Below are 51,651 nucleotides of genomic sequence, written 5' to 3'. Positions count from 1 at the left end.
GTACAGCGGGCTCTGTAAATGGAATTGCAGAAACTGCGGCAAGTTCGGGTTGGCTAGGTGGCCCACCAACTTATTACTACAGATTGAAAAATGCAGAAAATAATAACGATGAAAATAAAGGGAGGGAAACAACTATGCAATGTATTTATTGGAGACCAACAGCAAACGGAAGAAACGGGTACTATTTTGATGGTACTAATGCAAAATATTTAGCGCACGGAGATGAAATTGTAATTTTGAAAAGAATCTATAAAGACAACAACGGAAAAGATATGCCTGAATATTTCTTTGACGGCAATTTACCTTGGTATACACGGCTTGAGCAGATTTCTGGTCAAAAGCCAGTTGCTGGCATTTTGGGATAACCTAATTTTAGAAAAGGATTCAACAATCAAGCCGCTACTCTTAAGTGAGTGGCGGCTTTCTTGTGTTATAATCAATTCACGTACCTTTAGCTCAGTTGGTAGAGCAGACGGCTCATAACCGTCCGGTCGCAGGTTCGAGTCCTGCTTAGAAGTGTTTTATCAGTTGTGTCGAGCTTAGACTCTGAGAGTGCGATTTTGCTCCCAACGCTAAATACAAATATATTTAAAGAAAAAGATACTTTATAAAATATAAAAGTCCTTAAACCGTATTTAAAATACGGTTTTTTATTTTTCCGAAACAAAAAAGACAGCCGAAACCGGCTGCCCTGTCAAAAGAAGTGCACAAGTTTCCCGCCCTGTGCAGTGTGGCTATGAATCAAACATTACTTAGGAGAAATGTAATAGCCACTAGTAGATTATATCATTATAAAAGAATACTTCCAAATTTCTGTTTCGAGGTAATATAAAACATATTTGGTCGCATTGTCATAGCATATTACTTGTAATGTGAATAATACGTGGTATAACTCATACATCCATTTAGCATTTTGCTCGGCCCCTCTTTCCGTTTGCTCACGGTTGGAGGGTCTTTTTTTATTATAAATATGCGGACGTTTGATAGACAAATATTAAAGACAAAAAAAGGCAGCCAATTAAGACTGCCCCTGTTGTGTGGTCTGCACTAGGTTTCCGCCAAATGCAGTGTGGCTAATTGTACCAAAAACTCATCATATTATTTTCGAAAAAAGCTAGCCACAACAAAATTATAGCATGAACAAAAGCAGATATATACTTCTTGAGAGTAGAATTTTTTACATAAATTTTACAACATTAAAATATATGGATGATATACTAAGTTAAGTCCCAAGCTGCACAAACTAAAAAGTTTTCTTCATTATCCCGTAATTGACCACCTCAGTTACGGGATTACTTTTTTGTACAAAAATAGCCGCCTAGTTTCCGCTAGACGACTAAATGTACAAACTCTGAGAAAAGTATATCAAAAAACTTGAATTGTAACAATATTATGGTAAAGTAAAGATAATCCATTGAGCAAATTCTGCTCTTGACCCTCTTGTTGTTGATGGACAGCTGGAGGGTCTTTTTTTGCGTAAAAAGAGCCACCCAGTTTCCGCTAGGTGACAAAAGAAAGAAACAGCCACCCGTTTTTCACCGGGCTTGTATAAATCATACCAAAAATATCACTTCAATAAAATATTAATTTAAATTAATATTTTTACAGTCCCAACTCCCTTGTAAACTTATCCACATTATCCACAGCTAACCAGCGTATAACTAATTGGCTACGAGTATTCATGTGCCCTCTAACAGTAACGTTGTACTTGTCATCCGGAAGCATGAGAACCAACTTAGCCAGTATTTCTCTACTGACAATACAATTAATCGACTCCTCGCCAGTATCTAGCGTAAAACGCACCAGAAGCGGTTCCTCTTTGATTAATCTAATCTTCGTCAACAATCCCGTGTGCTTGTCCATAGAGTTCACCTCACAGCTATTTTACCAGAAGTGGCATTTTGGTTAAATAAGATAGCAGCTTTGTATTCCTATTTGCAAAAAAAGCGAGTTTTTTTAATGTTGGTCAAACAAACTCAGTTGATGTTTATGGAAGAAAATTGTATAAAAGTTGATGAACGGTAGAAAGACTGTTGTACTAAACTTCGGTTGTGAAAATCAAGCTGAAATTGTGCGATAGTTGTAAAAAACAGAAATAGTATTTTTGTCACCTTTCTACCAAAAGTGGCGGGGTGGGTGAATAGGGATAAAATGACCATACTTATTTTAAATAACACATAACAAGACTTTTTTTGGGGCAGAAAATGGGGCAGAAACTAGTTGAAGTTAACTAAAGTTGATAAAATAGCAATCTTAGAATGCTTTAAATTCAATAATCTTAATCCTGTTTTGTGCTATTTAGCTATCTCGTAACGCGTAGGTCACAGGTTCGATTCCTGCAGCTGGCATCAGCGAGAAAAAAGAGTTTTGATAAATAAAGTTCAAAAAAAGAATCATCTGAGAAGGAAATGATTGGCAACCGGTCAAAAGGTTTGCTGTCACATTCAGTCTCAGATGATTTTTTTGTTGCGGTCAAAACTCTACACAAAAATTGTTTCACAAAAATAAACTGGTCGGTAGGCGAATTGTCAGGGGGACTTGCCGCTAAGTTTAAAGTTGTGAAACAAATGGAATGGGTTTCATAAGAATTATCCACAAATAAAATTTAAGAGCGCTGACGAGTTAAATTTTCAAATTCCAGCATGATGCTGGTTTTTCCGTGGACAGCGTATTTTTTAACGACAAATTGTTTTCGTTGATTGAAGCTGCCGTAAACGGATAGCTCCATGCCTTCTGTGACGTCTGCAAAAAAGTTTAAGCTATGACTGGCAATTAAACAGTTCAATTGACTTTGATTGGCTAAAGTCAGGCCAAACCATAAAAGCGGTCGATCCTTGAGTTGCTTGATTATGCGAATCTTTGTCACAACACCATGATAACTTTCCATAGAAAACCCCTCCTTTGAGCGCTAACGACCAAATGCTGTTATTGCTTATCTTTATAATACGAACAAACGTTCTGTTTGTAAAGAGAAAAAGTTTAGCTTCTTAAACTTTTTATAGGAACCTTCAGAAAAACTTTGCAATTCTTCGAAAAGTCTTCAAGTATTTTTAATTTTGATTTTAGGTTTGAGGCTTAAGATAGAATCAGTTAAACAATTCGTGGATGAATCGGTGTTGGTACTCATCTGTGCCGTAGGTTCAAATCCTGCCATCCACTTTTATGCGCAAGCATAATTTTGAAAAATAGAAAGGATGTTTCCCATGAAAAAAATTATTTCAGTTGGTTCAGCAATTTCTGCAACAGGTTTGATTGTCTTAATGACCTATCGAGGTATCCAAAAAAGACGAGGCTATTAAAAAAGTCCGGTTAGCCTTCCTCGATTGTTTAAAGAGGAGTTGAGTGCAATGACAGCAATACTAGATTTTTTAACAAGCGTTAAAGTGACTTTGCGCTTTAGTCTGATGGTTTTTTGGGAATTTCGAGGTAATAGAGAAATTCCCGCCTGTGTTATCGATTGAAGTCGCTGAGACAAAAATTTCTAAAAACTAAGTAACGGAGGAATTATATCCCATGAAATGGTTGAGGGACCAAGCTACAAGCCTCTGGTATCAAAGAAATAGCCGCTAATTTTTTGACAACTGTCAAAGATTAGCGGCTTTTTTGTCAAAAATTCCTCCAAGGTCGTAAATGAAGGGAAAAATTTTACTTAAAATAGAAAAAGATTTTTCATTATTTATAAATAAAAAAAATAAAAGTGAGAATTATACAAATGACATGAAGGACACTTTTTGACGAATCGTGATATAATAAATGAAAGAGAGCGCTTTTAAAATTGAGAATGAGACTTTGCTATTTTGAGGAGGTGTTGTTATGGAAACAATTTTATCCACCGGCATGAGACGGCGTTTTTATGTATTGCACATGTTACACAATTCAAATGGTTGGGTGACAATCGAACAGTTGATGAAACAGATGGAGGCATCCAGGAAGACGATTATGCGGGACTTGGATTATTTAGCAGAACGTTGGCCCGACAGAATTACAATTGACTATCAAGAAAAATTCGGCGTGCGTTTGTGGCAGTCCACCCACTACTCCATTCATGACATTTATCGGACAATGCTAAAGGAGTCGAGTGCCTTTAAATTATTGGAGGCAGTTTTTTTTGACCCGACGGAAAATCGTGACTACTGGGGCAGTAAATTTTACTTAAGTCAGTCTTCTTTGTATCGGTTGACACATCGTTTAGAAGCAGATTTGAGTGCTCGAGGAATGCGGTTGAATCGCACACCTTATGCCGTTGAAGGCAGTAACGAGCGTCAGATTCAAATCTTTTTTAAACGTTTTTTCTGGGAAATATATGGAATTCATGATTGGCCCTTTGCCTTTGATCAAGAGGCCGTCAATGAATTTGTTGAAAAATTGAACCACGATTTTCATTGGAATCACGAAGATGTTGATCGTGTTGATTTGGCCTTTGCCATCGGGGTTTCTCTGGTTCGTAGTGAACAGGGGCACCTGCTTTTAACTGATCCCAATCTAACCGACAAGCATCGGGAGTTAATTAATTCCATGGAAAAATACCGGGGGGATATTGAACGGATTATTCGGCCACTGGGTTATAAGATGCCGAAGGGCTGGAAGGAAGATTTTATTTTAACCATTTTTTGGTGGGAATTTGCGTGGGACAATCCTGAAGAGGAACGGCGCTTACATAAACTAGGTTATGAGTTCATTGATACAATTGTTGAAGCTTTGGGGTTATCAATTGATCCCGAGAGTCGGCAAAAAATTCAAGACAGCTTTATCAAGAGTTATATGCGCCATAAAGTTTACCCGTATCCCCGTTATATTTTTTACGATCGCAACTGGTTTGCTAGTAATGTCTTGCAAAGTTACGCGCCCCTCTTTAAAGAAGTGTTGGAAAAAGTTTTAAAGGACTTAGAAAAGAAAACGAAAATGCCTTGGTACAGCATGTATTTTGACCACATGCTAGTGATGATTTCTTCTTGTTGGAAGGATTTTTCATTGCAGATTGACAGCCTGCGGAAACCCGCCAAAGTGGCTGTGTTTAGTGATTTAGGCATGTACCATGCGGAATCTTTAGGCAATTATTTAAAATCCGTCTATCAGGAAAAGGTGGAAATCATCATCCAACCCGCCTCGATTTATTACTTGAAGGATTATCCTCGACCAGAGGCGGATTTATACGTGGCGAATTTTTCAATGGAGGATGTACCCTTTGACGATTTATTTATTGTCGAGGATATTCCGTCTTATAAAAATTTATCGGAATTACAGCGAAAGATTGACAAACTCAGGGTGCCCTCTTTAAAGGATTTTTCCTTTTTGGGTTAAATCCCTAAGGCGAAAATCAAAATTAAAGCCAAAATAGTTTGGAGGCCACCCACTGAAAGACCGTAAATTAAAAAGCGAGGGCCTTCTTTGATAAATTTGTGGAAATCTAAACGCAGGCCAATCGCCGCTAAAGCAATTATTTCAAACCAGCCGCTGATAAAATGAGCACTTGTGTCAATAATTGCTGGTAATTCAATTAGGCTATTTAGAATACAAAACAGTAAAAAACCCAAAACGTACCAAGGAAGAGGCAGCTTGAAGCTGCTTTTTTCTTTGGTTTTTGCTTGCAGGCCATGATATTTTTGATTATTTTGGGCAATTTTTTTAAAGGCATAGACGACGACGACTAAAAGCATAATCCGCATAATTTTAAATAAAGTTGCGTACTGTACGACATCGGCGCCTAACATGCTGGCACCGGCGACAACTTGGCCCACCGATTGCAGGGTGCCACCGATTAGAGCACTTTTAGCCAGTAGATTGCCACCAAAAAGAGCACTGCCAATAAATGGCAGCGTCAGCATCATAACAGTTCCCATCAGATTTACTAAAGTGATAATCTGGCCTTTTTGTTCTTCTTTTGCGCCAATCACCGGAGCAATTGAGGCAATCGCCGATGAACCGCAGACCGCATTGCCCCCCGCCATTAATAAGCGGGTCACCAGTGGAAAATGTAGGCGGCTACCAATCATTAAAACAGCAAAAATAGTGATGGTCATCTGTAAAACGATAAATAGGACACCTTGCCAACCAATCTGTGTAATCGTTTGAAAGGTGACGGTTGCCCCTAATAAAACAACTGAGATTTCTAAGAGCTTGCTTTCAGAAAATTTGGTCCCCACCTGCAGGCTCTCTTGTTTAAAGAATGTATTGCCCAACAAAATTCCTAATAAAATAGCGATTGTTGCGCCGCCTAAATTTGGAATCACCAAAGCTAATAAGCGGCTGACACCAGCAACGCAGACAGCTAACAAAACCCCCGGTACAAGCGGATGAATTCTGCCAAGTGCAGCAAAAAATTTATTGACTAATTCCATTTCCAACCCTCTTTTTTTAAAATGTTGTGTTTATCTTATCATATTTAAGAAAAAACTCGTCAGAAAAAAATTGTTTTCTAAAAAAACAGTCAAAAGAATCATTAGGGAAGTTTAAATTTTTTTGCATTCAGCGGAAAATGACTTTTCTTTCTGGAGGAGGAATAATATAATAAACAGCAGTATGTTCAAGAAAAGAGATGAAAATTTGGAGAATCGCAGAGAACTATATAAAGAAAAAGCAGAAAAGCCGGCTTCCAGAGACAACCGGATTGATTACGGTGTGATCTTAGTCGTCTTCCTCCTCTGCCTAATTGGTTTGCTCTCCGTCTATGTCGCTTTAAGCCAAGACATCAGCAATCCGCCAATCACCTCAAATTTATTGCGGCAAGGGTTGTGGTATTTCCTTGGTGCTGTATCAATTGTGATTATTATGCATATTAAATCCAAGTGGCTGTGGAAGCTGACGCCGGCATTGTACGCCTTTGGTTTAATCATCATGCTATTATTATTGAAATATTTTGATCAGAGTCTCTACGTTGAAACAGGTTCAAAAAACTGGTTTAATATTGCCGGCTTTAGTTTTCAGCCATCAGAGATTATGAAAATTGCCTTAATTTTAATGTTGGCTTATGTCATTACCGGCCACAATGTCAAATATGCAGTTAGAACCTTAAAATCTGATTTATTGCTGATTGGGAAAATGATGCTAGTCACTTTGCCGGTTATCGGCTTAGTGTTAGCTCAAGAAGACTTTGGGACAATGCTAGTCTTCCTAGCAATTTTTGCCGGCATGTTTTTAATGTCCGGCATCACTTGGAAAATTCTCTTGCCGCTGATTATTTTAGCAGTCGCCTTTGTGGCCTTTATGATTTATTTAGTTACAACAGATTTAGGGCGAGAACTGTTAACAAAAGTCGGTTTCCAACAGTATCAGTTTAATCGAATTGATGCCTGGCTAGATCCCTTTGCCGACTCGCAGGGCTCTGGTTATCAGTTAGCCCGTGCACTTTTGGCAATTGCTAGCGGTGGTATGTTGGGTAAAGGCTTTAATGTCAGTGATGTCTATGTCCCCGTTAGAGAATCCGATATGATTTTCAGTGTTATCGGTGAAAATTTTGGCTTTGTCGGCGGCACTATTGTCATCTTTTTATACTTTGTCTTAATCTACCGCATGGTGCGGGTCTGCTTTGATATGAACAATGAGTTTTACACCTATATTGCAACTGGTTTAATTATGATGTTGCTTTTCCATATTTTTGAAAATATTGGGGCGAATATCGGCCTATTACCTCTGACGGGAATTCCGCTGCCGTTTATCAGTCAAGGGGGTTCCTCCATTTTGGGGAATATGATTGGGATTGGCTTAATTATGTCGATGCGTTATCAGACGAATCCAAATCAAATTTAAACTAGTTTTTGATGAAAAAATTATGAGAAATAGTTTTCTTCAACGGGAAATTATCTTAGGAAATTTGAAAGTGAGGAAATTTGGATGTATACTTTTTTATGGTATCCGAAGTGTTCTACTTGTCGAAAAGCGAAGGCTTTTTTAGACAATCACCAAGTCTATTATCAAGCAGTTGATATGATTCAAGACGTTCCCTCGGCACAACAGCTGGAGGAGTGGCTGAACAATAGTGAACTGCCGCTGCGTCGTTTTTTTAATACGAGTGGTCAAAAATATCGGGAGCTGGGCTTAAAAGATCAGCTGGCTGGCTTTAGTAAAGCAGAAGCTGCCAAAGTCTTGGCAACAGACGGTATGCTCATCAAGCGGCCCTTATTAGTCAAAGACAACCAAGTGCAGGCAATCGGCTTTAAAGAAACGGAATACGAAAATTTATTCGGATAAAATTTGAAATCTCGGAGGAAGAGACAATGGTTGGCGAAACACATTTAAAGAAAAAAGATGGTCTATGGATTTTACACAATGGCAAAGAATACTGCATTGGGCTGACCGAAGAATCTCAGGATGAACTGGGTCACATCACTTTTCTTTCTTTACCAAAAGTCGGTCAGTCAGTGAAACAAGGGGAAGGCATTATTGAAGTGGAGGCGGAAAAAGCCGTCAGCGAGTTTCTCAGCCCTTTGACTGGTACTATCTCTTCTGTAAATGAAAAATTAGATAGCAGCACAGATATCTTAGACAGTGAAGACGAGTTAGATGCGTGGATTTTATCCTTTAAAGAAGTTCCTGAAGATCAATTCAGTCAATTGTAAAAAGTTTGACAGATGCACAAGCGACTGCTATAATTCTGACATTATAAGAAATGCTTTGAAAAGAAGAGTACATCCTCATGAAAGTTTCAAGAGAGCCCGGCCGCTGAAAAAGGGTAACACTAGTGAGATGGAAGATGGTCTTTGAGCATTAATCAGTAAGCACAGGCGAGCTGATTACGGGATTGCCCGATATAGCAACGCAGTCTGCGATGATTCTATCAAGTACTGATTGAGGTTATTTTCGTGAGAAGATAACAAACTAAGGTGGTAACACGAAAGTTAGGCTTTCGTCCTTTTGGTGAGGCATACTCATTGAAAGGGCGGAGGCTTTTTTAGTGCCAAAAGTCAGCAGCTATTTTAAAGTATAAGTGTTAGTAAGATGGTCAATAAAAAAAGAAAGCAGAGGGTCAACATGTCATTTATTGAATTACACCATGTCGAAAAGGAGTTTTCCGGTAAAGCCGGCGCCATTCACGCAGTGGCGGATGTTTCTTTAGATGTGGAGCAAGGGGATGTCTACGGAATTGTCGGCTATTCCGGAGCCGGTAAAAGCACCTTAGTCCGCTTATTAAACGGCTTGGAAAAACCAAGTAAAGGTGAGGTCATCGTTCAGGGACAAAATATTGCCAACTTAAAAAACAAAGAGCTCCGCAGCTTCCGCCAAAAAGTCGGTATGATTTTCCAGCATTTCAATTTGCTGTGGTCCCGTACCGTCAAAGAAAATATTGAACTGCCTTTAGAGTTAGCCGGCGTTGCCAAAAATGACCGCAGTCAAAGAGCCAATGAATTGATTCAATTAGTCGGCTTGGAGGGTCGGGGGGATGCTTATCCTGCACAACTTTCCGGGGGACAAAAGCAACGGGTGGGAATTGCCCGGGCGTTAGCTAATAATCCTGATATTCTACTCTGTGATGAGGCAACTAGTGCTCTTGATCCGCAGACGACAGATGAAGTGCTAAATCTCTTAGAAAAAATCAATCACGAATTAAAGCTGACAATTGTTTTAATCACCCATGAAATGCATGTGGTGCGCAAAATTTGCAATAAGGTTGCCGTCATGGAATTAGGAAAAATTGTCGAAGACGGACAAGTTTCCGCAGTTTTCCGCCATCCACAACAAGAGGTCACTAAGCGTTTTGTGCAACAAGAATTGCAGCCGGAAACCAATAGCGATGAACAGTTGATTCAAGAATTTGTGGCGGCTAATCCGGAAGGCCGCATCGTCACTTTGGAATTTAAAGAAAACAATGCTAATGAGCCAGTGATATCGCAGGCAATTCGGCAATTTCCAATTGATATTAATGTCGTGGCTGGTCGCATCAGACGGACTGAGGATGCTTCTTTTGGAACGCTAACTGTTTTACTAACAGGAGACGACCAAGCCATCAGCCAAGCAATTGACTTCTTTAAACTACAGGATGTGGAGGTGACCGATTTTGAATAAGGGTTTTGTCGAAACTTATTTTGATTTTACGCAGATTGATCCCCAAACATTTTTGGATATGACTTTGGAAACTCTTTATATGACGATTATCTCCATGCTGTTTGTGATTGTCTTAGGATTTCTATTAGGTCTGCTACTTTATTTATTAGGCCGCAGAACATCTGCTTTAGCAAAAATAATTTACAGCATTGTTTCATTGTTTAGCAATATATTCCGCTCGATTCCTTTTATTATTTTGTTACTTTTATTAATGCCTTTTACTCGGCAATTAATCGGTACAAGTATCGGTGCTGAGTCGGCCTTACCTGCTTTAATTATTTCGGCGACACCTTTTTTTGCCAGACTAGCGGAAACTTCTTTTAGAGAAGTCGACAGCGGCGTGTTAGAGGCCGCAGATGCGATGGGGGCGACACCTTTTGAAAAGATTAGAAAGGTGTTGATTCCAGAAAGTCTGCCGAGTATTATCGCCAACATTACTTTAACCACAATTTCGATGATTGGGTTTACGGCAATGGCCGGTCCAATCGGCGGTGGCGGTCTTGGGGGCTGGGCCTATCAGGTCGGCTATGCCCGCAATCAGCAAACAATTGTCTTAGTTGCAACAGTTACGATTTTAGTAATTGTCTTCATCGTGCAATTTATCGGTGACCAGTTAGTGAAACGTTTAGATAAACGCTAAAAATAGAAAAAATGGAGGATTTTAATTCATGAAGAAGAAATTATTTGGTTTTGCTTTATCGGCAGCCTTAGTTTTAGGTTTGGCTGCCTGCGGGAATGACTCAAGTTCAACAGCGAGCTCTAGCACAGACGCTTCTGCTAGCGGTGACACACAGGTGTTAAAAATTGCTGCCAGCTCAACACCTCATGCTGAAATTTTAGAAGAAGCTGCACCATTATTAGAAGCAGAAGGCGTGACTTTAGATATTACGGTGACAGATGATTATAATATCCCGAACCGTTCGTTAGATGCAGGTGACGTGGATGCCAACTACTTCCAACATTTACCATACCTGAATCAGCAAATTGAAGATTATGGCTATGATATTGTCAGCGCCGGTGCTGTTCATATTGAACCAATGGGCCTATATTCTCAAAGAATTACCAGCTTAGATGATCTTGAAGATGGCGCAACCGTGATTACCTCAAATTCAGTTTCTGACTGGGGTCGGATTTTACAAATTTTTGTGGACAATGATTTACTGACACTAAAAGATGGCGTAGACATTGAAACAGCCACCTTTGATGATATTGAAGACAATCCTAAAAATCTGACTTTTACCAGCGATATTGATACGACAATTTTAGCGCAGGCTTATGAAAATGATGAAGCTGATTTAATTGCCATCAATGCTAACTTAGCTTATGCGGCAGGTTTAAATCCAGTTGAAGATGCAATTGCTTTAGAAAGTGACAGCTCACCATATGCGAATATTGTGGCAGTTCGTTCCGGCGATGAAGATGATGAAAGAATTGTTAAATTAATGGAAGTTCTCCACAGCGATGAAATTCAACAATGGATTCTCGACAAATGGGGCGGCGCTGTTAAACCAGTTGACGAATAATAAATAGCAAATCAGCCGATAAAGGAGGCATGACCTCTTTTATCGGCTGATTTTTTTTTGCTGTCTTTTTGGAAAAGCCATAGGCGTGGGTTTATCTTATCCAAAGCTTGGATAAAGACCGTACCTAAAACTAATGTAGCCCGTAAAATTTGCGACAATCCCACTGATAAATATCCCCGACTGAAGGTCTAAAGTGGATCAGAGCATAGATTTTAAAAGCTTTGACGGTAGTAGAGTATACAACGCAGTCGTCATCACAGCAAAATTCCTCCAAAACACTTCTCAAGGAAAAATCATTAATTTTTTTTTTTTACAAAAATAAGAAAAGTCTACTTCATTTTTATCCGACAGCTTAGAAATCCTTATTTCACGGCTTTTTTAATCGAAGTTTTTTAATTTTATTTTTTTGGGGTAAAAAGCATAAAACCAAACGGGTTACTAAATCAATCTATTTTATTACTATTACGACAGTGAATTTTAACCTGTATTGATTAAATAAAATCAGAAAGTCGTGAATCCAATGAAAAATAGACTATCGATAATTTTTTTCCTGCTCTTTGCCTGCAGCATCCTCATTGTTTTAACTCCGGAAAAAGCCTCTGCTGCGGTTACCGGGTCGGGAGTAGAATCCGACCCATATATTGTTGAAAACGCCGCTGATTTGACAACAGCCTTAAAAAATGGCGACGGCTCAAGTTCGACTTTATACATTCAACTCAATAATGATATCACCTATACCGATAGTGATAGTTTCATCATCTACTCCAATGTAGTTATTAATGGTTTGAAGAATAATACAGCAGGTTCTTACTATAAGATGTTAAAAACCGGAACTTCGACTACCACTTCAACTGCTGGATTTTATGTCAATGCCAGCGGCTATGATATCACCTATGAAAACCTCTCTTTCGGTGATAGTTCGTATACTTATTACCAGACCTACTATGGCATCATCTTAAATTATAATGCCCAAGTCGATTTAACAATTAGAAATGTTGACTATTTTGGTTCTAACGGTGGACAGCCATTGTGTAATTATAACGGCAACACGACATTCACCTTTGAGGGAGAAAACAATTTTAATGTTGCTTCCGGCAGCAACTCTCAAGAGTTTATGGAGGGGGCAAACCTGACATTTGCAGCCGACAGCGTCACAAATATAGAGCAAACTAGTTCAGGGAACACTGCATTTATTTATAACTCTACTAGTACCAACTCAACTCAAACAACAACTATCAATGTCGAATCAAATGCTTACGTAAATATTACTACTAATAAGCGTTATTTTGTTTACGATCGAAATTATGTGAATTTGAATTTAGCTGATTCAGCAGTTTTTCTTTACTCAGCAAGTTCTTATGGATTCAACCCGGCCAACGGCACTGGAACAGCGTCAACCTACACCATCGGAAATAATGCCACATTATCACTAACAGGAGCAGGGAGAGTCGGCAGCTCTGGTTCAGCAACGATGGCGATCAACACCACAACGCCTGCTGAGATTTCCTTTGAGAACACTTCGGGTACTGGCTTATTTTCTAGTACATCGACACTGACCCCGACAACCACTGATGCCTATCTTTGGGATTATACCGTTAGTGGAGTGACGACTAAAAAAAGTGCAGCTACCACTGCGACTAGCTTGACGGATAGTGCATTTGCAACAAACGTAGCAAAAGTCGTTTATTATCCAAAATCAACCCTCTCCTTTGATGCAACAAGCACAGTAGCCGATGGAACAGGCGACACTAATGCCACAAGCAATCTTGATATTGCCAATTTGAATGCTAGTTCCTCCTATAGCTTAACCAATGTTGAGTATAAAATATTTAGCACTTCACCACTGAGTGATGATGCCGATCTTAGTACCGATAGCAATCAAAGTATTATAACCAACGCTTCAAATGCAGATTACACTGGCGAGACAACCGCCAACTCAGTCTCTTTAACAGAAGTTCTTGCGGGAACTTACACCGTTTTTGTAAGAGGTACGGCAATTTCTTCTTCGGGGAGATTGACGCAAACAACAGATTGGGTGTCGCAGGTAGTGACTGTCGATAGAAGTACGTTGGTAGTTTCGATTCCTATTGAAATGACATTTTCAATTATAGATAATGCTGAATTCACATCTGCTGATTCCTACACCGTAACGAATCATTCCAATTATCCGGCAACAATGGGGATTCAATCGGTGACCAGTGTCCCTGACATCACCTTAGTGAATGATGTCAATAATACAACGGCAACTAATCCTTTGTATTTAGCATTACGAGATACCTCCGATGCCTCGTCTGAAATCCCGTTCATTTCAGATGGAAGCACAACGAACAGCTTTTCAATGAATGGCTTCGGTGGCGAGGATACCTTTAATCTTGTCGGGCAATACGGCGGAACGGTTAGCTATACAAGTGTCCAAGATATTCAATATACATTGACTGTCGTAATTGGCAGCTGAGAAAGCGAGAAAAGAAAATTGAAGAAAAAAAATAAAAAAACAACTAAAAGAAAAAAATGGCTTATTCTAGCACTGCTGCTTTTACTGGTTTCCATCGTTGGAGGCGGACTTTATTGGTATTTCTCTTCAAAAACAGAAGAAAAAACAGCAACAGTTGTCGCCGGTAGTTTTTTACCAGAGGGCAAAGATGCAGCCGCAATGACCGATGATGAAATTGCCACTTACGCCCAAGCGGAAGTGGATGCGAGTCAATTTCAAATGATTATCGGCTCGGAAATTCAAGTAGACAGTCAGGATGATTCAAGCAATCTTTATATTCAAAATCCGCCGACTAACGCTTATCCCATTGCAGTCACTATCACCTTAGATGACGGCACGGTAGTCTATAGCTCGGGAGCGATTGCCGTTGGTTATGAAGTTAAAAATGCCACGCTAGATACTCATTTGGATACAGGTACGTATACTGGGACGGCCTTGTTCAAATTGTACGATGCGGAAACTTCAGAAGCGAAAGGTCAAGTTGCTGCAACAGTTAGTTTCACAGTGACTTGATAAAAAAATTATAAAGGAGAACAACACATAATGAATAAAAAAGTTTTAGGTACAATTTTAGGATTAGGCACACTGGCTACCTTCGGATTAGGAGCGACAACTGTCCATGCCGCTGAAACTATTAATAATGGCACCAATACCGGAGATGTTCAAATTAACGGAACGCTAGGTCAAAGTAATACCGATCCTGATGCACCTATCAATGAAGGCTCTGACCAGTGGATTAACGTAACTTTAGATACAGCGACAATCTTCTACAATACAGCAGGCAGTACTACCATTGAATCTCCAGACTATGGGATTACCAATAATTCTGGACGTCCGGTCAGTGTTGTTGCCACAGGAATCACGCAGACAAATAGTGTAGATATTTCATCGATTTCTTCATTAGCAGTGAACTTAAATAGAAATGATGGCGGAGCTTCTTCAACAGCTTCTTTAGTGACAGATGGAACTACCGGTGTGACTGGTGCGACTAGCTTAGTTTTAGCTAATAACGTTGGTCAAATTGCAAGTACAGATGAAGCGGCCACAGAGAGTAGTACCGTTACAAATAATGCCGCAACTTTCCAATATGATGGGACTTTAACTTCAGCTCTTTCGGAAACCATTGCTCCGACGTTCACAATGACATTAACTTTTGCAGCTCAAAGCTGGGAGTAAAAAATTATACTCTACAGAGGAGTATTTATGAAAAAATATAAAGTTGCTTTACTTGCTCTTCTCCTCGTTACATTTATCGGTGGAAGTTTCCCGATAGATGTAAGTGCAAAAGAAGGGACCGTAACGATTGCCGGAACTTTATCGCCTACTGAAACAACTGAAACCACCAGTAGTTCAAGTATTTCAGAGGAAGTTCCACAAATTAGCAGCACGCTGTATGAGATTTCGATAGACTCACCAGGAAATAGTGATCTTCCGCAACTTGGTGAGCATCCGATAATCGCCTTACTTAGTTTAATCAGCGGTGTATTTTTACTTGTGATAGTTTTGTTCCTGTTCAAAAGAAAGTTACGCAATTAATTTTTATATGATGCAGTTTTTTAACGCTATCAGATAGCTAGAAAGTTAGCCACTAGTTCTAAATTTTAAATTTTGACGTTTTTGAAACTTAAAAGACGTCGATTCATTTTCAAGGATTATATGGAGTTAAGCTCCATATGATCCTTTTTCTTTTAAAAATGAGAGGATTTCGGCTTTTTCACAATTGTATTAAAAACTGCAGAGGACGACAGAATAGTACAAGCCTATTAGTGATTTTTTTCAGCAGAAACCTTTTGAAATTCTTTTTCTATTTAGATTGATTATAAATAACAGTAAAGCGAGTGGATTTTTTGATTTTTCCGATTTAATTCCTAATTATTCGCAAAAAGCGGGCTTGGAGGTTTGCGCTTGGTCTCCATTTGGTCTAGAATGTATCTTAGAATAATTTGGTTTTCGACAGGTTTTTTGAGAATGATGAAAGAAATCTCTCGCTAACTGAGAAATTAAAGAAGGAGTCGAACTAAATGTCTGTTTTAGAAATTAAAAATCTCCATGTGGCTATTGAGGATAAAGAAATTTTAAAGGGTGTTAACCTAACGATGAAGACTGGCGAAATTCATGCCATCATGGGACCTAACGGAACTGGTAAGTCTACTTTATCTGCTGCCATCATGGGTAATCCAAACTACGAAGTTACCAAAGGTGAAATTCTTTTTGACGGTGAAAATATTTTAGAGCTAGAAGTGGATGAAAGAGCCCGTTTAGGTTTATTTCTAGCGATGCAATACCCAAGTGAAATTCCTGGTATCACCAATGCCGAATTTATGCGGGCAGCCATCAACGCAAAACGGGATGAAGATCACAAAATTTCTGTGATGGAATTTTTGAAAAAATTAGACGCCAAAATGGAATTGCTGAACATGCCAGAAGAAATGGCGGAACGCTATTTAAATGAAGGCTTCTCTGGTGGAGAAAAGAAACGTAATGAAATTTTGCAATTGTTGATGTTGGAACCAACCTTTGCCATCTTAGATGAAATCGACTCCGGTTTAGATATCGATGCCTTAAAAGTGGTGGCTAAAGGGGTTAATGACATGCGGGGAGATAATTTCGGCTCGTTAATCATCACCCACTACCAACGTCTACTAAATTACATTACACCAGATGTTGTCCATATTATGATGGATGGTCGGGTTGTCTTAACCGGTGATGCTGATTTGGCTAAACGGTTAGAAGCAGAAGGCTATGCTGGCATCAGTAAAGAATTAGGTATTGAATACAAAGAAGAAGAAGCATAAGGAGGCCAAGCTTGATGACAAAAACAAATGAAGCTTATCTAGAGGCCATTACCGCTTTTTCTGCTGAAAAAAATGAACCAGCTTGGTTTTTAGAATTGCGTAAAGCGGCTTTAGCCAAAATGGATGAGCTAGAGTTACCAAAAATTGAACGGGTTAAATTTCACCGTTGGCCGCTCTTGAAGGTGACACCAGAAAATATGGTCACCACAGCAGCTGGCACAGTTCCCGTCTTTGATCAAATGAAAGACAATCCGACAGTCGTGCAAAATGGTTCCGAAACCATTTTTGAACAAATTTCAGAAAAATTAGCTAATCAAGGTGTGATTTTTACCAGTTTGGAAACAGCTTTAGTAGAATATCCCGAATTAGTCAAAGAATATTTTATGACCAAGGCTGTCTTAGCAGACGAAGATAAATTGACAGCTTACCACACCGCCTTTTTAAACGGCGGCCTATTCTTATATGTACCAAAAGATGTCGTGATTGAAGAACCAATTGAAGCTTTATTTTTAAATGATACCAGCAGTCAACAACATTATTTCAAACACGTTTTAATCGTTGCTGACGAACATAGTGAATTCAGCTATCTGGAACGTTTTCAAACGATTGGTGAAGATACAACCAAAGCTTCCGTTAATATTGTGGTTGAATTAATCGCCAAAGCCGGCGCCAAAGTAAAATATTCTGCGGTGGACCAATTAGGCGAAAATATGACGACCTACCTAAACCGTCGTGGTTACATTATGCGGGATGCTTCCGTTGACTGGGCAATTGGTGTGATGAATGACGGCGATGTGATTGCCGATTTTGATTCTGATTTAGTTGGCGACGGTGCCCATTCTGAAGTGAAGGTCGTTGCCATCAGCGGTGGCCGCCAAACACAGGGGATTGATACCCGAGTAACCAATAAAGCACCTCATACGATTGGTCATATCCTGCAACACGGAGTGATTAGAGAACGAGGTACTTTGACCTTTAACGGTATTGGCCATATTTTGAAAAAGGCCAAGGGCGCTGATGCCCAACAAGAAAGCCGGGTCCTAATGCTTTCAGATAAAGCAAGAGGCGATGCCAATCCAATTTTATTAATTGACGAAAATGAAGTAACAGCCGGTCACGCAGCCAGCGTTGGTCGAGTTGACCCAGAAGAAATGTATTACTTGATGAGTCGTGGCTTACACAAAGAAGAAGCTGAACGTTTAGTTATTCGTGGTTTCTTAGGTTCAGTGATTACGGCGATTCCAGTTCGAGAAGTCCAAAACGAAATTATTGAGGTTATTGAAGGGAAGTTGAATGCATGATCGATGCACAAAAAATCCGTCAGGAATTTCCAATCTTAGATCAGGAAGTCAATGACGAACCTTTAGTTTATCTAGATAATGCCGCAACCACTCAAAAACCACGGGCCGTTTTGCAAAGTCTTAATCGTTATTATGAGCGGGACAATGCTAATGTTCATCGGGGCGTCCATACCTTAGCTGAACGAGCGACAGCTGAATTTGAAGCAGCTCGTCAAAAAATTCAAAAATTTATTAACGCCAATGAAGCTGCAGAAGTTTTATTTACACGGGGAACAACTACCAGTTTAAATTGGGTGGCCCGCAGCTATGGAGACGCCTTTGTCAAGGAAGGCGATGAGATTGTGATTTCTTATATGGAACATCACAGCAACATTATTCCCTGGCAGCAGCTTGCTAAGCGCAAAAAAGCTGTTTTAAAATATATTGAGATCACCGAAGATGGTTTTTTGGACATGACTAGTGCCAAAGAACAAATTACCGATAAAACGGCGATTGTTTCAATCGGCCATGTCTCGAATGTTTTAGGTGTGATTAATCCTGTTGCTGAATTAGCAGAGCTGGCTCATCAACACGGCGCTGTAATGGTGGTCGATGGTGCCCAGTCGGTACCGCATATGCCTGTTGATGTTCAAGCAATCAACGCTGATTTTTATTGCTTTAGCGGCCATAAAATGTGCGGCCCAACTGGGATTGGCATTTTGTATGGCAAACGCCAATGGCTAGATCAGATGGAGCCCGTCGAATTCGGCGGTGAGATGATTGATTTTGTTCATCTGCAGGACAGCACTTGGAAAGAGCTGCCGTGGAAATTTGAAGCCGGCACGCCTAATATTGGCGATGCAATTGCTTTAGGCAGCGCCGTTGATTACCTCAGTGAACTAGGTTTAGAAAATATCCACAATTACGAAGCAGAATTAGTTGCTTATGTTTTACCACGGCTGCAGGAAATTGGAGGTCTTACGATTTTCGGACCGCAAAATCCGCAAGAGCACACCGGCGTTATCGCCTTTAATCTTGACGGCGTCCATCCCCACGATTTAGCAACTGCTCTTGATATGGAGGGCGTTGCTGTCCGGGCTGGCCATCACTGTGCACAACCATTATTAAATTATTTAAACGTTCCCGCAACCGCTCGAGCTAGTTTTTATTTTTACAATACGAAAAACGATGCCGACCGTTTAGTCGAAGCGATCATGGCAGCAAAGGAGTTTTTTGCAAATGGCGCTATCTAAATTAGATAATTTATACCGACAAGTCATTCTCGATCACTCAGCTCATCCCCATCATCATGGCAAATTAGGGGAGTCCACCAATGCAATTGAAATGAACAATCCCACCTGTGGTGATGTCATTGAATTGGAATTAGCCATTGAAGACGGCGTGATCAAAGACATCGCCTTCAGCGGTAGCGGTTGTTCAATCTCAACCGCCAGTGCTTCAATGATGACAGACGCCGTTGTTGGCAAAACAGTGGTCGAAGCCGAAGCATTAGCAGATGATTTTTCCCAATTAGTTTTAGGCGAAGATGTCCCTGAGGCAGAAAAACTCGGCGATGCCGCCATGCTCCAAGGCGTTTCCAAATTTCCTGCCCGTATCAAATGTGCAACCTTAGCATGGAAAGCTTTAGGCAAGGCCATCGATGAAGAAGAGGGTCATGGCGTGGCTCATCAATTTCACGGGGCAGAATAAAATTTCCAATGTAATCAAGAAAAGTCCTCAATACTTTTCCATTACACCAATCAGAAAAGGAGCGTGGGACCATGGGAGTGCCCGAGTTAGAAGAATATAAATTTGGTTTCCATGACGACGTCAAACCCGTTTTCACTACGGGTGAAGGGTTAACCGAAGAAGTCGTCCGGGAAATCTCGCGAGTAAAAGAAGAACCAGAATGGATGTTGGAATTTCGTTTGAAGTCTTTAGAAGCCTTCAACAAAATGCCAATGCAAACCTGGGGTCCAGATTTATCAGATATTGATTTTGCTAAAATCAAATACTATCAAAAAGCCAGCGACCGTCCCGAAAGAGATTGGGACGATGTGCCGGATAAAATCAAAGAAACCTTTGAACGCATCGGGATTCCAGAAGCAGAGCGGGCTTATCTAGCCGGCGCCTCTGCCCAATATGAATCAGAAGTTGTTTATCACAATATGAAGGATGAATTCACTAAATTAGGAATCATCTTCACCGATACAGATTCTGCTTTAAAGGAATATCCAGAATTATTCAAACAATATTTTGCCAAATTAGTCCCACCAACAGATAATAAATTAGCTGCGCTAAATTCAGCAGTTTGGTCTGGTGGCACCTTTATCTATGTGCCAAAAGGGGTCAAAGTCGATGTCCCTCTGCAAACTTATTTCCGAATCAACGCTGAAAATACCGGCCAATTTGAACGGACACTTATCATCGTTGACGAAGGTGCCAGCGTTCATTATGTCGAAGGCTGTACAGCACCAACTTATTCTAGCAATAGCTTACACGCAGCCATCGTAGAAATTTTTACCTTGAAGGATGCCTACACACGTTACACAACTATCCAAAACTGGTCAGACAACGTCTATAATTTAGTCACTAAACGAGCAAAAGCTCTAGAAGGCGCAACCGTTGAATGGATTGATGGAAACTTAGGCGCCAAAACTACTATGAAGTATCCAAGTGTTTATCTTGATGGCCGTGGCGCTCGTGGTACTATGTTATCAATTGCTTTTGCTGGCGCTAAACAAATTCAAGATACAGGTGCCAAAATGATTCACAATGCACCAAACACTTCCAGCTCAATTGTCTCAAAATCAATTTCCAAAGACGGTGGTGAAGTAAATTACCGTGGTCAAGTAACCTTTAACAAGGACAGTGCCGGTTCAATTTCCCATATCGAATGTGACACTATCATCATGGATGAACTATCGAAATCCGATACAATTCCATTCAATGAAATCCACAACAGCCAAGTTTCTTTGGAACACGAAGCCAAGGTTTCTAAAATTTCTGAAGAACAACTTTATTACCTGATGAGTCGTGGCCTGACCGAAAGCGAAGCCACAGAAATGATCGTCATGGGCTTTGTCGAACCATTTACAAAGGAATTACCGATGGAATATGCGGTGGAGTTAAATCGTTTGATAAGTTATGAAATGGAAGGCAGTGTGGGATAATTACCCAACTGCTTAGCCTAACGAATGTTGAGAAACCAGCATTTGTTAGGCTTTTTTTGTGATTGAAAATTTGAGCATCCTTCTGAACGTTTAAGGTTTTTAAGGTAAAGATAAATTACAATTTGGTTTCCAACTTCCTTAATCACCAATTGAGAAATTGAACTTGATGACAAAAAAAGTCATTCGTATTACACCTAAATAGTTCCAACTAAAGAATTATTTTGAGTGAGTACAAATGACGAATCCAAATTATTTCACAATAGATGTGTTTGCCGAGCTGATTCTTAGTCTGAAACCTACATGAATCTGTTCTTAGTAGACCCTAAGTTTAAAGTTTAGACAATTAAGAGCAACCGATATACCTTTAGCTACTACCTTAATGAAAAAAAGGGAAAAAATTAATTGTGGCAAGCGTCTATAATTTTATATCCTAAAATTTTTATCAAGTTAAAATATGATTCAAAGCTAGACATTAGGAAAACTACAAAATAGTTTAGAAGATTTCATATACTTTACTAAAAAAATAAAGCATCTAGAAAATAAAAATTATACTAATTAGGTCGCTTTAAATATTATGAAAATTAAAATATTATAGCTATTATTTCAAAATAGTGTAATCTTATTAGTGGCAAGTATAAATGAATCAATACTCTAACAAGGACTGGATTTTTATGGAACGTTTTCCTATACAAGAGTCAAGGAAGAAATAGTTTTTCTTGTAAGTATCAATTACAAGAAAAGTTCAGAAAAATAATATAAATAACTTACAATTAAATATTAATGTTTTTGCATTATGTTGTCAATCTTATTTCGTTTATTTTTTTTAGTTTTTTGCATAAAATTATACCTAATTGTTATTTTTGTTTATTGGATATCACAAATTAAATATCAACTTTTAGTATATGTAACGCAAAAAATATAGTGAATGTAAAGGATATTAGCAAATCGGAAAAAGGAAGCTTGTTTTCTAGGCGTTTTTTTATTAACTACAAGTAAAATAAATTAAAAGCCGTCAAAAAAGTTGTCAAGTAAGGAAGGAATTCACGTGGTAAAAAGAGGAGAAAACATTTACAAAAGAAAAGATGGACGTTGGGAGGGGCGCTACATAAAAAATCGAACATCGGATAAAAAAATAGTTTATGGCTATATTTATGGCAGAAAATATCAAGATGTAAGGCAGAAGCTTAATTTGATTATTGCTCAAAAAGCAATTCGTTCTCAAGCTAACTTATCTCACTATCAATCAAGCTATTGTGATTGGTTATCGTTGGATTTTCTGTCGGGAGTTCGTCAAAGAGTTAAAGTCTCTACATATTCTAACTATCAACGCTTAATAAAAAAGTACATAGCTCCATATTTTAATGAATTGAAATTTGATGAATTGAGCGAGGATATTTTTCAAGAATTTATTGATTATTTAGTAGGACGTAGGCTGAGTAGCAGCACTATCCGACTAGTTTTTAGTCTTGTTAAACAATCCTATAAAGAAGCTGTAAAAAAAAGATATGTTATGGATGGATATCTATTAAATATTCAGTTTCCCAGAGAAAAGAAACTTCGAGTTCGCCCACTAAGTCTAGTTCAGCAAAAAGAATTAGAAGATATAGCATCAAGGAACGAGTATGGGCTTCCAATTATTTTATCTTTATATTCTGGTTTACGAATTGGTGAGATCAGTGGACTAACTTGGCAGGATATTGATTTTGAACAAAATATAATTCATGTAAACAAAACAGTTGCTCGAATTACAAATGAAAACAATTCTAGTGGGAAAACACGTATAGTAATTGATGACCCCAAAACGTTGAACTCAAATCGTTATGTTCCGCTATCAAATACCTTGAAACATTATTTATTAAAAGAAAAATCAATTAGTTCTTCTAACTATTTAGTGAGTGTTAAAGGGAGTTTGGCTGAACCAAGAGTTATTAATTATCGATTTAAGAAGATGATTAGTGAGACATCTTTTGCTCACATTCATTTTCATATTTTAAGACATACTTTTGCTACTCGTAGTTTAGAGCTAGGAATGGATATCGCAAGTCTTAGCAAGATTTTAGGTCATCAATCTATCAAACTGACATTAGATACTTATAGTGATTCTTTAATGGAACAACGTCAGAAAGAAATTTTAAAAATTGATTTAATTTATCAAGACAGATGATTTTTAATATTTAGCACAAAAAGAGCTGCCAGAAAAATCTAGCAGCTCTTTTTGTGTCTAAAAGCCGTCGTGAAAGCCGTCATGATTATAAAACATCACTGTAAAAATGGGTTTTTCTGAACTTTTCTTGTAATTGATACTTACAAGAAAACTAGCAAACGAGAGTTCGCTTTTTTTCTATTTTAAAAAGGTAATTTTATTATTTTGAAAATGGATAATTCACTTATTTTACCATAAAAAGCTTTCAAAAGCTTTCAAAAGCTTTAAGTTTACCACTGTGCAAAGGTTTATCTTAAGTTAAGTATTCGTACTAAAGATTGTTGCAGATACCTTTTACTATAGTTACTGAAATTTATGAGAACCACATGAGTTTGTGGGACAGCTCTGAATAGAGAGGTAGGTGATAGCTAATGAGACAGGTAATGATTCTAACTAAGAATACCCTTGGTGAAGATTTATTGAAAATTACTTTGGAAAAATTGGGTTATGAGGTTTTTTGCTCAGAGCAGATTGTTCAAAAATTACTTAGAGGAGAAGGGAAAATCTATTTATCTTTATTTTACAATGTGATATTTAGTGAATCTTTAAGCAATCATGAGGTTCAGCAGTTGTTGGAGTTTTCAAAAGATAGGGATGTAAATTTTATTCGTCTTGATTCAGAAGATATTTCGGATGAAAGGTGGAGAAGTTGGCACTCTCTGGGATTAAAACAATGGCTGCCGAACGATGTCTCTTTACCTCAGTTGAGAGAAGAATTATCTGAAAACCATTTAAGCTTCTCTGATTTAAAAAAATCGAGTTCAACAGCTGAAAAAGAAAAAAGTAAGGAGGCTGTGAAAAAATTACTGAATAATCTATCACCAAAGGAAGCGGGGCTATTTGAAATTCTATATAAGGCTCAAGGTGAAGTTATTTTAAGAGTTGATGTCTGTGAACAGTTATGGAAGAGAGGCGCAAATCACTCAACATTAACCCAATTATCACAGTTGATTCAACGGATTAGAAAAAAGATGGAGCATTTCGGTGTTGATGGCAGTCTATTAGAAACTCACTGGCGCAGTGGTTATTCATTATCACAAGAATTTTTTGAAATCTTACCAATTGACTCACAAAAAAATTCATCAAAGCAGTTAGTTAACTTAATTAGTAGTTGAGTCTAAAAGCAATGGCTTGATTTCATGTGAAGAAATCTTCTGTTTTTTTCTAATTAAGAGCAGTAAAGCCATGACGGAAAGTATTTACTTCATCCATTAAGAAAAAACTGATTTCAAATTGTCTTAAGGTGGGGAATTAGATGGGGAGCAATAGCAATGGAAAAACAAAGCGGGCAAAGAACCCTGGTACAAATATAGAGGAGAAAAAGAAAAAAGCGGCGCATTCAGATAATATGCAAAGTTCGAGCAAACCGTTAAATAGGACAAAGTCTTCAAAAAAATCAAAATCTGAGAGTTCGGTAAAAACTAAAAATCAAGCAATATCCAAAAATTCAAAAAAGCAAGCTTCAAAGAAAAAATATCGAGAGATCCCTCCTTCAAAAACCAATAAAGTTTTAAAGATACTATGGGACATTTTATTCTATGCTTTTCTATTTTTGATTATCGGTGGAGCTATCTTCTTTAATTTCAATGATAGTCCAGACAAATCATTTTTTGGATATCGGTTTATGACCGTATTAACGAACTCAATGGCACCTAATCCAGAGAAGCCAGAACTTACAAATGGCTTCACAAGCGGCTCAGTCATAATTATTCAGCAGGTTAATCCTGAGACTTTACAAGATGGGGATATTATCACCTTTTATCCAGTACCAGGAAATACTGAATCATATTTAACTCACCGAGTCGTCGAAACGATGGATAACTTAGATGGTGAAGAGGGTTTTTTCATTCAAACCCAAGGAGATGCAAACACAGGAGCTGATATCCCTATTAGTGCTAGCCAAGTAGTGGGGAAAGTAGTTCTTACAATTCCTTTCATTGGAAATTTTCTGAATTTTGTTCGTGATAATTTGGTTGTGGTAGCAATTTTCTTAGCTACACTTTTTGGACTCTTCGTTACATTGAAATATTACATAGGATTGGGAAACTATGAAGCTGTACCGGCAAACAAGAAAAAAAGAAAAGTGAGGGCACACCAATAAGAAATAATTGGATGGATATAAATTAAAAAATATTAAAAGGAGAGCGGATGATGGAAAAATTGCGGATGGGAAGCCCGTGACGGCTATGTACTCATTTGATAAATGAAGTGTTTTAGGTGTGTTCTCTTGCATAGCAAGATTACAAATAAAAAAAGAAAAAGGGGGTTTTTCCAATGAAACGGAAAAACGGAAAAAAGAAAACTGCTATTGTGGCTTCCTCAGTAGCCTTATTAACAGTTTTAGCGGGGACGTTTGCATGGCAATCGTACACAGAATGGGTAAAAAACCATCTGCAATCTAGGGGTTATGAAGAAGGTCGGGTAACGATCGTCGAAAAATTTGACCCTGAAACACCAATTGACGAAGCTGTTAATGGTGAAATTACCAAAGAAGTAAGTGTCGTAAATACTTCAAGTACCGATGCATTTATTCGGGTATCATTTGAAGAGATGCTTCACAAATTGGAAGATACTGCTGCTGGTATGGGCTATGCTAGTGAATCTGCTGCAGCATTCCCAGTGATCATCAATGCAACAGAATATGTGACAACGTACACAGATAAAACTGCAGATTTAGTTATCTATGATACAGTTGGCGGTACTTCGCAAACTGTACCTAGCAATTTAAAATTATACGTATCTGCTGATGATACTAATGCAGTTTTAATCAATGAAAGAACTTTAACTGTTGCTGAATTACCAACAGACTTTGATTACAACAAAGCTTCTGCGAAAATGCCAGTTCTTAGTGGGTCATTTGATACAGATACTGCCGTTGTTGCTCAAAAAGTGACTGGTGAAGTTGTCAAAGATGCTGCAGGTAACTATGTTGTTTATCAAACGGCTGCATCTGCTGACCTTGCTTTAGCTTATTGGGGTTATGGTGTTGGTCTGGGTGCTAAAGAAGATGCAGACTGGGCTGGAGCTAATGTAAATGTTCCTAATCCAACAGCACTTTCTCAAGGTACTGTTACACCAGGCGTTTCAACAACATCTGCAATTGCAGGTAGTGATATTTCATTTATTACACCAAACGTAACAACTACTAAACCAACTGCCGGTTCTACTCCTGCCGCTGATTGGTATTTTGACAGTACTGATGGCTACTTCTACTATACAAAAGTATTGCCGTCTGGTTCAACTACATCAGCATCAATGATGGATGCGATTAAGTTCCCAAGTGCTACTGATAGAGAAGATTACAAATTAGCTAGCTACAACTTATATGTTGGTTTGGAATCTATTCCAGCAGCTCGTAGTGCAGTAACTGCAGCTTCTAATAATGGTGCGTTGATTGGTACAGTCCAAACTGAAGGAAACAAAACTTGGGTTTCCAATGGTTCAGGCTGGGGATTAACTGATGCACAATTAACAGCTTACTATGAGTCACTTGCAACAGTCGTAGAATAATAAGTACATGAGTTAGGAGGAAGAAAAATATGAAAAAAATGGTTAAACTCATACTTTTTTTCATGGTGTCACTGCTACTTTCATTAGGCTTTGCTGGCCGTGCCCATGCTGAGACCCTTCCTCCTGGCTTTTTAGTTGGTGATGATACAGGTATCCAAGTCGGGACTGAAGGGGAATATTTTATCGTTAATAATAATATCACTCCCGGACAGACTTTTTCTCGAACAATAACACTAAGCAATTACTCAACAGACGATGGGGATTTTGCTTTGAAATTAGTCATGAATCCTAATGATGAAGATCACCTGCCGGAGATTAATGGGGAACTCAATCTTTTAGAAGTCATCAGTGTCAAATTGACTTATCAAGGGCAAATAATTTATCAAGGGACAATTGATGGAAATGGAACACCTGTAGCCAATCAAAGACAACAACCGATTGATCTAGGAACTTTAGAAGTTGGAGAGGTTCGCAATATTCAAGCGGATTTTACAGTCAGTAATGAGTATCCAGATACTAGCTGGCGTGAAATAAGTAAGGTTGATTTTTATTGGCTTTTTTTTGCGAATAGAGAACCAGGATCCACAGTAACTTCTACAACACCTTCACTACCACCAACTGGAAAATTGCCGCAGACTGGGGAAGACTGGCGAAATGTCTTATTAGGAATGGTTGCCGGATTTATTTTAATCGGCATCGCTTTAATTGTTTTAAAAAAACGCAAAGATGAGCAACAAAATTAATGTCTTAAGAAATCAATTTAATCTTAGTATTGAATTGATTTCATGAGTGAATCCATCTGGGATCCGGTTCATTGATGAATTCAATTCAAAGGGAGTGGGGAAATGAAAAGGAAGAATAAAAAGAAACTGAGTTGGGGAGGCTTGTCGCTAAGGAAGAACAAAAAGTTTTTTGGGGTTTTTGTTGCTGTTTTTTCATTGATTATCATTGTAAATGCGACATTAGCCTGGTCGAGTTATTCTGAATGGGTAAAAAATCATACACAGTCTAACCCTGAATCAGTTGCGGTAAAAGTAACAGAAACTTTCAAACAGGAAAGTATTTTATCCTTTAAAGAAGAAACTGAAAAATCTGTCAAAGTTAAGAACCTTTCCAACCGAAATGCAATTATTCGAGTGCGGTTTTATGAGTCTGTTTTACCCTTTGAGATGGATATGACCGATGGTGAAGGCAACGGCAATGGCAATATAAAGCTAGTGAAAGATAACGGTGAAACTAAGCTGAACTTAGATGATTTAACGACTTGGGAAAGTGGAAATATTCTTGACTCTGGCCTAAAGGATGGCGCTGATTCTCTTTATTACCAAGCTAACAGTTCAGTAATCATCAACCAACTTTATACTGGCGAAACTGACAGGAGTAATGCTTCTCGTCCAGTAGCTTTACAGTACTTTAGCTGGAGTCTCAATCCAGCCGTTCATAGTGTACCTCAAAATGCTGTCTCGACACCATATTGGGTCTTTGATGGTGAATATTTTTATTATTCACAAGTCTTAGAAAGTGGAGAGACGACAACGATTGATTTGCTACAGTCTGTTATGTTATCAAATACAAGTATTCCTAATCAATACAAACAGGCTCTATATGATATTGAAATAGAAGCAGAGGGTGTGGAAGCAACTCAAAGTGGTCTTCAAACATGGACGAACGACGGTGGTTATTTGACGATGTACCAAGAAGATACAAGATTCAAGTAAGGAGGCGAAGAGGTTGAAAATTAAAAAGAAATGGTTGGTTTCCTTTCTTCTTGGAATGGTTTTGATTACATCAATTGCTACTGCAGTTATTTATGCGGCCACACAGAAGAATGATAGTGTTCATAATAAGCTTTCAATTCCAACGATTAAAGGGGAAATTGTTGAAACCTTCACACCAAATGAACCGATTGCTGTCGGTGGGACACAGACAAAAGATATTATTATTGAAAATACAGGAACTACTGGTTTGTTAGTTCGAGTGATGGTCTTTCCAGAAGTAAAGCATCCGAGTATAGATGACGGTCGGTTACCAGCATCTATTGGAAAAGAAGTTTTAATTACTGTGGGAACGAACTGGCAGTATGGAGAAGATGGCTACTACTATTATTTAGGAGAAGTTAGTGCCCTTGGAACAACTACTTCGCTCTTCAATGAGATTTCACTAGCAGACAATTTAGGTACAGAATATAATGGTGCGGATTTTGCTATTCAAGTTAAAAGCGAAACGGTAACTGCTGCAAATTACCAATATCGCAAAGCTTGGTTTAATCTCGGCTTAACTGAAACACCACAAGCAGAACCATTGGCAACAATCGACACTGCTTTGGCGACAGTTGTGAATAGTTGATAAGGGTAAAAGAGGGGTGAAGAATCAAATGAAAAAGATCAAAAAAAATAAATTTTTACGAATCCTATCAGTTATTGTTCTGTTTAGTGTAGCCTGTGTCTTATTAATAAAAAGCGCTTCGCCCACTGAAACAAAAGCCGTTAATAGTATCGATTTGCCACCGGAATTACAGGTAACCAACCTTGATTCACTAGATTTGGCCGATCCAATTGAAGCAACGGATCCGGGACTGCTATCTTCTGTTCGTTTTATTGATGCGGTAGCACTCTATTTAGGCGGTGGTGCCTTGGATGATCAAGGCAGTGTCTGGATGTGGGGCTACAATATGTATGGTGTGATGGGTGTTGATATGGCATGGAATCAAGGGGGGACAAATCGTTACAATGGTGGAATGAAACGAGTCCCTTATTTTACAGATAATAATATCAAGATTAAAAAAATCTGGGGTGCATACCATACAATGTATGCCTTAGCAGAAGATAATACGATGTACGCTTGGGGTAGAGGCGATAAAGGGAATATGGGTAATAACACTCTTCAATTACACAATAACAAACCGGTAAAGATGACTGGTATGCCAGCAGGAGAAGTTGTTGATGAGATGTACGTTGGTCGAGAGGAAGATCATGCAGTATACATCAAGATGGAGAGCGGAAATTATTATGCTTTTGGTAGTCGTACCACTTTCAGAATTCCCAATAGTTTTTTGCCAAATAACGGGGCAACTGGTCCAGGTGTCACTGGATCAGCTATTTCAATTCCCCAATATATTGAACCCTTGTCTACATTAAATAAGTCAGATCCAATAGTTTCATTTTCATTAGGTGGATCCCATGCATTGGTTGCGACAGAATCGGGAAAAGCATATTCATGGGGATTAAATGGAACAGGTCAATTGGGGATAGGAAGTGTCACATCAGTCTATACTTTAAATGAGATACCTTTCTTTAGTAATAATAATTTAAAAGTGATACAAGTAAGTGCTAATACAGATGATTCTCTTGCTTTAACAGATACCGGAGATGTATATAATTTTGGGTTGATTAAAGCAGACGATAATACTGGGGGGTCGGCTGCAAGTATTATAAGGACTCCAACGAAAGTAGAAATTGATTTAACATCTGCCAACTATACACCGGTTTTCAAAAAAATTCAGGCTGGTCGATATGCCGAGCTGGCGATTGACCAATATGGCCGTGTTTGGGCCTGGGCTTCCAATATGACCTATCAGTACGGATCGGATGGACCGAGTTGGGGTACAACAGGAGAAAATCAGCTTTATCATTTTGATGACCCAAGTTATGGTAAATTAGCTAAACGTTTATACAAAGCAACTCAAGTGCTTACCACTCTAGGTGACGGTGATACTGAATTTCGAGCACAGCTTGGGACTACGGCTAATCCCAACATGCCTGTGAAGGCCCCGGTATTTAGTAATCTTTCTGAGACAAATCAAGTTTATCAACTTGGTGAAACTCTATCAAAGTGGCGTAGTGCCGGCATGTGGTCAAACCAATTGCTACCAGCAGCTAATAGTGGTAATCGCCACCCGACGATTTATGATAAAAGATACTATGAAACAACTGGTGATTTATTGGATATAACATCTGCTGCACCGACAGACGCTGTAAAAGCGAACTCACATGACAAAGTTTATTTTGTTGATGAGGATGGTAGGAAACTGGTTTATGTGGTTTTACGAGAAGGTACAAGTGCTCCTTATACCTACAGTGGAAACTTTTATGTCGCGGAGGTTAGCTATTCAGGTAGTTGGTTTGTTAATAGATCTGGTATTACTGATTTGAATCCAAGTACTGCTAGTAGTAGTCTTCCTACTGGTGTTACCAGCGAAACTGCGTTACCGAAGGTTAAAGAAGATGAACGCGGTTGGATTGAGGCTGTGACTGATGGAGAAGCCAATGATTTTACTGGTACTCAAAACGCAGCAGCTCCATATGCGGATAAGATTTATACTTATCAATCTTACGTCATGATTCTCGATAAATCTGGTAATCTGTATCGTTCAGCCTTAGATGGTTCTGGAACTATCGCTTGGGGTTGGGATTATATGCCACAGTATGAGTGGAACGGGGGCTCTCATTATTATAGTGATGGGAATGGTTTGAAAGCCCGGCACGCTGTAGATGGACTATTTGATATGTACACTTACGAATTGATGTTTATGCGAGGAGCACCACGAATTAACCCTACAACAACAGACATCAATAGTCCGATTCGTAAGATTTATAAGTCTGAGTCTGAAGAGAGCCAAAAGCAAAACACCGACGTTAGAATCACCTTGGGAACAGCGGTAGTTAATGAGCAACTGAATATTACAATTGAACCGGAATTGACTCAGGCGAAGTATATTAAGATTCCATTAGATCCTAATGATGTCAACTCTACAATCACAGAGCCAACTCAACAGCAATTTGAAGCGGCTTATAATGGTTCAAATGGATATGAAAAAGGGGACTTAATCACATTAAACGGATGGACAGCAGATGATTTGATCAATAAGAGTCCAGATACAAGTAAACGTCTATCAGATAATCAGCACATTGTAGTGACAGATAATTGTGTGCTATGGGTGATGACCGTTACTCATGGATACTCCGATGATACGGCCAATATCTCTCGAAAAGTCTATGACAATTATTATACAAATACAACTGTTTATCATGACGGAGTAAATGTAAATTCGCCTAATGAAGAAATTTATCCTGCGACAGAGAAATACATTGCCAAAACGGCTGAAAGTAAAGACTCTGATGATGAAGACATGACCATTTATGGTCTGCCTTTGGATAAAAATGGAGCGGTTATCGTCGATCCAACTTTTGGATACGATGAGGTAGCTATTCGGGCTTTTGAAACTGGTGATCCAGAATACACCCAGTATATTGATGGTTGGTATTTACTGGATAGTAATTTGACACCTGTAAAGTATTCATTAGACAGTACTGATTATCTTTTAGCGAAGACATTTACGCATACTTTTGATTATGAAAGAGATCCAAGTGGTTGGGTAACCATTAATTATAAAGGCCGCTTGAATGGTTCTTCAACTGATATCACACCATATTTAATGGATGGTATTACTGGAAATGAAGGGATATCTGGTAATCAAGAAACGGTTAAGAAATCAACTGCAGGTACTACGATTACGATGACTAGAATTCCAGTCGATGTGCCTAGCGCTACACCGCTCAACTTTACAGTTGATGGTGGAAGTCCGCAAAATTTAACAGATAAAAAAATTGTATTTAATACTATATCTGACCGAAGTATCAACACAATGGAGGTTATTATTTATTATAGTCAAGCTGAATTATTCCTTCGACAAGTAATTTCTAGTCAAAATAATGAGATAATTGTTCCAAGCCAAGGATACTTCACTTTAGAAAATACCGATGGAACTGATTCTGGAAAAGAATATAATATGTTAGTAAATTCAGGTACTGGGGAGGCAATCGGGTTTAAACGGGTACAGCTCCAAACAGAAACAGGAAAAGATTTATTTACGATTAATCCGATTCTACCAGAAATGTATCAATATTATGGCTATCGTATCTCTGCTGCTGAAGAAAGTCATGCTGCTGCTACACTAGAAAGAGCACCAGCTACTGTTTCTGTAGACTTTAGTGCTGGTAGTAAATACTACGTGACGATTTATATTGAGCCAACCATTGCCAATAGTGCCGACATTCCATTTTATAATTGGGATTACAAAATGAATACCTTTGGAAAGATAACTGCACCTTAAATAATTTAAAACAAATGAAGCGCCTAAGTTTCTAACTGATTTATCGAGTTAGAATGACCTTTTGTCAAATAGTTGGTGAGGGTCAAAATTAGTAAAACTTAAGTTTGATAGAAACCAGCTGAGTTGAGGCTCAGCTGGTTTTATTTTGTCTCAAAAATTAATCCTTGAATGATAAAATTCGTGCACGAAAATTTTGGAAACTTCGGTAGCCATACGACATTCGTTTAATTACCTTGATTTTGTTAGTACATTCAAGGGACCATTGGAATAGTGTTTTTGAAAAGCATTCATATTCCCCAGAAGATAACGTTTAAGAAAGCGAGTTTCTGACGAAATTTCTCTGGAAGAATTATCTCCAAGGAGAGCAGACCAGTAATTAGATGAGTAGAGTTCGACACATAATAATAAAGATTTTTTATGAATTTTTATCGAACAAGAGTTTATATATTAGAAAAAATGAAAATGTTTATATTTTATGATGATAATTAAACATCTAGAAGTTATCCTTTAGTTTATCTAAAAAAATATAACTAATGAAGCGAGTTGTAAATTAGATTATAATATTTTGGGATTTATTTTTTGTTAAGAAAATTTGAAAAACTTGAATTTTTAAAATGTTTTATTAGTATAATTATTGAAGATGAGTGATTTTGTATCATTAAGGGAATTTTATTCGTTGAGTATTGACAAGTAGATATCTAATTTTTATAAGATGGATTAAATGAGATATATTTTAATTTTATTAGGAAAAAATTTGGGGAAATTTTTAGGTGAATAAATGATTTATGAGGCAACCTCTTATCTTTATAGGATAGCACCAATACTCTTTTTTTTAACACACATGTTTTTTTATCTTTTCAGCGTAATGCTTCCCATGAAAATAATTTTTAAAAAGAAGATCAATAATTATCACTTGACTTTTTTCACAATGGCTATACTTGTTTTTTTTTATATTTATAGTATCTATTTAGAAAAAATTTTTTATAACACACTGGTGATTAATATCTATCAAGTTATTTTTGGCTTCATACTGATTTTTTCAATCTTTAACATTTATTTATATCAGAAAAATATGGAAATTCAGTTCGTAATCTTTAGTTTAGGTCTATTTATGACTATTTGGATAAATTTTTGCCAAATGTTGTTCATTTTTTTATTTCAGCAAAACAAAAATCTGACTTTAGTTCATTTTTCCTTTTTGATTCTTATAGGCGGTATTTTATACATATTCCTCAACCAAATTTTCTTGGAGAAGTTAAACAGTACCAATTGGTTGATTTATTTGCTTGGGATTATCTATATTTTTTACTTTCTTTTTTTGAACACAATCAATATTATGGTTATCTCAATTACAGATCAGCAGATGAAGACTTTGATTTCTAACACTTTTATTGGTAAAGATTTGCTAGCTTTATTATCAAAAGATAATTTAATGATAGATCGAGATTTAAGTAGGCAAATATATTTGATTATTGTTTTCATGTTTTTTGCAGCGATACCGATTGTTTTTATTATTCGTTTGGTGGTTAAAAACGATATTGATAAAAAACGATTGTTAGCACAAAAAAAAAGAGAAGAAGAGCTGAAAACTTATGTAGTAATGATTGAAAGTATTAACCGAGACTTTAGAAAACTTAAACATGATATGAATAATGTTTTTTCCACAATGGCCGGCTATTTCAATGAAGAAAATTTTTCTGTAACAAATTTTCAAAGTTATTTTCAAATGGTTCAAAATGAATTTGGGATGCAGGAAATAAATCCGTATCCTACTATCAATTTGGAGTATATAAAGGACCCAGAGATTCTCGGATTACTTTTAAATAAAATGATGAAAGCTAAAGAACTAAAAACAACCTTCAAAATTGAAATTAGTGAAAATATCCGTTTTCCCCGACATTTAATGCTGGAATTGGTCAGAATTATTGGCATCTTGCTTGATAACGCTCTGGAAGAAAGTGCTAAAGCCGATGAAGGTTATGTACAGATTGCTTTTATCAATACCGAGCAATCGCTACTACTCGTGAAAGTCAGAAATTCTCACAGTAGTCCTCAATTTCTCAACCTCTATAAAACTGGGGGACTAACTAGTGAGAAGGGGAAAGACCGAGGTTTTGGATTAGAAATCGTTCAAGATTTAATTAAAGTAAAAAAACAGCTTCATTTAGAGTTTAAACAAAATCAAGAATTAGTCGAGTTTTCCCTTTTAATTAAGTTGAAAAAAAGGAGTGATTATTATCGCTAGAATTTACATTTGTGAGGATAATGTAGAGCAACTGAAACGAATAGAAAGACAAGTCACCTATTATACTTCTTTTTCACAATGGAATATGAAACTAGCCTTAGCAACCTGTTATCCAGAGGAAGTGCTGAGTCAGTTAATTATTGATGAGGAGCCGAATATTTATATATTTGACATTGAGTTGTCTGCGACAAGTCAAATTGATGGATTTAACCTTGGAAAAAAAATTAGGGAAAAAGATCCCCATGGGTACCTAATTTACCTGACTAGCCATCTTGAGTTAAGCTATTTGACTTTTGAATTTCATGTGAATGCTATAGACTTTATAATTAAGGATGGTCCACAAAACTGGGAAGAACGATTAAAAAATTGTTTGCAATCAATTGAAAAGCAGTTATTCATTATGAAAGATAATCGCGGTAGAGATTCTGTTGAAGTAGATACATTCTATGGTAATGCAATATATTTTATTGAGGATATTGTTGCCTTTGAATCAATTCCAGATCATAAAATTATTTTATATACAGAGAATGAACAGATTATTATTTTGCATACTTCTTTAAAGAAACTTGAAAATTGTTTAAAAGAAAATTTTTATCGCTGTCATCGCAGTTTTCTAATTAATCGTAATAAAATGAGGGGCTTTGAAACCGCTGATTTCAAAATAAGAATGAGCAATCGAATGAGAGTCCCAGTATCACCAAAAAATAGAGCTGAATCAAAAAGATTAATTAAGGCGTTGAGTAGTGTTCAGCCAGTGAACTAAATAAGCATTGGAGTAGCTAAGTCAGTTAGGCTGAATTAGCTACTTTTTTTATTTGAAAAATAAATAAGATGGATTATTTAGTGTTTTAAACGACTTTTTTAATTACAATGAATTTTTTTGTCAATAAACTAAATTTATTTTACTATTTAGGATTCCTAAAAAAGATAAATAATAAATTTATTCATTCTTTAGGAAAGTTTTTAATGCTTTAAGGATAAAGTGAACAGCTTTTTAGAATGAAAAGATAAACTAATAAGTATCAAACGTGTGTCTTCTTTTTATTCAAAAAAGATTTATGAGTTAGTGAAATTTATACAATTTAAAATTTTTTTTTAACCGTTTTAGTCAATCTAGAGAGTGATATATGAAATGTTTTTCTATTTTTTCAGATTACGAGCTAAGCCAATTGATTAGTCCTAAAAGAGCCGAATGAAATGAAAAAGGGATGATTAGATGAAAAAGCTGTTGATTTTTACAAAGAATATTATGTCAGAGTTGGAACTGCAAAAAAGGCTGATTCTTCTTGGGTACGAGGTATTCTGTTCCCAAAACATATTTGAAGTTCTTAAGAATAGGCAATCTATTAATTTTTTATCTTTCTTTAATGGAATTATTTTCAGTGAGACAATTTCTAACGAAGAAATTGCTGAGTTTAGCTGTACGACAAATCTACAGGGATTGATTAAATTTAGAGCAGATGCTGGAGAGGTATCCGAGGAAAAAAAACTTGTCCTTGAAGAAAAGGGAATTGATGGTTGGTTGGACTATGATATGTCTTTAAAAGATTTGAGGGATGAGGTAAGTGAGGTTTTCCAAAAAACGGTGACTGTCGACAACAACAATAGGGCTGTTATCACAATTAACAAAACTTCACCGAATCAAGTAAAACAGTTGATAAATCTACTTTCAGCAAAAGAAAAAAAAGTGTTTATGATTTTATACGAAGCAAATGGACGGTCTGTTTCCCGTAAAGAAATTCTGGAAAAAATTTGGGATGAAGATATCTCAAATTCAAACTTGACGCAACTTTCCCAGATTATTCAGAGAATCCGTTTCAAAATGGAGAAAAGTGGCTTTGACGGAACTTTGTTGGAAACTCAGTGGAAAAAAGGCTACGCATTATCAGATTTATTCCATACAAAATTTAGTCCCATAACGTCACTGAAAAATTATTCTGAGGTGTTTGAGACAATAGATTAAACTAAACATCGATTTATGATTCCAAGTGATTTTCGTAACAATAATTTGATGAAAAGGTTGTAGATTGAAATTTCCGAGATGATTGACTTTAAGGGGGGTGGGAAAAAATAAATTGACTAAATACCTTTGTAGGGAGGGGATTTATATTTAGTGAATATAAGGAAACAATTCTACAAAAATATATAGGGAAAGGAGTTGAAAAAATGAGGAAAAGTTCGGGGAAACTGCGACTTTTAAAGCGTTTCCTATTTTTGTTGGGGGTTTTGTTACTTAGTATTTTGGTAACCAAAAGTACAATTGTCTCAGCCGCCACGGTGTCAACAAGAAATATTTTATCACAAATTCAGCCACTGGCATTTCCTCCAGGAACGGCTACAAACTCGCAAACCGTGATGACCGCTGATCAGTTTACTCAAGCGTACAATGACGATACTGTTGATGAAATTATCTTGGGTGCTACTATCACGCCAAGTAATAGTACGCATATGCGGAGTAAAAGTCTAGTAATTAAGGGTCAGGACAATCAATTGAACTTGAATGGGTCATCTGTTTTACAAGTCAATAATGATTCGGGAAGCAATGAAGTGTTCACATTAATGGATATAGAATACTATCCAAATACTTCGTCAACCACTCACTTTATTAAAGCAACGGGAACAAATAATGCTACTTGGGAATTTAACTTTTCAAATATTATTAAATCGGACTTGACAATTCGAGACCGTCCCTTACTGAGTGCTGTAGGAGCAACTGTTAATATTTACGGAACCAACAACTGGTTAAGCAATCAAACTGTCGGGTTTATCGAAGCCAAAAACCTTAATGTATATGGTTCGATTAGGTTTGTCTCTTTGAATAATACATCAGCGACACCATACCTGTTCGTAAATTCAATTAATGGCGGTCAAGTTAACTTTAATTCTGGTAGTCAGCTTGTTGAAACAAATGTAACTAACGGCACTATTGTCTATAATACGGGTGAAAATTTAGCTGTCAATATAGCCGGAGCTGATTTTGATTTCACGGGAATCAACCAAGTGTTTTATAGCACGAAAAGTATGGCTGTGACTGTAGCTGACTCTACAATTTCAGGAGAAAAAGTAAATGGTTTAGTGGTTGGTGATAGTACTTTAAACATGCAAATGACAAACACTAACATTGATGTGACTGAAATTGGCAACATTGAGACCTCTAGCGCAGTTGATTCTGTTGTAACAGGTACATTTACTAATAGTAAGATTTCTACAGATTCTTTAACTGGCCCTATTGTCAGTGGTGGTAAGTTGCAAACGACTTTTACCGGAGCCGCTATCACTCTGCTTGATTATCAGAGTAATGTAATTGCTCTTAATTCAAGTTTGACACACACTGAACTAAGTCCAGATGCCACGACTGGTTCAATAATTGATTTTGTTGATTCGATCCTTAATATAACTCAGAGCACCTCATCATTACCAGAAGCGGCGAATGGGAATATTGAGTTAGGTATTTATGTTGCCTCGGATAATGTAATTCACTTAAACAGTCAAGCAGATGTGACTTTTGATAATACAAATGTTGATGGAAACATTATCGACAAGTTTCTTTTAGCAGAGGGCTTCAATAGTGAGAACTCTTCTCTGACTGTTTCAAACGGAAGCAAAATGAATATTTACAGCCAGCAAGATAAAGTTATTGCTGCTGGAGATATCTGGGGATTGACTGAAGATGACTATCAGATGGCAACTTTCAGTTTAAATCTTTCTGATATAGGAACCGAAATGAATTTATCTGGAAATTCTGTTGCCGGCGGTCCTCGAGGAGGCTTAGTGTCACTTCTAGGAAATGGAAGTACCTACAACGTCACCCAAGGGGCGATTTTAAACATCCATTCACTTTCACAGAATCCTGTTGGAGACCCTATTATGGGTGGAGCAACTCCTTGTATTACTATCCAATCTCCAGGAGGCGGTTTCTATCTTTCCGAAGGTGGAGAGGTGAATCTGAAACAAGAAGGCAATGCCAATCGTTACTCTGCTGCTATTCGGTTTCGGATGTCAGGCGATATGACATTTGATATTAGCGGAAATTCTAAAATGACCATTGAAAAGTATGATGGGATAGCCTCAGCGGTTCGGATGGGTGGATCAAATAATCATATTGAAGTATCAACTGGATCAGATTTTACAGTGTTGAATAAAGGTTCAGTTGAGGCCGGGGTTCAAGATGGTATGGTTAAGTTTCAAGAGGACAGCGGTTTAGCCAATGAGAATGGTTTGAATCAGGGGATTGAGTTTGTTCCAGCAACAGCAGGCGGATTGAATGAGAATACTTCATTTACTGTTAAGGGAGCTAACTCGAATATCAGTGTAACTGCTGAATTAGGAGTAGCTTTTGATGGTGGTAGAAATCCATTACAAATTACCGCTTCTGATGACGCATATTTTGTTGCCCGGGGGCAAACTAAATCTCAAAGTGAAGGGATTTTCCAAGGCTCTGAACTAAATATTGAGTTAAATGGAGCACGCTATTTTGATTTTGCGAATACACGACCAGATGGTGGCCGACTTTTCAGTATGAATGGTGACACAACAGCAATAAGCCAATCTGTTTTTGATGTAAAACGCTCAAACTTGATGATTTGGAAAATTGTCGATGGTGTAGATATTTTTGGTGATCCGGATAATTCTTGGCCGTACCTTGATTTCACACTATCTGGAAATGGCTACCAAACGTTAGAAGCAGGGCACACTGGCGATGCTGACTTTGTTGCTGCAATGGGAACTACTGGCATGACCACTCTAACGCGAATGACAGCCAATAATCAAAGAGCGGTAATTGATGATATCAGAGTAGCAACAGATGCAGATAAATATATTTATGCTCATGCCCAGGTCCCTGCAGGTAAAGGTGAAACAGCTACTGATGCGACAACAGGGGAAGTGACAATCAAAGTAAACATTCTTGATGAAAATAACATTATCGTTGGAACTGCTCTAGGTGAATCCATCGGGACTGATTTGGAAGTTTACGGAGACACTGCAAGAGCAGGGATGGTGAAAATTGAGCTTCCCGCTGCTTACATTGCAACTTATGGAAACTTTTTATCATCGAAGCACACAATAGCAATTGATACAGCTTGGCGTGGTCCAGGTGGCGAAGGCGCTAGTACTACGGTTCAAAGTAGGGACGATGACATCCTTGTCAAAACCCAAGAAATAGAAGATGTTACGCCACCAGAAACACCGACGATGACGGCTAATTTTTCGATGACGAATGCCACTAAGCAATTGACGGGAACGTTGGATGATGAGGATGGTACTAAGGTTTTCATCAAAATAAATGGAACTTGGTTAGAAAAAAGTGCTGGCGTCATGGCAAGTGCAACTCTTACCAACAATCAATGGACGTTAGACTTGCCATATTATATTGACAAAGATGCTGAAATTGAAGTTTACGCAAAAGACCAAAGCAGCATCACTGGACTGGAAGCAGACCAGGTTCCTGCCAGCTATACAACTGAACCAGATGGGACTTATGGCAACTTAAGTAAGGATCTTGACACGTATGATGCTTTTACCGGATACCATGATGCTTTAGATTATACAGCTGAAGGCGGGGCTGATGAACGTTTCCAACCAGCTTTACTTTTAAGCCTGGTTCGTGATGTTTTACCAGATCAGCCAACAGCAAGTAAATCGGTAGTTTCAAGCGGTGATTCAACGACAAGTGTTGGCGACACCTTGACTTATACAACAACTTTGAAAAATGATAAAGCAGACACTTATGAGACAACTTGGAAAGATGTCAAATTAGTAGATGTGTTGGACGCCGGTGTGGATTTTGATACTAGTGATACTGGCATTGAAGTGACAGTTGCTGGAGTTCCCGTGGCGAATCCTGTTTTCACTTATGACTCGTCAGCTCGTGAGTTAACGATTGATGTCGGAGATTTGGATAGTCAAGAGTCGGCAACGGTGACATTTAAGGTAACAGTTAATACAGCTGCCCTCGGGACAGAAATTAAAAATACTGCGACCGGGATTGGTGATGGACCACAGGAAACCCCATTTGTTGAAGGTGCTGAAAATCCTAATAGTGATTACCTTACTTATGATGCGGCTTCTAATGAAGTAACAAATCCTGGTGGAGTAGTCTTAGGTGCTTTTGATCTGCGGATTGAATTCCAAAATGAAGCAGGTGAGGAGATTACAGCTGCGATTGTTGCGACACGAAATGTTGGAACAATTGTCAATCTGACAACCGATACTGAATTGAGCGGACCAATTACCGCTAAAATCTCAGAAGTTGAAGGAAACTATTATACGCTAGCGAAACGACCGGATAATGAAAATAGTGTTGAAGTTGAGTTGAACGGGACAACAGTCGTCTATCAATTTAATGGCATGCTGACTGTGGCTTCCTATGCAAAAACTATGAGTTTTGGTGAGCTAGCCTTTAATGGAAAAGAGCAGCGGGTGCAAAATCCGATTGGTGATCCAACTCAAAACGATTTGGTTATCGCCGATACTCGTGCTGCTGCGACTGACGGGTGGACCTTGTTGGCCACTTTAACTGAACGCATGGCAACAAGCGGCGCAGATAATTCTTATCTAAACGAAAAAGCTGTTCGCTATGTGACCGGGGAAAAAGTTGATGGTTCGATTGACGAAGTAACCTTAAACGACTCGGCTCAAGCAGTCTATAGTCATGTGCGAACAACAGGTGAGTCCGGACTGTTCAATGTCACGAATACATGGGGAAGCCCAGTAAGTACTACTAAAACTGGGTTAAACCTAGTGATTAGTCAAGCTGATGTTGTGGGCACCTATACTGGCGTTATTACTTGGACAATCCAATCAGGACCAGCATGATAAAAGGGGAGTGGGAAAAATGAAAAATAAAATAAGAACATTCCTTTTCCTCTTGGTGTTGGGAGTTGGAAGTTTGGGTAGTGCCATGTACGTGCAAGCAAATGCTGGCGGTCAAGTGGTGAATGATGGGGAAATTACTTTTTATGACGAATCAACACCTTCATCGACCTCGGAACCTACCTCAACAAGTTTATCAGCTGCTACGCCAATCTCTAGTTCGAGTGGTACATTGCCAAGTACTGGTGGTGGAAAATTACCACAAACTGGTGAAACAATTCGTAATTTCAGTTTCATGGGTGGCGGCGTCTTGTTAGTAGTTCTTTCATTTCTTCTTTATCGAAGAAAAAAGGATAAGGAGGGGGACGCATGAAGATAACTTCAATGATTAAAGCGACAACTCTTTTGCTGGCAGTGGGCAGCAGTTTCTTGGTTGTCGGTCAAGCCAAAGCCAGTTCTTGGTCTGGATCAGGTGGGGTGACGATTACCGACTCAAATGTAACTAACCCGGTTGATCCGGAAAATCCAGAGAATGATGTTGATCCAGGTCCAGGACCTTCAACAGAGGGAAGTTTACGAGTAGACTTCGTATCAAGCTTGAATTTTGGATCAGCAAGTACGACCGGAAGTAATCGCACCTACTTGTCGAGAGCCCAATTATTTCATGACGAAGGGGTTACGGCACGGGGGTACTATATCCAAGTGACCGATCGGCGTGGTGATGCAGATGGTTGGAATTTAACATTGACTCAAGATCGTCAGTTCTCCAGCGGGATTATTCAAGATTTGGATAATCAAGAGTTGGAAGGAGCGGTTCTCTCCTTTGATAAAGGTTGGGCAAACTCTGCCGGGGATTCTGGAAAATTACCTACCGTCTTTCGTGAAACTTTAGCAATTAATGATATGAATACAGCCTATCTAGTTGCTTCTGCTTCAGCCAACCAAGGAACTGGTGTCACGACGATTGCATTTGGAGCATCGGGGGAAAATAGTTCTAATCAAGAAAATACGTTAACAGCCTTAACTGATGCTAGTGATAATGCCGTAATGGATAGCACATTTGCTCAACAAGCTTATAGCAATTCAGCGGTTACGCTTTCTGTACCTGATTCTACAAAAATCTATCCGGTACAGTACACAACGACCTTAACTTGGACGTTAACGGCGGGGCCAACAGAGTGACACCTTATTATTGGCAAACTGAGGAGATCCTCATTTGTATAAATTAAAAAAATCTAGGAGGAAAAAAAATGAAATTAAGACGTTTAAGTGCAGCGGCTTTAGTCGCAGTTATTGGGGCAGGTTTAGTATTACCTGCGGCAGCTTCAGCAAGTACTACCACGCCTGCCCACAGTGGAACAGGTGATGTAACCATTACAGGCGGAACAATTGATCCAACTGATCCAGACAATCCAGAGGTTCCCGATCCGGAAATCCCAGGTGTTATCGATCCAGTTGATCCAATTACACCAAATCCAACACCAGGTGATTTAGGAATTAAATGGGTATCAGCGCTGAAATTTGGTTCAATTGCAGCAAATGAAAGAAGTATCAGAAAAGAAGCGGCTTCAGTAGCTGTAAATCAAACAGCCCCAGATGGAACAGTAACATTAACTGAACGTGGACACCTTGTTCAATTTGAAGATGCCCGTGGTGGACGTGACGGTTATACGATTTCTGCTACATTATCTCAACAATTTACCTATGTAAATACTGATGGTACTTTGGATACATCAGAATTATTGAATGGTTCTACAATCAGCTATACCAATGGTATCGTGGATAATCCAAATACTACTAGTGGCGCAAATGGAGTTACGCCGCCTCAATCAATGCTGACTGCTTTCAATCTTGAATATGGTGTATCTCAAAATGTTGTTAGTGCAGCTGGTACTGAAGGTCGTGGTGAGTTTACTCTTGAATATGGTCAAAGTACTGATTATGGAATTGCTGAATCAACAGCTGGCAACTCTGTCTTCTTAAATATTCAAGATGGTACAGCTTCTCAAATGCTAGCTGGTAATTATGCAGCTGTCATTACTTGGACTATTACTAGCGGACCTACTACTTTAGTTACGCCTTAATTAACCCAAGTAAAATTTTTAACGATAATGAAGTATTGACAAGCTGATGGAAGTGATTTTCATCAGCTTGTCATTCTTTTAAATGCTTTTTACATAAAATATTGTTTAGGAGATTGCTAAAGATGAGTAGAGAGAACGGTAGATTGTTAATAAAAATAGTAGTATCGATTTTTTTAATGGTTGGAATGAGTCTTATAGGAGGAGAAACTGCCAAGGCTACTTCGGATTCCTCATCTGCAAGCGCAAGCGGTGGCTTCACCTACACAATTCAAGTCCCGGAAAATCAAGTCAGCGATAACCAAAGTTATTTTAATTTAATGATGACAGCCAATCAACAACAAACTTTAATTGTAACGGTAGCAAATCCAACGGAAGCAGCGATAACCGTAAATCTGGAATTAAATGGGTCCAAGACTAATCGCAATGGAGTGATTGAGTATGTGAATGGGGAAATTGAGAATGACCCCTCGCTACCCTTTAGTTTTACCGACTTAGTTACGGGGCCGACCTCAGTTGACCTTGCTTCCGGTGAATCTCAGGATGTCGAAATAAATGTACAGATGCCAGAGACTTCATTTGAAGGACTGATTATGGGCGGTTTGCGCTTGACTTTAGCTGAAGGCGATGGGACTACGAATTCAGACGAAGGTGCGGTGGTAATCAATCGTTATGCTTATGTGATTGCGATTGCCCTGCAGGAAAGTGATATCAGTGGTATTTTGCCGGAGATGTCTTGGAATAGAGCCTATGCTGGCCAAGCAAATTTTCAAAATACGATTTTTGTAAATTTTTCAAATATTAGCGGAGCGCTTGTTGGCGGCATGACGGTTCAAGCACAAATTTCCCAGCAGGGCAGCGGCGAAGTTTTATATGAATCCCGCAGCACATCCTTGCAAATGGCCCCTTACTCTTTTATTGATTATCCAGTCAGTATGGGGGGAGATGCTATGGTAGCGGGAATGTACACTGCCCATGTGCTGGTTTATGTTGGCGACCAGAGTTGGGAATTTACGGAAGACTTCGAAATCACTGTCGATGAGGCCAATCAATACAATGAAAGAGATCTTAGTTTGACACAAGACCCGGGAATTGATTGGAAATTAGTTGCAATGGTTGTTGCTGGATTTCTGTTTGTTGTAATTTTGATTTTCCTTGTTGTAAGGCAAATCAAGAAAAATAATCGCAAGAAAAATGGCAGTAAAGCTAAGAAACGTTCTAAAAAAGCGAAAAATAAAAAATAAACCGACATCAAGTTGACCACAGGAGTAGGGTGCCATGACAATCTTAGAATGGATCATTATCGGTGGCTTTGCGGCAACCATTATCAGTATTATTTTTTCACTTTATTCTTTGTTACAAGCAGTTTTGCAAAGCCGTAAATTGAAAAAAATGCCGAAAAAACCTCCAAAGAACAAAAAGAAGCGCCGGCTATGGCAAAGGAGAGTGGCCGGTGTTCAAGCAAAACGTAAAAAAGCCCTGCTTATTTTTGGACTGTTGCTGGTATTGGGTAGTGGGATTGGGGCTGGAACGGTCTACGCAAATTTCTATCAGTCGACCAATTTGGGGACAGATGATGAAGATGCAATTGTTCGTTCTTATTTTTTACTACGGGATTTCCAGGCAGAATTGGAAAAAGCAGCAGTCCAGGAGGAAACTGCGGAGGCTACTGTACAAAATATCCGTTATTTAGCTACTAATTTAGCGGGCTATTCTTCTAGAAAAGCTAGTTCATTGAACACAGCTGAAGGACAACAATCTTTAAACCGTTATTATTCAGCCCTTTCAGAACTGGGGATGAATGCAACCCGAGAAGTCAATAATTTTTATGGCAATGGGGAACTCGTCGCAGATTTTCAAAGCGATATTGAGCGGACAATTACATACGAGAACACGGCTTTTGAGTATTATCGGGTTAATCAGTCGGTATTGGAAGCAGAAGGAGCTAGTGAAGGCGAATGACCCAGCGTCAAAATGCGTTGAAGAAAAGGCAAAAGCAGAGAATACAACGCTCAAAAAAAAGACCTTCAAGGGTAGAACAGCCAAGGAAACAAAAAAAGCCAGCTGTTGCTACTTCAAAAAATAAAGCGCCACGAAAAGTTTTATCTAAAAAGAAAGGTTCAACTGAAGCTAAGTATGAGCAACTAAAGGTCAAGGGGTCCGTCAAAAATCGCAAGCCAAAGAAAAAGACTAAGGCTGGCGAGAGAAAAAGACCGTCGAAAAAAACTTTTGGTAGAGGGTTAAGAAGGCAATTTCGCAGGAAAAGTGTCAGAAAAGTTCTCAGAGAAGTTCGAGATTTTCTGCTAATTTTCGTTATTCTTTTATCTGTTGTTTTGACAGTGAGTAGTTTCTTTTTTTCAATTCATCGAGTTAAAGGTTATAGTATGTCGCCAACTTTGCGGGATGCTGATACTATTTTTATTCTTAAAACACAGGAAGTCAAGCGGCTAGATCTGCTGGTTTTTGAAGGTCGAACCGGACAAGAGGTTCGCCGCATCATTGGCTTACCTGGTGATCGTATTGAATATGTCGATGATGTTTTGTACGTAAACAGCGAGATTGTAAATGAAGCTTATATTATTGAGCATATTAATGAAGCTCAGCGAAATGGAGGTCACTACACCGAAGATTTCAATATGCAAGCGTTAACGGGGGAGGCCTTTGTGCCGGAAGGCAGTTATTTTGTCCTTGGAGATAATCGAAAATGGGCAACCGACAGCCGCAATTATGGTTTTATTGAAGCAAATCAGATTGTAGGGGTTGTCCGAGCCCGCCTATTGCCAATCAATACTCTTGCGACTTTTACAATTTTTTGTAGCGGATCGGTGATAGTTTAAACAAGTTTTTGATAGCAGGAATCAGAATTGTTTCTTTGCTCTCTTGATTTTTTTGAATTTGAAGAGACTTGAATGGAAAAAAGGGAACAGGAAGAATCTAATCTCAATCTTCACCAAATACTCAATCACTTCATCAAAATTTTCATTGTGCCGATTGCAAAAAATTAGTTCATTTTTTCATGCATTCTACTTCAATCACCCCCCAATTCCTCTAGCATCATTTTTGGAGTAGAGTCACCTTCCATGATATAATAGAAGAAAAGAGGTGAAGGCTATGCAAGGAACGGATATTTTATTACTGGTTGTTTTCTTGGTTACGTTTTTAGCTGCGGTGCAATTGCTGCGGGGCAAGTGGCTGATGCTGATTGCTGGCTATAATACTGCTGGTAAAGATGAGCGGGAAAAAATAAATGGCCGAAACTTGGGGAAATTGATGGCTGCAATGTTATTTTTCTCGGACTTCATGATAGTAGGGATGCGCTTTTTAGACTTTAATGAAAATGTTTCGGCGATTGTTCTGACGATTGTTGTTTTTATCTGTATTGTATTTGCTAATGTCTCACCTATATTTAAAAATTAAATGTATTGAAAGCTAGCGCTGCCTGAATTTTGAGCAGCGTTTATTTTTTGAATAAAGCTGTTTGCCTGAAAGATTGATTCACCCTTTCGCCCCAAAAATTCCGATTTCTGTGTTAAAATGGGGGTGAAATTAAAATGCGGAGGTTCATATGGGAAAGAAATACCACGATTCAAGATTAAAGCTGTTTAGTTTAAATTCCAACCAGCCATTGGCGGAAAAAATTGCCAAGGTTTTTGGAACCGAGTTAGGCAAATGTCGTGTGCAGCAGTTTAGCGATGGTGAAATTGCCATCAATATTGAAGAGAGTGTCCGGGGGCATCATGTTTACTTGATTCAATCGACTAATGCACCAGTGAATGATCATTATTTAGAACTATTGATTATGATTGATGCGCTGAAGCGGGCGAGTGCAAAAACAATTAACATTATTTTGCCTTATTACGGCTATGCACGACAGGATCGAACTGCTCGTCCCCATGAACCCATCACGGCTAAGTTAGTCGCTAATCTATTAGAAGAGGCTGGGGCAACTCGTTTGCTGACGTTGGATTTGCATACGGTTCAAGTGCAAGGTTTCTTTGATATTCCAGTGGATAATTTATTTACAATGCCATTGTTCGCCGATTATTATCGAGATAAGGGGCTATATGGCGATGACGTGGTCGTTGTTTCTCCGAAAAACAGTGGCGTACAGCGGGCTCGTAGTCTATCAGATTATTTGGATTCAACACTTTCAATTGTTGATCAGTATGAAGAAGATGGTGAGCTGACTGGCTATGTCATCGGAAACGTAGCTGGAAAGAAAGCAATTTTAGTCGATGACATTTTAAATACTGGTGAGACGCTGGCGGCTGCTGCCAAAATTTTAAAAGAAGCCGGTGCAATTGAGGTCTATGCATGTTCTTCCCATGGCTTGCTATCTCCACCTGCTAAAGAGGTACTGGAAAATTCAGAGATTGAAGATATCTGTATTACCGATTCAGTTTATACTCCAGATGAACGCCATCCAAAAAATTTAACGATTATTTCCTGTTCAGAATTGATGGGCGAGGGAATTAAACGGATTCATGAAAATCGTCCGATGAGCCCACTATTTAGAAGAAATAAATAAAATTTTGAAATGCTAGAGTCTTTTTGGCTTTAGCATTTTTCTTTCTTTATAGTAGCCATGAAAAATATGCTATACTAAAAGATAAAATTTTACTTGAAAACCAGCTGGAGTAGTGGGATCTGCTTTTAAATTTAAAAAAGTGAAGGTGTAACATGAAGGAAAAAAATAAAGGTTTGTTATTTGGGATTAGTGCTTATGTGTTGTGGGGAATTATTCCGTTGTATTGGCGGTTGTTGCCGACGGTCAATTCGTTTGATATTTTATGTTATCGAATTGTTTGGTCCTTTATTTTCATGCTGATTTTATTAGTTACCACTGGTAAATGGCAACAATTTTTACAGGAGTGTCGAGAGTTGTGGCAGGACAAGAAAAAATTAGGCTTGATTGCATTGGCGGCAGTCTTAATTACGATAAATTGGGGCGTATTTATCTGGAGCGTCAGCATCGGCAAGGTGACTGAGGCGAGTTTGGGATATTATATGAATCCATTGGTCAATGTTTTGTTGGCAACTATTTTTTTGAAGGAGCCTTTGAGTCGTAGTGGCAAAATTGCCTGTGGCTTGGCGCTGCTAGGGGTATTATTATTGACGCTTGAAACAGGGACATTACCAGTTCCTTCTCTAGTGATGGCTTTTGCCTTTAGCTTTTATGGTCTGATTAAAAAAGGTGTCAAACTTAGCTCAGCTTCTGGGCTCACCATTGAGACAATGATTATTTTTCCCTTTGCGCTATTGTATTTATTTTTTGTTTCTGATGCGGGCTTTATGAGCTATCCAACTTCTATCAATTTATTGTTGGCTGGGGCGGGAATTGTTACAGCGATTCCCTTGTTACTTTTTGCTGAGGCGGCTAAGAAAATTTCGTATATTTTGTTAGGTTTTATTCAATATATTAATCCAACGATGATGCTACTGATGGCTATTTTTCTCTTCCACGAGCCTTATACGGCAGAACAATTTGTGGCGTTTGGCTTTATCTGGGCAGGGATTGCCGTCTTTATGTATGGCAATTTAGCCGGCTATTTAAAGGAAAAACGCTTTGTCAAAAAAGAAATGCGATAGGGAATAAAAATTATCTATAAGCAGTACAATTTTTACAACTGGATAGAAAAGCAGCTTTGTTAGGTAAAAAATAACCCCTGTGCTAAAATGTTTCTAGAATTTTTAAGAGGTGATGAACAATGAGCAGAATGTATTTTGACCATGCCGCCACGACACCAATGGCTCCTGAGGTCATTGACGCAATGATGCAGGTGATGAAAGAAGTCTTTGGCAATCCCTCTAGCATTCATCAATTTGGTCGGCAAGCTCATGAATATTTGGAAAATGCCCGGCAGACAATTGCCAGTTCGCTGCAGGTCAAGCCCCATGAAATTATTTTTAATAGCGGCGGTACTGAAGGCGATAATACGGCCATCATTGAGACAGCTTTAGCGCGGCAAAATTTTGGAAAACATCTAATCACAACGGCGATTGAACATCCGGCTGTTTTAAATACTATGAAATATTTGGAAACACTGGGATTTGAAGTGACGTATTTACCGGTTGACCAAAAAGGCAATCTTGCTGTGGCTGATTTTCAAAAAGCATTGCGGGAAGATACGATTCTTGTTTCGATTATGTACGTCAACAATGAGACGGGAAATATTTTACCGATTCCAGAAATTGGCGCAATTTTAAAAAATCATCCAGCTTATTTTCACACTGATGCAGTTCAGGCTTATGGATTACTGGAAATTAGTCCCCATGAAATCGGAATTGATTTACTAAGTGTTTCGGCGCATAAAATTAATGGTCCAAAGGGTGTCGGATTTTTATTTAAAACAGATGCCATTCAGCTGCCGGCCTTTTTGCATGGCGGCGAGCAGGAGGAAAAACGACGGGCTGGCACAGAAAATTTAGCTGGTATTGTCGGCATGAGCCAAGCTGTTTCTTTATTGAAAGCCACCGACAAAAATAGCAAGCGAACTGAGTTCCAACAATTTCAAACTGTTTTGCTTAAACAGCTGGAAGCAGCTGGCATCCCGTTTGAAATCAACGGGAATGTTGAACAGACAACTCATCACGTTTTGAATCTGCGTTTTCCTGGCGTCAGAAATGATCTGTTGCTGATGAAATTAGATTTGCAGGGGATTGCTATTTCAACCGGCTCTGCCTGCACGGCGGGTACCGTTGACCCTTCCCATGTGTTAGAAGCGATGTATGGCAAGGGAAATCCCGCGATTAAAGAATCTGTCAGAATCAGTTTTGGCAGCGACAATACCTTAACTGAAGTCGAGGAATTGGCGGCAAAACTAATAGCAATTCTGACGAAAAAATAACTTGAAATCAGTAATTCAGCTAGAAAAAGACGCATAAGTTCTTTATAATAGAGGATGACTAAGTAATCGAGGTGAACAAAATGGCTTTTACAGAGACAGCAACAGTTGAGGGAGCATCAGTTCTTTATAAACTGAATCCTGAAGCAAAGCGTTACACATTAAGAGATAACGGATTTACTGAAACGAAATCCGGCAACTACCAAATGATCCGCAGCTTAGACGCAACGCCCCAAAGTAAAGAAGGGTTTCGTCTGAAGATTACCGTGGCTAAAGATTTGGAAACTTTTAAAATGTCCATCACAACCGCAAACGGCTTAAAAGCCGTCAATATTTTTAAAGACAATCAGCATGTGATGAGTCAAGAAAAATTCTACTTTTTAATGGACGGCATGATTAGCCGTGGACTTTTTGAAAAAGTAGCAGCATAATCGCAAAAAAAGCGAGGCCATAGGTCAAAAATAGAAAATAGCAAAGCTGTTGGCTTGGATAAAGCCGCCGAAGGGATTGTTTTACTACAATTGTCAGTAGGTGACAAA

General features: G+C 38.4%; 42 protein-coding genes, 1 pseudogene and 1 other annotated feature. Of the genes and pseudogenes, 40 read left to right on the top strand and 3 right to left on the bottom strand.

Annotated features, from left to right (window positions below; genetic code table 11):
- Positions 1-365: pseudogene (locus AC1Z3S_RS17520) on the top strand (peptidoglycan amidohydrolase family protein); the annotation flags it as partial.
- A gap of 2,240 nt (positions 366-2,605) precedes the next feature.
- Here the strand turns inward: AC1Z3S_RS17520 and AC1Z3S_RS17515 are convergent.
- Positions 2,606-2,887: a hypothetical protein gene (locus AC1Z3S_RS17515; protein WP_461741426.1), complete on the bottom strand. Its 282-nt coding sequence runs from the start codon at positions 2,885-2,887 to the stop codon at positions 2,606-2,608.
- Between the two features lie 926 nt (positions 2,888-3,813).
- Here AC1Z3S_RS17515 and AC1Z3S_RS17510 point away from each other — a divergent pair.
- Positions 3,814-5,301 (top strand): AcpB/EbpR/MafR family transcriptional regulator, encoded by a 1,488-nt coding sequence (locus AC1Z3S_RS17510; RefSeq protein WP_461741425.1) that lies wholly within the window; start codon positions 3,814-3,816, stop codon positions 5,299-5,301.
- On the opposite strand, the gene AC1Z3S_RS17505 is transcribed toward AC1Z3S_RS17510, so the two are convergent.
- On the bottom strand, positions 5,298-6,338 hold the full coding sequence (locus AC1Z3S_RS17505) for a YeiH family protein (RefSeq protein ID WP_461741424.1): 1,041 nt from the start codon (positions 6,336-6,338) through the stop codon (positions 5,298-5,300). The genes AC1Z3S_RS17510 and AC1Z3S_RS17505 overlap by 4 nt on opposite strands.
- Before the next feature lie 205 nt (positions 6,339-6,543).
- On the opposite strand from AC1Z3S_RS17505, the gene AC1Z3S_RS17500 reads away from it, so the two are divergent.
- The 23 genes from AC1Z3S_RS17500 to AC1Z3S_RS17390 all read left to right on the top strand — a co-directional run bounded on the left by AC1Z3S_RS17500 (position 6,544) and on the right by AC1Z3S_RS17390 (position 33,128).
- Positions 6,544-7,746, top strand: a complete 1,203-nt coding sequence (locus AC1Z3S_RS17500) for an FtsW/RodA/SpoVE family cell cycle protein (RefSeq protein ID WP_461741423.1) — start codon at positions 6,544-6,546, stop codon at positions 7,744-7,746.
- 84 nt (positions 7,747-7,830) lie between these two features.
- A complete protein-coding gene (locus AC1Z3S_RS17495; protein ID WP_461741422.1) occupies positions 7,831-8,187 on the top strand; it encodes an arsenate reductase family protein in 357 nt (118 codons plus the stop codon).
- A 26-nt stretch (positions 8,188-8,213) separates the two neighbouring features.
- Positions 8,214-8,555 carry a glycine cleavage system H family protein gene (locus AC1Z3S_RS17490; RefSeq protein WP_461741421.1) on the top strand — a complete coding sequence of 114 codons (342 nt, stop codon included), beginning with the start codon at positions 8,214-8,216 and terminating at the stop codon, positions 8,553-8,555.
- A gap of 46 nt (positions 8,556-8,601) precedes the next feature.
- Positions 8,602-8,853, top strand: a binding site (T-box leader).
- Positions 8,854-8,967: 114 nt separating this feature from the next.
- The gene (locus tag AC1Z3S_RS17485) at positions 8,968-9,999 is read left to right on the top strand and encodes a methionine ABC transporter ATP-binding protein (RefSeq protein ID WP_461741420.1); all 1,032 of its coding nucleotides are present in this window, start codon (positions 8,968-8,970) and stop codon (positions 9,997-9,999) included.
- Positions 9,992-10,678, top strand: a complete 687-nt coding sequence (locus AC1Z3S_RS17480; protein ID WP_461741419.1) for a methionine ABC transporter permease — start codon at positions 9,992-9,994, stop codon at positions 10,676-10,678. The genes AC1Z3S_RS17485 and AC1Z3S_RS17480 overlap by 8 nt, the downstream gene beginning before the upstream one ends.
- Positions 10,679-10,706: 28 nt before the next feature.
- Entirely contained in the window at positions 10,707-11,561 is an 855-nt protein-coding gene (locus tag AC1Z3S_RS17475; protein ID WP_461741418.1) for a MetQ/NlpA family ABC transporter substrate-binding protein, read from the top strand.
- 520 nt (positions 11,562-12,081) lie between these two features.
- Positions 12,082-14,016 (top strand): hypothetical protein, encoded by a 1,935-nt coding sequence (locus AC1Z3S_RS17470; protein ID WP_461741417.1) that lies wholly within the window; start codon positions 12,082-12,084, stop codon positions 14,014-14,016.
- A gap of 18 nt (positions 14,017-14,034) precedes the next feature.
- On the top strand, positions 14,035-14,568 hold the full coding sequence (locus AC1Z3S_RS17465) for a hypothetical protein (protein ID WP_461741416.1): 534 nt from the start codon (positions 14,035-14,037) through the stop codon (positions 14,566-14,568).
- Positions 14,569-14,598: 30 nt separating this feature from the next.
- Positions 14,599-15,231, top strand: coding sequence for a hypothetical protein (locus AC1Z3S_RS17460; protein ID WP_461741415.1), 633 nt, complete (start codon positions 14,599-14,601; stop codon positions 15,229-15,231).
- Positions 15,232-15,258: 27 nt separating this feature from the next.
- Positions 15,259-15,591: an EF2685/EF0750 family sortase-dependent surface protein gene (locus AC1Z3S_RS17455; RefSeq protein ID WP_461741414.1), complete on the top strand. Its 333-nt coding sequence runs from the start codon at positions 15,259-15,261 to the stop codon at positions 15,589-15,591.
- A 485-nt stretch (positions 15,592-16,076) separates the two neighbouring features.
- Complete coding sequence (gene sufC / locus AC1Z3S_RS17450; protein ID WP_461738288.1) at positions 16,077-16,850, top strand: Fe-S cluster assembly ATPase SufC; 774 nt, start codon at positions 16,077-16,079, stop codon at positions 16,848-16,850.
- Positions 16,851-16,864: 14 nt separating this feature from the next.
- A complete protein-coding gene (gene sufD / locus AC1Z3S_RS17445) occupies positions 16,865-18,151 on the top strand; it encodes a Fe-S cluster assembly protein SufD (protein ID WP_461741413.1) in 1,287 nt (428 codons plus the stop codon).
- Entirely contained in the window at positions 18,148-19,383 is a 1,236-nt protein-coding gene (locus AC1Z3S_RS17440) for a cysteine desulfurase (RefSeq protein WP_461741412.1), read from the top strand. The genes sufD and AC1Z3S_RS17440 overlap by 4 nt, the downstream gene beginning before the upstream one ends.
- Complete coding sequence (gene sufU / locus AC1Z3S_RS17435; protein ID WP_461741411.1) at positions 19,370-19,840, top strand: Fe-S cluster assembly sulfur transfer protein SufU; 471 nt, start codon at positions 19,370-19,372, stop codon at positions 19,838-19,840. Before AC1Z3S_RS17440 ends, sufU begins: the two co-directional genes overlap by 14 nt.
- 71 nt (positions 19,841-19,911) lie before the next feature.
- Positions 19,912-21,303 carry a Fe-S cluster assembly protein SufB gene (gene sufB / locus AC1Z3S_RS17430; RefSeq protein ID WP_265460093.1) on the top strand — a complete coding sequence of 464 codons (1,392 nt, stop codon included), beginning with the start codon at positions 19,912-19,914 and terminating at the stop codon, positions 21,301-21,303.
- A 1,045-nt stretch (positions 21,304-22,348) separates the two neighbouring features.
- Complete coding sequence (locus AC1Z3S_RS17425) at positions 22,349-23,467, top strand: tyrosine-type recombinase/integrase (RefSeq protein ID WP_461741410.1); 1,119 nt, start codon at positions 22,349-22,351, stop codon at positions 23,465-23,467.
- Positions 23,468-23,877: 410 nt separating this feature from the next.
- The gene (locus tag AC1Z3S_RS17420) at positions 23,878-24,621 is read left to right on the top strand and encodes a helix-turn-helix domain-containing protein (RefSeq protein ID WP_461741409.1); all 744 of its coding nucleotides are present in this window, start codon (positions 23,878-23,880) and stop codon (positions 24,619-24,621) included.
- Positions 24,622-24,761: 140 nt separating this feature from the next.
- Positions 24,762-25,607 carry a signal peptidase I gene (locus tag AC1Z3S_RS17415; protein WP_461741408.1) on the top strand — a complete coding sequence of 282 codons (846 nt, stop codon included), beginning with the start codon at positions 24,762-24,764 and terminating at the stop codon, positions 25,605-25,607.
- 173 nt (positions 25,608-25,780) lie between these two features.
- Entirely contained in the window at positions 25,781-27,016 is a 1,236-nt protein-coding gene (locus AC1Z3S_RS17410; RefSeq protein WP_461741407.1) for a hypothetical protein, read from the top strand.
- A gap of 29 nt (positions 27,017-27,045) precedes the next feature.
- Positions 27,046-27,759 carry an LPXTG cell wall anchor domain-containing protein gene (locus AC1Z3S_RS17405; protein ID WP_461741406.1) on the top strand — a complete coding sequence of 238 codons (714 nt, stop codon included), beginning with the start codon at positions 27,046-27,048 and terminating at the stop codon, positions 27,757-27,759.
- Positions 27,760-27,861: 102 nt separating this feature from the next.
- Positions 27,862-28,734 (top strand): hypothetical protein, encoded by an 873-nt coding sequence (locus AC1Z3S_RS17400; protein WP_461741405.1) that lies wholly within the window; start codon positions 27,862-27,864, stop codon positions 28,732-28,734.
- Between the two features lie 13 nt (positions 28,735-28,747).
- Positions 28,748-29,362: a hypothetical protein gene (locus AC1Z3S_RS17395; RefSeq protein WP_461741404.1), complete on the top strand. Its 615-nt coding sequence runs from the start codon at positions 28,748-28,750 to the stop codon at positions 29,360-29,362.
- A gap of 28 nt (positions 29,363-29,390) precedes the next feature.
- The gene (locus AC1Z3S_RS17390; RefSeq protein ID WP_461741403.1) at positions 29,391-33,128 is read left to right on the top strand and encodes an RCC1 domain-containing protein; all 3,738 of its coding nucleotides are present in this window, start codon (positions 29,391-29,393) and stop codon (positions 33,126-33,128) included.
- 157 nt (positions 33,129-33,285) lie between these two features.
- Here AC1Z3S_RS17390 and AC1Z3S_RS17385 read toward each other — a convergent pair whose 3' ends face one another.
- Positions 33,286-33,348, bottom strand: coding sequence for a hypothetical protein (locus AC1Z3S_RS17385; RefSeq protein WP_461741429.1), 63 nt, complete (start codon positions 33,346-33,348; stop codon positions 33,286-33,288).
- Positions 33,349-34,491: 1,143 nt separating this feature from the next.
- Between AC1Z3S_RS17385 and AC1Z3S_RS17380 the strand changes: the two genes are divergently transcribed.
- From AC1Z3S_RS17380 to AC1Z3S_RS17310, 15 genes are all read left to right on the top strand, one after another.
- Positions 34,492-35,373 carry a GHKL domain-containing protein gene (locus tag AC1Z3S_RS17380; RefSeq protein WP_461741402.1) on the top strand — a complete coding sequence of 294 codons (882 nt, stop codon included), beginning with the start codon at positions 34,492-34,494 and terminating at the stop codon, positions 35,371-35,373.
- Positions 35,357-36,136 carry a LytR/AlgR family response regulator transcription factor gene (locus AC1Z3S_RS17375; protein ID WP_461741401.1) on the top strand — a complete coding sequence of 260 codons (780 nt, stop codon included), beginning with the start codon at positions 35,357-35,359 and terminating at the stop codon, positions 36,134-36,136. Before AC1Z3S_RS17380 ends, AC1Z3S_RS17375 begins: the two co-directional genes overlap by 17 nt.
- 453 nt (positions 36,137-36,589) lie before the next feature.
- A complete protein-coding gene (locus AC1Z3S_RS17370; RefSeq protein ID WP_461741400.1) occupies positions 36,590-37,336 on the top strand; it encodes a winged helix-turn-helix domain-containing protein in 747 nt (248 codons plus the stop codon).
- Between the two features lie 203 nt (positions 37,337-37,539).
- Positions 37,540-42,189, top strand: coding sequence for an isopeptide-forming domain-containing fimbrial protein (locus AC1Z3S_RS17365; RefSeq protein WP_461741399.1), 4,650 nt, complete (start codon positions 37,540-37,542; stop codon positions 42,187-42,189).
- Positions 42,131-42,559: an EF2685/EF0750 family sortase-dependent surface protein gene (locus tag AC1Z3S_RS17360; protein ID WP_483548164.1), complete on the top strand. Its 429-nt coding sequence runs from the start codon at positions 42,131-42,133 to the stop codon at positions 42,557-42,559. The genes AC1Z3S_RS17365 and AC1Z3S_RS17360 overlap by 59 nt, the downstream gene beginning before the upstream one ends.
- Positions 42,556-43,368 carry a WxL domain-containing protein gene (locus AC1Z3S_RS17355; RefSeq protein ID WP_461741397.1) on the top strand — a complete coding sequence of 271 codons (813 nt, stop codon included), beginning with the start codon at positions 42,556-42,558 and terminating at the stop codon, positions 43,366-43,368. The genes AC1Z3S_RS17360 and AC1Z3S_RS17355 overlap by 4 nt, the downstream gene beginning before the upstream one ends.
- Positions 43,369-43,436: 68 nt before the next feature.
- On the top strand, positions 43,437-44,270 hold the full coding sequence (locus tag AC1Z3S_RS17350) for a WxL domain-containing protein (protein ID WP_461741396.1): 834 nt from the start codon (positions 43,437-43,439) through the stop codon (positions 44,268-44,270).
- 122 nt (positions 44,271-44,392) lie between these two features.
- Positions 44,393-45,511, top strand: coding sequence for a WxLIP family cell surface protein (locus AC1Z3S_RS17345; protein ID WP_461741395.1), 1,119 nt, complete (start codon positions 44,393-44,395; stop codon positions 45,509-45,511).
- 34 nt (positions 45,512-45,545) lie between these two features.
- A complete protein-coding gene (locus tag AC1Z3S_RS17340) occupies positions 45,546-46,229 on the top strand; it encodes a hypothetical protein (RefSeq protein ID WP_461741394.1) in 684 nt (227 codons plus the stop codon).
- A complete protein-coding gene (lepB, locus tag AC1Z3S_RS17335) occupies positions 46,226-47,104 on the top strand; it encodes a signal peptidase I (protein WP_461741393.1) in 879 nt (292 codons plus the stop codon). Before AC1Z3S_RS17340 ends, lepB begins: the two co-directional genes overlap by 4 nt.
- A 274-nt stretch (positions 47,105-47,378) precedes the next feature.
- Positions 47,379-47,684: a DUF3784 domain-containing protein gene (locus AC1Z3S_RS17330; protein ID WP_461741428.1), complete on the top strand. Its 306-nt coding sequence runs from the start codon at positions 47,379-47,381 to the stop codon at positions 47,682-47,684.
- Positions 47,685-47,832: 148 nt separating this feature from the next.
- Positions 47,833-48,795 carry a ribose-phosphate diphosphokinase gene (locus tag AC1Z3S_RS17325; RefSeq protein ID WP_265460055.1) on the top strand — a complete coding sequence of 321 codons (963 nt, stop codon included), beginning with the start codon at positions 47,833-47,835 and terminating at the stop codon, positions 48,793-48,795.
- Between the two features lie 152 nt (positions 48,796-48,947).
- Positions 48,948-49,856: an EamA family transporter RarD gene (gene rarD, locus AC1Z3S_RS17320; protein ID WP_461741392.1), complete on the top strand. Its 909-nt coding sequence runs from the start codon at positions 48,948-48,950 to the stop codon at positions 49,854-49,856.
- 119 nt (positions 49,857-49,975) lie between these two features.
- Positions 49,976-51,115, top strand: coding sequence for a cysteine desulfurase family protein (locus AC1Z3S_RS17315; RefSeq protein WP_461741391.1), 1,140 nt, complete (start codon positions 49,976-49,978; stop codon positions 51,113-51,115).
- Between the two features lie 80 nt (positions 51,116-51,195).
- On the top strand, positions 51,196-51,543 hold the full coding sequence (locus AC1Z3S_RS17310) for a DUF1831 domain-containing protein (RefSeq protein WP_265460052.1): 348 nt from the start codon (positions 51,196-51,198) through the stop codon (positions 51,541-51,543).
- Positions 51,544-51,651: the final 108 nt, after the last annotated feature.

Source organism: Enterococcus sp. LJL90, assembly GCF_056924355.1.
Note: the sequence above shows the minus strand (reverse complement) of the source record. Positions and strands in the feature narration are given on the sequence as shown.

Coding starts and splice junctions, on each gene's coding strand:
- AC1Z3S_RS17515 (WP_461741426.1), bottom strand. CDS start 2,887: ATGGAAAGTTATCATGGTGTTGTGACAAAGATTCGCATAATCAAGCAA.
- AC1Z3S_RS17510 (WP_461741425.1), top strand. CDS start 3,814: ATGGAAACAATTTTATCCACCGGCATGAGACGGCGTTTTTATGTATTG.
- AC1Z3S_RS17505 (WP_461741424.1), bottom strand. CDS start 6,338: ATGGAATTAGTCAATAAATTTTTTGCTGCACTTGGCAGAATTCATCCG.
- AC1Z3S_RS17495 (WP_461741422.1), top strand. CDS start 7,831: ATGTATACTTTTTTATGGTATCCGAAGTGTTCTACTTGTCGAAAAGCG.
- AC1Z3S_RS17490 (WP_461741421.1), top strand. CDS start 8,214: ATGGTTGGCGAAACACATTTAAAGAAAAAAGATGGTCTATGGATTTTA.
- AC1Z3S_RS17485 (WP_461741420.1), top strand. CDS start 8,968: ATGTCATTTATTGAATTACACCATGTCGAAAAGGAGTTTTCCGGTAAA.
- AC1Z3S_RS17475 (WP_461741418.1), top strand. CDS start 10,707: ATGAAGAAGAAATTATTTGGTTTTGCTTTATCGGCAGCCTTAGTTTTA.
- AC1Z3S_RS17470 (WP_461741417.1), top strand. CDS start 12,082: ATGAAAAATAGACTATCGATAATTTTTTTCCTGCTCTTTGCCTGCAGC.
- AC1Z3S_RS17460 (WP_461741415.1), top strand. CDS start 14,599: ATGAATAAAAAAGTTTTAGGTACAATTTTAGGATTAGGCACACTGGCT.
- AC1Z3S_RS17455 (WP_461741414.1), top strand. CDS start 15,259: ATGAAAAAATATAAAGTTGCTTTACTTGCTCTTCTCCTCGTTACATTT.
- sufC (WP_461738288.1), top strand. CDS start 16,077: ATGTCTGTTTTAGAAATTAAAAATCTCCATGTGGCTATTGAGGATAAA.
- sufD (WP_461741413.1), top strand. CDS start 16,865: ATGACAAAAACAAATGAAGCTTATCTAGAGGCCATTACCGCTTTTTCT.
- AC1Z3S_RS17440 (WP_461741412.1), top strand. CDS start 18,148: ATGATCGATGCACAAAAAATCCGTCAGGAATTTCCAATCTTAGATCAG.
- sufU (WP_461741411.1), top strand. CDS start 19,370: ATGGCGCTATCTAAATTAGATAATTTATACCGACAAGTCATTCTCGAT.
- sufB (WP_265460093.1), top strand. CDS start 19,912: ATGGGAGTGCCCGAGTTAGAAGAATATAAATTTGGTTTCCATGACGAC.
- AC1Z3S_RS17420 (WP_461741409.1), top strand. CDS start 23,878: ATGAGACAGGTAATGATTCTAACTAAGAATACCCTTGGTGAAGATTTA.
- AC1Z3S_RS17415 (WP_461741408.1), top strand. CDS start 24,762: ATGGGGAGCAATAGCAATGGAAAAACAAAGCGGGCAAAGAACCCTGGT.
- AC1Z3S_RS17410 (WP_461741407.1), top strand. CDS start 25,781: ATGAAACGGAAAAACGGAAAAAAGAAAACTGCTATTGTGGCTTCCTCA.
- AC1Z3S_RS17405 (WP_461741406.1), top strand. CDS start 27,046: ATGAAAAAAATGGTTAAACTCATACTTTTTTTCATGGTGTCACTGCTA.
- AC1Z3S_RS17400 (WP_461741405.1), top strand. CDS start 27,862: ATGAAAAGGAAGAATAAAAAGAAACTGAGTTGGGGAGGCTTGTCGCTA.
- AC1Z3S_RS17390 (WP_461741403.1), top strand. CDS start 29,391: ATGAAAAAGATCAAAAAAAATAAATTTTTACGAATCCTATCAGTTATT.
- AC1Z3S_RS17380 (WP_461741402.1), top strand. CDS start 34,492: ATGAAGACTTTGATTTCTAACACTTTTATTGGTAAAGATTTGCTAGCT.
- AC1Z3S_RS17370 (WP_461741400.1), top strand. CDS start 36,590: ATGAAAAAGCTGTTGATTTTTACAAAGAATATTATGTCAGAGTTGGAA.
- AC1Z3S_RS17365 (WP_461741399.1), top strand. CDS start 37,540: ATGAGGAAAAGTTCGGGGAAACTGCGACTTTTAAAGCGTTTCCTATTT.
- AC1Z3S_RS17360 (WP_483548164.1), top strand. CDS start 42,131: ATGTTGTGGGCACCTATACTGGCGTTATTACTTGGACAATCCAATCAG.
- AC1Z3S_RS17355 (WP_461741397.1), top strand. CDS start 42,556: ATGAAGATAACTTCAATGATTAAAGCGACAACTCTTTTGCTGGCAGTG.
- AC1Z3S_RS17350 (WP_461741396.1), top strand. CDS start 43,437: ATGAAATTAAGACGTTTAAGTGCAGCGGCTTTAGTCGCAGTTATTGGG.
- AC1Z3S_RS17345 (WP_461741395.1), top strand. CDS start 44,393: ATGAGTAGAGAGAACGGTAGATTGTTAATAAAAATAGTAGTATCGATT.
- AC1Z3S_RS17340 (WP_461741394.1), top strand. CDS start 45,546: ATGACAATCTTAGAATGGATCATTATCGGTGGCTTTGCGGCAACCATT.
- lepB (WP_461741393.1), top strand. CDS start 46,226: ATGACCCAGCGTCAAAATGCGTTGAAGAAAAGGCAAAAGCAGAGAATA.
- AC1Z3S_RS17330 (WP_461741428.1), top strand. CDS start 47,379: ATGCAAGGAACGGATATTTTATTACTGGTTGTTTTCTTGGTTACGTTT.
- AC1Z3S_RS17325 (WP_265460055.1), top strand. CDS start 47,833: ATGGGAAAGAAATACCACGATTCAAGATTAAAGCTGTTTAGTTTAAAT.
- rarD (WP_461741392.1), top strand. CDS start 48,948: ATGAAGGAAAAAAATAAAGGTTTGTTATTTGGGATTAGTGCTTATGTG.
- AC1Z3S_RS17315 (WP_461741391.1), top strand. CDS start 49,976: ATGAGCAGAATGTATTTTGACCATGCCGCCACGACACCAATGGCTCCT.
- AC1Z3S_RS17310 (WP_265460052.1), top strand. CDS start 51,196: ATGGCTTTTACAGAGACAGCAACAGTTGAGGGAGCATCAGTTCTTTAT.